The organism is Streptomyces sp. JHA26, assembly GCF_002005565.1.
Lineage (GTDB): Bacteria > Actinomycetota > Actinomycetes > Streptomycetales > Streptomycetaceae > Streptomyces.
Genome location: NZ_BDJC01000054.1, coordinates 1 through 48,344, shown reverse-complemented (window position 1 = coordinate 48,344; position 48,344 = coordinate 1). Strand labels below are relative to the sequence as shown.

Here is a 48,344-nt window from a genome sequence, read left to right as displayed (position 1 = left end):
GGTGAGGGACCGGTGCGCCTGGTGGGCGGTTGGGTGGTCAGCAGGCCCAGAAGGAGCCGAGGTGAAGTCGAGCCTGCCCAAATCCAAAAGTTGAGTGATTTAGTCAATCTTTTGCAGCGCTGAGGTGACAGGTTTCTACCGTGTATCGACTTTGTCAACGGCTCGGGACGGTCCGGTACATGGGCTCCGGAGCTCCCGCTCGCGTCCGCGCGGCGCTCGACGTCGACGGCGGCACGCACTGCGCGAGACGCCGGCCGGCGGTGGGAGTTCCGCGGAGGGCGGACCGGCTCCGCCCCGGACCACCGCGCCGGATCCGGCCGGCAACGACGCCTTGGCACAAGCGAATCCCAGGGTTCCGGTAACCGCCGGACCGGACCGGCACCCCGCCTCCCTGACGTGCGCGTCGACCAGTTGCCCGACGAGCCCGCGCGATACCGGCGCGCGCGTGACGTGCCCGTCGGCACGGTCTTCGGGCTGGTCCCCGCGCTGTCGAAGCAGCCCGGCCACAGCGCCCGGTCCACTCCTCGGGGAACGCGTGGCACGCCTTCGGCCCGGGGCGAAGCGCACCCTTCCCGGACTTCCTGTCCGCGAAGACCTTCCGGCACCCGGCACCCGACGGCGCTCACCGCCGTCACGGCCGCCGGAACGCTGCCGTGGCTGCTCTCCGTACTGCTCGTCCGTACGCTGCCGGCCATGCCCCGGCCCGTGCCGGAGGTCCGCGTGCCGCTGCTCCGGCCGCGGTCCGGATCACCCGGCGGCCGAGGACACCGCCCGGGAGAGTGCACCCGACGTGGTGTGACACATGGCCGGGCCGGTCGGGTGTGCCGGCCGTCGGGCCTTCGTCATCCTCGGAGGCGTCCGGACCTCAGCGCGCCGACAGACGTGGCCTCAGCGTCGTCCGCCATCCACATGGCAAGACGGCGTGGCATCCGGAGTGACATCTTCCGTATATTCGTATACATGCATGCATCGGCTCCGCTCCTGTGCCTCGCGCTCTTCGCGTGCTCGGCGTGGTGCGTCGACGACGGCCTCTGTCCCCGCTGAGTCTCCGGACCGGCCGCGTGATTCCCGCCGCCGATCCGCCAGCGTCCGCCGCCCCGTGCACACCACCCTCGGAGATCTTCCGTGACCACCGCTCCCCCGGCCGGGTCGCCCCCGGCCGCGCCGCCGCGCGCGACCACCCCTCTGTTCGCTCCCTCACCCACCTCCTCGGAACGTCCGAAGGCGCCGCCCCTGCCCCCGGTGCGGCGGACGCCGCTTGCCGTGTCCGGACTGCTCGCGGCCGCTCTCACCGTGTACGTGTGGTCCGCGCACGGCGCCGAGCCGGGCGTGCTGCTCCTGCTCGGCCTCGGCCTGGGCGTCGCCCTCTTCCACTCCCGGTTCGGCTTCACCTCCGCCTGGCGGCAGCTGGTCGCCGTGGGCAACGGGACCGGGCTGCGGGCACACGCCCTGCTCCTCGGTACCACGGCCACCCTGTTCGCGCTGCTCATCGGCACGGGGACCGGGCTGTTCGGCTCCCAGCCCGCGCCGTCCGCCGGACCGATCGGCGTCGGTCTGTTCGCCGGTTCGGCGCTGTTCGCGATCGGCATGCAGCTCGGCGGCGCCTGCGCCTCGGGCACCCTCTTCGCGGTCGGCTCGGGACAGACGTCCATCGTGCTGACCCTCGGCGGCTTCGTCGCCGGCGCCACGCTGGCCGCCTGGCAGTTCGACCTGTGGAAGGACCTCCCGGCCTGGGAGCCCGTCGTGCTGTCCGATCACATCGGCTGGTTCGGCTCCTGGGGCGTCACCATCGCCGCGCTGCTCCTCGTGGTGCTGGTCAGCCGGCGCATCCAGGCCCGCCGGAACCCGCCGCCGCTGGGCGCCGTCCCCTCGGCACGCCGGGCCGCCGTCCGGGCCGTCCGCGGCTCCTGGCCCCTGGCCGTCGGCGCCCTGGCGCTGGCCGTGCTCGGTGCGGGGGTCCTGCTGGTGTCCGGCGGCGCCTGGGGCGTCACCAGCGCCTTCAGCCTGTGGGGCTCGGAGCTGGTGGGCGCCCTCGGGGGTCACCCGGAGAACTGGACCTGGTGGCAGCGGCCCGGCAACGCCGAGATGCTGGCCGGTCCGGTGCTCGCCGACAAGACCAGTCTCACCGACATCGGCATCATGATCGGCGCGGCCGTCGCCGCCGCGCTGGGCGGCACCTGGGCGCTGCACCGGGGCATCCCCTGGCGTACCGCCGTCGCGGCGGTGCTCGGCGGTGTGCTGATGGGCGTCGGCGCCCGGCTGGCCGGCGGCTGCAACATCGGCGCCTACCTGGCGGGCATCGCCTCGGGCAGCCTCAGCGGCTGGCTGTGGGGTGCCTTCGCGCTGGCCGGCACCTGGGTGGGCCTCCGGCTGCGGCCGCTGTTCGGCCTCGGCAATCCCAAGCCGGGCGACGGCGTCTGCTGACGGGGGGCGCCCGTGCGGCGCAGGTGCCGGAGGGGAGCGTGGTGACGCGCCTGCCTTACGTCCGGGGTAATCGCCTCGGCCTGTCCGCGCGGGCAGGCTTGCTGATGCCTCCGCGTCGACGGGACGCGGAACGAGACGAAGGGGCAGTCATGTCGACAGCCGCCTCCCTGAGCACGCGCACCGTGGTCGAGGAACTGCTGCAGAGGATCGGCGGGGGCGATCCCGAGCACATCGCCGAGCTGTACGCCGAGGAGGGCGACTGGAAGCTGGACTGGCCGGAGGCCGAGCACGGGCGCCCCGCCACCCCGTGGATCCGTCACCGTTCCACCCGGGCCGACGCGGCTGCCCACTATCGCGAGCTTGCCGAGCACCACGTGCCGGAGCACGCGGCCACCGAGGTCGAGCGCATTCTGATCGACGGAAACGACGCGGTCGTGCTCGGAGAGATCCGCCAGACCGCCCGGTCCACCGGACGTGCGTACCGCGCCCGGTTCGCCCTGCACCTCACCGTCGAAGGCGGTCTCGTCACCCGGCATCACGTCTACGAGGACAGCCTCGCTGTCGCCCAGGCGTTCGAAGCGGAGGCTCGGTGAAGGGCGGTACGGCGCCCACCCCGCCCATGGGGCGGACGACCGGCAAGAGCATCGGCGCCGCAGGCTCCCGCCCCGCCGGCGTGCCCCCGCCGGCCTGGTCCACCTCCGCCGGCACGGCGCCCTGGCACGGACCGCCGCCGGGTTCGGCACATCCGTCGGCGCCGCCCCCGTCCACGTGACGGCCGTCGTCGGCCGTGCCGGTCCCGGCGCCGCCTCCCGGGTGACCACGTCGATCGGACGTCTTCCGAGCCAGGACCTCACCGCGACCCGGCCGGGGCCGGAGACCCTGGACCTGCCGTTGCCGTTGCCGTCGTCGTTCGTGACGAGCCTGGTGGTGGTGACACCAGGCTCGTCACGCTCTCCCCCGTGCCACCGGTCCCCGGCCAGGATGATCGACATGAGCCGACGCACCATTCTGATCACCGGCGCGAGCCAGGGCCTGGGCCGTGGCATCGCCCTCGAACTCGCCGAGCGGGGCCACACCGTTCTGCTGCACGGCCGCGACCGCGCACGCGTCGAGGCGGCGGCCGCCGAGGTGAGGGCCGCCGTCGTCGGCGCCTGCGTACGCACCTACCTCGCGGACCTGGCCGACCTCGACCAGGTGCACGACATGGCCGCCCGGATCCGCGCCGCCGAACCCCGCCTCGACGCACTGGTCAACAACGCCCTCGCCGGCGGCGGCGCGGAGCCCCTCCGCCGGGAACTGAGCCGGCAGGGACACGAGCTGCGGTTCGCCGTCAACCACCTCGCCCCCTACGCCCTCACCCGCGACCTGCTGCCCCTGCTCACCGCCTCCGCGCCCGCCCGCGTGGTCAACGTCGCCTCGATAGGGCAGGAAGCCGTCGACTTCGACGACGTGATGCTGGAGCGGGACTACGAGGGTCTGCGCGCCTACTGCCGCAGCAAGCTCGCGATGATCATGGCGACGTTCGAGCTGGCCGCCGCACTGGAAGGGACCGGAGTCACGGTCAACACCCTCCACCCCGCGCACCTGATGGACACCGCGGGAGTGCGCGCGTACGGCCTGACCCCGGTCACCGGCATCGAGGAGGGCGTACGGCCCACCGTGCGGCTGGTGCTCGATCCGGATCTGGAAGGCGCCACCGGGCGTTACTTCGACCAGTTCACCGACGCGCGCGCCCACGAGCAGGCGTACGACCCCGAGGCCCGCAAGCGCCTGATGGCACTGACGCACCATCTCCTGGACCTGCGCCCGCCCCTCGGGTGACGCCCCCGGCCCCCGGCACGGCACCCGCGGAAGGCGGCCGGGCAGCGGGCGCACCCACGGCGACCGGCGGGCCGTGCGGGCGGACGGTGGACCCCTCGCGAGGACGGGGAACGGCCTGGCGGGTCGGACGGGCCGGTGGTCTCACGGGATCTCCCCCGCCGCGAACGTCTCGATCAGCTCGGCCACGGCTTCCGGCGCGCTGTAGTGCGCCGCGTGCGCCGCGCCCGGTACCTCGGTCGCGTGACCGTCGGCGACCAGCCGTGCCACGCGCCGGGTCCAGGCCGCGGAGGCGAGGGGGTCACCGGCCCCGCGCACGACGAGCGTCGGCACGACGACGTGGGCCAGATGGCCCTCGAACGCCGTGGCGGCGTCCCGCAGCGCGTGGCGCAGGGACGCGACGACCCGCAGGGGGCCGGTGAGCAGGTAGTCCGCCGCGGCCACCCCGAGCAGGGAGAGCGGTTCCCGGAACGCGTCCGCGAGCAGCCGGCCGCCCTGGCGCCGGACGGGCACACCCGGTGTGAGCGCCGGGCCGAGCAGGACGAGCCGGTCGGCCAGAGCCGGGTGGCGGGCGGCGAGGGCCGCGACCACCTGGCAGCCGACCGAGTTGGCCACCAGCAGACCCGGTCCCGGCACGCACTGCCGGTGCCAGCGGGCGAGGACGTCGGCGGCCCGCACCACGTCGGGCATCCGGCGCACCACGGTCCGTGACCGCGCGTTGCCCGGCAGGTCCGGCACAAGCACGGTGAGCCCCCTCGCCGCCAGCCGCCGCGCCAGCGGTACGAAGTAGCGCCCCGACAGTCCCAGTCCGTGCACCAGCACCACCGTCGGCGCACCCGCGCACGGCGGAGGACCGAAGGCACGGGTGAAGAGACCGGCGTGGATGCGCTGTTCCATCCCTTCAGCATCACCCCTTCGGCGACTCCCACACCGTCGGCCTCGGCTCGGGGCGGCGGGACCCGACGAACCGGATCCGCCGGCGCACCCGCGCACGGCCGGTCCAGCGCGAACGGCGCGTTGCGCGGGGCGGGCACGTCCCATGGCAACGATCCGTTCGTCACTCCGCGCGCCCTGCCGAACCCCGACGACCGCGGAAATGATGTGCGGACCGCACGTGAGCCAGGCGAATCCGCGCATCCGCCCCCGGCGGGTGGGCCTGCCAGGGAAGGATCCCACCTTGTTGCTCCTCATCTCTCCCGACGGCGTCGACGAAGCCCTCGACTGCGCCAAGGCGGCCGAGCACCTCGACATCGTCGACGTCAAGAAGCCCGACGAGGGCTCGCTCGGCGCGAACTTCCCCTGGGTCATCAAGGAGATCCGCGACACGGTTCCGTCGGACAAGCCGGTCTCCGCCACGGTGGGGGACGTGCCGTACAAGCCCGGCACGGTGGCCCAGGCCGCGCTCGGTGCGGCCGTGTCCGGAGCCACCTACATCAAGGTCGGCCTCTACGGGTGCACCACCCCCGAACAGGCCGTCGAGGTCATGCGAGGGGTCGTCCGGGCCGTGAAGGACTACCGGGCGGACGCGTTCGTCGTCGCCTCGGGCTACGCCGACGCCCACCGCATCGGCTGCGTCAACCCGCTCGCGCTGCCCGACATCGCCGCCCGCTCCGGCGCCGACGCCGCCATGCTCGACACCGCGGTCAAGGACGGGACACGGCTGTTCGACCACGTCCCGCCCGACGTGTGCGCCGAGTTCGTGCGGCGTGCTCACGGCGCCGGGCTCCTCGCCGCACTGGCGGGCAGCGTCAGGGCCGACGACCTGGGTGAGCTGGCTCGTGTCGAAACGGACATCGTCGGGGTGCGCGGGGCGGTCTGCGAGGGGGGCGACCGCAACGCGGGCCGGATCCGGCCGCACCTGGTGGCCGCCTTCCGGGCGGAGATGGACCGGCACATCCGGGAGCACGCGGCCGCCGCCGCGGCGAGCTGACCGCCGCCGTGGCGACCGGACGTCCCCACCACGCGCCCGGTGACCGGGGCGGTCACTTCACCGTGCCCGGCCCTTCGCGGGTGCCGAGGACAGCGGTGCCGGCTGTCGCGGGCGGACCTCGGAGGCTCCACGGGAACCTCGGACCGTTCGTCGTGCACCGACCCGAGGAGGCATGAAGTGAGGTTCGGCGCGGCGGTACTGCGTTCGTACGGGGGCCCCTTCACCGTCGAGGAGGTGATGCTGGCGGAGGGGCCGGCCGAGGGCGAGGTCCTGGTCCGGATCGCGGGATGCGGGATGTGCCGCACCGACCTCGCGGTCCGGCGGTCGGCGGGCCGTTCGCCCCTGCCGGCCGTCCTCGGGCACGAGGGATCGGGAGTCGTGGTGGAGACGGGGAGCGCGGGTACCGGCCTGCACGTCGGCGACCACGTCGTGCTGAGCTTCGACTCCTGCGGACACTGCCGCAATTGCAGGGGGGCGGCCCCTGCCTACTGCGAATCCTTCGCCTCGCTGAACCTCTTCGGCGGGCGCGGGGAGAACGCCGCACGGTTCACCGACGCGGCCGGCGCCGCCCTGGCGCCTCGTTGGTTCGGCCAGTCCTCGTTCGCCGAGTACGCGGTGGTCCCGGCCCGCAACGCCGTCCGGGTCGACCCCTCCCTGCCCCTGGAACTGCTCGGACCGCTCGGCTGCGGCTTCCTCACCGGCGCCGGAGCGGTCCTCAACTCCTTCGGTGCCGGCCCCGGTGACACCCTCGCGGTCTTCGGCGCGGGGGCGGTGGGCCTGGCCGCGGTGATGGCGGCCCACGCCGCCGGGGCGGTGACGGTGGCCGTCGACCGGCATCCCGGTCGGCTGGCCCTCGCCGAGAGTCTCCACGCCCTCCCGCTGCCCGCCGCGTCGGACGACCTGCCCGACCGCATCCGGCGGCTGACCGGAGGCGGGGTGATGTACGCGCTGGACACCACGGGATCCGCCAGGCTGATCAACGACGCGCTCCGGTCGCTGCGTCCGACCGGCCGCCTCGGACTCGTGGCCCGGCTCCACGCCGCGCTGCCGCTCGAACCGGGAACGCTGGACCGCGGACGCGGCATTTCCCACATCTGCGAGGGCGACGCCGTTCCCGGACTGCTGATCCCGCGATTGACCGCGCTCTGGCAGGCCGGGCGGTTCCCCTTCGACCGGCTGATCCGCACCTACCCGCTCGCCGACGTCAACAAGGCCGAACACGACTGCGACACGGGCCTCGTCGTCAAGCCCGTACTGATTCCGGACGGACGGGAGCGACGAGCGGGGTGTTCCACGGCACCACCCGTCTGACCTGCCGTCCCCGAGCGACGTCAGCCCGCACTCGAACCAGGGAGAACGCATGGTCGACACGGCGCCGCGCAGCACCGGTGCGGACGGCGTGGAGGGAGGGGTCGGCCTGACCGCCCTTCTGGTCGCCGCGGCACGGGCGATCGAGACCCACCGCCCGGACAGCCTCGCCCAGGACGTCTACGCGGAGCACTTCGTGCTCGCCGCCCCGGCGTCCGCGCACTGGCCGGTCCGCCCGGAGCAGGCTCCGGACGGGGACGCGAACCCGCTGTGGGGGCGCTTCGCCCGCTACTTCGGTCTGCGGACCCGCGTCCTCGACGACTTCCTGCTCCGGTCGGTCCGGACCGGCGCCCGCCAGGTGGTACTGCTCGGGGCGGGGCTGGACGCGCGGGCGTTCCGGCTCGACTGGCCCACCGACTGCGTGATCTTCGAGATCGACAGGGGTGGCGTCCTCGGGTTCAAGCACCAGGTGCTCGACGCGCTGGCGGCCGTACCGAGGGCGACGCGCGTGCCGGTCGCGGTCGACCTGCGCGCCGACTGGGCCGGTGCGCTGACGGCGGCCGGCTTCGACCCGGCGGCCCCCACCGCGTGGCTGGCCGAGGGGCTGCTGTTCTACCTCCCCCGCGCGGCCGAGGCCGGCCTGATCGGCACGGTGGACCGGTTGAGCGCGGCGGGCAGCGCCCTGGCGTTCGAGGTCAAGCTCGAGAAGGACCTGCTGGCGTACCGGGACAGCCCGCTGTACACGTCGACGCGGGAACAGCTCGGCATCGACCTGCTCGACCTGTTCAGCAAGGAGCAGCGGCCCGACTCCGCGGCCTGTCTGGCGCGTAGTGGCTGGTCCACCTCGGTCCGTACTCCCTTCGACTTCACTCGCCGGCACGGACGCGGTCCGCTGCCCGAGGAGAACGACGCGCTGGCGGGCAACCGGTGGGTGTTCGCGGACAGGCCGGAGCGGTAGCGGTCCGGTGGTGATCCCGATCCGCGGTTCCGGGCGAGGCCGCCGGGGGTGCGCGGGGGTCCCGCGCCGCGGCGGGCTCCCGCGTCCGGGCACGATGATGTCCGGACACACCCCGTTTCATGCGCGGACGCGTGGACTCCCTCCCTTCGTGTACGAAGTGCCGCGCTTTCCCGCCGGAGCGGGCGGAACGCCCGGATAGTGGGTCAGCCGCCGGGGCGTCGCCCCCGGCGTGTCCGTTCCGCAGCAACGTCCACAGCAAAGGCAGGGATGCGTCATGACGCCCACCACCGAGGCGACCGACCGCGTCGAGCTGGTCTTCTCCCTCTTCGACGCCGACGGGAACGGCTACCTGGAGCCCTCCGACTTCGACCTGATGAGCGAGCGCGTCGTGGCCGCCGTACCGGCTGCCGACGAGGCCAGGAGGAACAGGCTCGCCGGTGCCTTCCGCCGCTACGGCGAAACGCTCCTGAACGAGCTGGACGCCAACGGCGACGGCCGTGTCAGCCCCGCGGAATTCACTTCCGTCGTCCTCGACCCGCAGCGGTTCGACGCCGCCGTGGACGAGTTCGCCGAAGCCCTCGCCGCGATGGGCGATCCGGACGGCGACGGCTTCGTCGGCCGCCCCGAGTTCGTCGCGCTGATGATCGCGATCGGCTTCGAGCGTCCCAACATCGAGGCGCTCTTCCAGGCCTTCGGTCCGGACGGGGAGGACCGCATCCGCGTGTCCACCTGGGCGGACGGGATCAGGGACTACTACCGGCCCGAGAAGTCCGGCATCCCCGGCGACCACCTGGTCACGACGGGAACCCGGTGACGGCGACAGCCTGACCGGGAAGCCCTCACCACCGGCCTCAGGATCCGCCCGGTCCTTCCCCGCGCCGTGGACGCACGCGGTGCCCGGACACGGCCCCGTCCGGGCATCGACGGGGGTGTTCCGGGCACCCGCCTGCCGTCCTGCCCACCTCGACGTACGGAAGAAGAGGTCATGACGAAGACATCGGAGGAGCAGAGCCACCACCGTTTCTGCAAGGCCTGCGGCACGCCCGCCGGGGACGGGGACCTGTGCGAGCACTGTGGCTCCGTCCTGGAACTCCCGGACGGTTCCGGGCTGGTGGAGGACCAGGGCGCCGCGGTCCGCCGGGACTTCGAGGGACGCGACGCATAGCGGTGCGTGGCGGCGGAGGAGGCTCCTGTCGGCCTCGCGCCGCCGTCCCGCGGTGACCGTCCGGGTGACGGTCGAGGACGGTGTACCGGCCCTGTGGCGACGGTCGGCACGCCCGTGGTGCCCGGTCCGGGGAGCTCCTTCCCCGGACCGGGCACCACGCCCGTGTGCCGCGGGAGTCCCGGCGGGCCGCCCCCCGCGACGAGCGCGGTGCCCCGAGTGCCGGCGCCGCGCCGGAGGCAGCTGGTTGAAAAAGACTTTGCCCGTGGCCGATTCCACGCGGTGGGCACCGGACCCCCGGCTGGCAGAAGGTATCGCAAGAGCAAAGCATGGCTGAAAACGGGAGGTGCCGTATGCCCTTCCCGTTGCGGCCGCATTGACTGCACTTGCTCCCGCGGCGCACGCTCGGAATGTAGATGGCAACTACAACTGGTTCGCCCGGAAGCCTGCTCGCAGTCGCAAAACACCTGGTCGAGCGGAGCGCCGGGCGGACCGACGCAGGAGGTAGCGTATGTGCGGCATCACCGGCTGGGTCTCCTTCGACCGCGATCTCGGCACCGAGACGGCGGCGCTGGACGCGATGACCGAGACGATGGCCTGCCGCGGACCGGACGACCGCGGCGTCTGGGCGCAGGGAGCCGCCGCGCTCGGCCACCGCAGGCTCGCCATCATCGACCTGCCCGGCGGGCGGCAGCCGATGAGCGCCGACACCCCGCAGGGCACGGTCGCGCTGGTCTACTCGGGAGAGACCTACAACTTCACCGAACTCCGCCGTGACCTCGCCGACCGCGGGCACCGCTTCACCACCGACTCCGACACCGAGGTCGTCCTGCGCGGCTACCTCGAGTGGGGTGACGCGCTCCCCGAGCGCCTCAACGGCATGTACGCCTTCGCCCTCTGGGACGGCCGCGCGGACAAGCTGGTCATGGTCCGCGACCGCATGGGCATCAAGCCGTTCTACTACCACCCGACCGCGGACGGCGTGCTGTTCGGCTCCGAACCCAAGGCGATCCTCGCCCATCCCCTGGTCCGCCGCCGGGTCCGGCTCGACGGGCTGCGCGAGCTGTTCACCATGATCAAGACGCCCGGTCACGCCGTCTGGGACGGCATGCACGAGGTCGAGCCCGGCACCGTCGTCACGGTCGACCGCTCGGGCGTGCACCGGCGCCGCTACTGGGACCTGGAGACCCGGCCGCACACCGACGACCAGGACGCCACGATCGCGCACGTCCGCTCGCTCCTGGACGACATCGTGCGCCGTCAGCTCGTCGCCGACGTACCCCGCTGCACCCTGCTGTCCGGCGGACTGGACTCCTCCGCGATGACCGCGCTCGCCGCCCGGCAGCTGGGTGAACACGGGGAGAAGGTGCGCAGCTTCGCCGTGGACTTCGTGGGCCAGGCGGAGAACTTCGTCGCCGACGAGCTCCGCGGCACCCCCGACACCCCGTTCGTGCACGACGTCGCCCGTGCCGCGGGCACCGACCACCAGGACATCGTGCTGGACGCCCAGGCCCTCGCCGACCCCGGGATCCGCGCCGCGGTCATCCGGGCCCGCGACCTGCCGGCCGGCCTCGGGGACATGGACGCCTCCCTGTACCTGCTCTTCCGGGCCATCCGCGAACACTCCACCGTGGCCCTGTCCGGCGAGTCCGCCGACGAGGTCTTCGGTGGCTACCTGCAGTTCTTCGACGAGGAGGCACGCCGCGCCGACACCTTCCCCTGGCTGGTGTCGCTGGGCCGCCACATGGGGGAGGACACGGACGTGCTGCGTCCGGACCTGACGCAGCGCCTGGACCTGGCCGCGTACGTGGCCGACGGCTACCGCGACGCCGCGGCCGGCGTCCAGCGCCTGGACGGCGAGAGCGACTTCGAGTACCGGATGCGGCGGATCTGCCACCTGCACCTGACCCGCTTCGTGCGCATCCTGCTCGACCGCAAGGACCGCGCCAGCATGGCCGTCGGCCTGGAGGTCCGCGTCCCCTTCTGCGACCACCGGCTCGTCGAGTACGTCTACAACACCCCCTGGGCACTGAAGTCCTTCGACGGCCGGGAGAAGAGCCTGTTGCGCGAGGCGACCGCGGACGTGCTGCCGAAGTCCGTGTACGACCGGGTCAAGAGCCCCTACCCGTCCACCCAGGACCCCAAGTACGCGGCGGCTCTCCAGGAGCAGGCCAAGGACCTGCTCACCCGCACCGGCCACCCGGTCTTCGACCTGGTCGACCCCGACCGCCTGCGGCGGGCCGCCGAACGGGAGGCCCCGATGAGCGGCCAGGCGGACCGGCGCGGGCTGGAACGAGCCCTCGACCTCGCCCTCTGGCTGGACCTCTACGAGCCCGAGATCGACCTGAGCTGAACGACGGCTCGGCCGTCACCCGCGACCACGCGCCCGTCGCCCATCCCCCGCGACCATGCGCCCGTCGCCCGTCGCCCGAGCGTCCCATGCCGCGCCCGCCCCGTCCGCGCCTTCGCGAGGACGGGGCTTCGTCTGCGCCCCTTCCGGCTTGCACGTGATTACATAATTACGTAATCTCATCATCATGGAACTCGAAGAGCGCGTCGCCGAGCTCGAACGGCGCGTGACGGAACTGGAGAGCACGGGTCCGGCCGCACCCCCTGTGGGAGAGGGCGACTTCTGGGCCCTCGACGCCCTGAAGGCGCGGCACCCGGTGACACAGGAGGCGGACGGCGCGGTCCTGTTCACCGGGACGGTGCGTGTGCCCACGGGGCACCGGTACGAGTGGCAGTACGGCCTCCTCACGGAGACGCTGTTCGACCACGACTGGCAGGACGCCGCCGAGTCGTTCGCCGCGCTCGGCAACCCCGTGCGGCTGCGGCTGCTGCGGGAGATCCTGGGCGGCCTGCGCACCGCCGCCGAGCTGGCCGCGCTCGAGGACGTCGGCACGACCGGCCAGATCTACCACCACCTGCGCCAGCTGACCGGCGCGGGCTGGCTGCACACGCCCGAGCGCGGCCGGTACGAGGTCCCCGCGGGGCGGGTGGTTCCGCTGCTCGTGGTGCTCACGGCCGCGCGCCCCGTCACCTGACCGTCACCCGCACGAGGAGGAAGACATGTCCGAGAGTCGACGCAAGATCGCCGCGAGGGTCCAGCACGGGCTGTGGCTGATCTTCTTCGTCCAGATCGCCGTCGGGCTGTTCGTGGACCTGCCGTACAGCTACTGGATGAGCTGGCTGCCCGCGCTCGGTGCGATGGCCGTCGGCCTGGTGGGATCACGCTCCGCCCGCCGGAGGATCGACAAGCAGCCCCCGGCGCCGGTGGAGGTCGCGCCCCCGGTCACCGGACGCTGGTCCGCCCTCAACAGCCCGGCCGACAAGGTGCCGAGCCACGGAACGCACCACCTCGCACAGACCTACGCCATCGACATCGCGGCCGAGCCGGCGGACGGGCCCTCCCGCCCCGCCCCCGTCTGGTTCTGGCCCGTCGCCCACCGCAACGAGGCCTACCCCGCCTTCGGGGCGTCCCTGCACGCGGTGGCCGACGCCACCGTCGTCCACGCCGAGGACGGCCAGCGCGACCACCTCAGCCGCAGCTCGCTCCTCGGTGTTCTGTACTTCTGGCTGATCGAGGGTGTCTGCAGGATGCTCGGCGGGTCCCGCCGCATCGTGGGCAACCACGTCGTCCTCGACCTCGGCGGGGGGACGTACGCCCTGTACGCGCACGTCCGGCGCGGCTCCCTCGAGGTCCGGGCGGGCGACAGGGTCGTCGCCGGCCAGGTGCTCGGCCGCTGCGGGAACTCCGGCAACTCGACCCAGCCGCACGTGCACTTCCAGCTGATGGACGGGCCGGACGTGGACACGGCGCGCGGTGTGCCGTTCAGCTGGCGCGGGGTCGGAGTGCCCCACGGGGGCGAGGTGTTCACGGTCGGCGCGGACGCCGCGGTGCCCACGTCGCCCGGCGGTGCGTGACGCCGGGCCGTATCCGTCACCGGCGCCGTCCCGTCGCCCTCGAGGGCCGCCCCTACGGTGGCGCCCGCGCCCTCACCGCAGCAGCCGGTGTCCGGCGGCGGCGCCGCCGGGAGCGTCCAGCAGGGGGATGCGGGCGGTGATGCGCTTGCCGGTGGACGCTCGCTGCGCTTCGAAGTCCTCGGAGACGGCCATGACGATCTCCAGGCCGTGCTGTCCCACCCGCCCCGCATCCGTGGCCCGGGCCACGGGCAGCACCGGGTCGGAGTCCCACACCGCGATCTCGATCGCCCCGCCGGAGATGCGCAGGTCCATCAGCACCGGGCCGGGCGCGTACTTGCGGGCGTTGGTGACCAGTTCGCTGACCACCAACTGCGTCAGGTCCATGGCGCGGGCCGAGACCGTCAGGCCGTGCTCGGTCCGTGCCCGGGCGAGGAAGTCGGCGGCCAGGTGGCGGGCCCGGGCGATGTCCGTGCCGTCGCCGCCCAGGGCCGCCGTGGTCCGCACGGCCGGCTCGTCCGGTGCCGCGCCGTCCTCGTCCGCCGGTGCTGGTCCCATGCGGCCCGCCTTCCCTGCCCCGTTCACACCCTCGCGCGTACCCACACGTCCGCGACACACGCTGCACGTCCCTGCTTCCGCCCCCTCCGGAGCGAGGGCGTCACCCGTACCGGCGCAGGGCGGCACCGCGGGGGAAGGTCCGGGTGTGCCAGTATCACCGGTATGGCAGAAGGAGAGATGACAGATAGCGAACGAACTGAGCAGACACAGCAGGTCGACGGACTGGCGGTCGTGTCCACCGTCGTCGACGGCATCCACGTGGTGACCCTGTCCGGAGAGATCGACCACCACACCGGCGAGGTCCTCCGCCGGGCCCTGGAGGCGGCCGGCACCGCCGGTCCCCGTGTCGTGGTCGACATGCGGCAGGTGACCTTCATGGACTCCAGCGGCATCAATCTCTTCATCGCCGCCCACCACACCCTCACCGAAGCCGGCGGCTGGCTGCGCCTGGCCGGGTCCGGCGAAACCGTGAGGCGCACGCTGCAGATCGTCGGCATCGACACCCTCATCGACTGCCGCGAAACCCTCCGACACGCCCTGACCGACTGACCGGCTCTCCACGCGTGTCCCGACCGTGCCGGGCGCGGGGTGCTCGTGAACCGCCTTCCGAGCACATTCGGCCAAGTGAGAGGATGGCCGACATGGATGTCCTCCGCAGGAACAACGTGACGGTCACCGGAGTCGAGGACGGGCCGGTGGTGGTACTCGCGCACGGGTTCGGCTGCGACCAGAACATGTGGCGCCTGATCGTGCCGGCCCTGACCACCCGGTACCGGGTGGTGCTGTTCGACTACGTCGGCTCCGGCGGTTCGGACCTCTCGGCCTGGAGCGAGGAGCGGTACTCCTCGCTGCACGGCTACGCCCAGGACGTGACGGACGTCTGCGAAGCGCTCGACCTGCGCCGGGCGGTGTTCGTGGGCCATTCGGTCAGTGCCATGGTCGGAGTGCTGGCGGCGCAGGCCGCACCGGAGCGGATCGGGGCGCTGGTCATGGTCGCGCCCTCGCCCTGCTACATCGACGGGGACGGCTACCGGGGTGGCTTCAGCGCGGAGGACATCGACGAGCTTCTGGCCTCCCTGGAGTCGAACTATCTGGGCTGGTCCTCCGCCATGGCCCCGGTGATCATGGGCAATCCGGATCGGCCCCAGCTGGGCCAGGAGCTGACCAACAGCTTCTGCGCCACCGACCCCGACATCGCCCGCGTCTTCGCCCGCACCACCTTCCTGTCCGACAGCCGCCAGGACCTGAGCTCCGTGGAGGTGCCGACGCTGGTGCTGGAGTGCGCCCAGGACGTCATCGCGCCCCGGGAGGTCGGTGCCTTCGTGCAGGCCTCGATCCCCGCCTCCCGGTTGGTCACTCTGGACGCCACCGGGCACTGCCCGCAGCTGAGCGCCCCGGAGGCGACCGCCACGGCGATCCTCGACTTCCTCGGCGACCTGCAGTGATGAGCCGTACGGGCGCGGCTCCGGAGCCTCCCGGGGACGGGACCGGAACGGACGCGGAGTTCATCGCGCTGCTGGAGGACAGTGCCGAAGAGCTGTACGAGTCAGCGCCCTGCGGGTACCTGTCGACGTTGCTGGACGGCACCATCGCCAAGATCAACAGCACTCTGCTGGACTGGCTGGGGCTGGAGCGCGAGGCCGTGGTCGGGCACAAGCGCTTCGCCGATCTGCTCACCGTCGGCGGCAAGCTCTACCACGAGACGCACTTCGCACCGCTGCTGCGCATGCAGGGCACGCTGAAGGGCATCGCCCTGGAGCTGAAGACCGCCGACGGCGGCCGGCTGCCGACACTGGTCTCCTCGGCGCTCAAGTACAGCAGCGAGGGTGAGCCGCTGCTGATCCGCACCACCGTCTTCGACGCCTCCGACCGCCGCGCCTACGAACAAGAGCTGCTGCACCGCCGGCAGGAGGCGGAACGGGCACGCAAGCAGGCGGAGGCCGACCGGGCCCGCCTCGCCGAAGCCCTCGCCGTCCTGCAGAGCTCCCTGGTGCCCGACTCCCTGCCCGCGGTGCCGGGAATGGAGAGCGCCTTCTACTACCACACCGCCTCCGTCGACCGGCTCGGCGGTGACTTCTACGACCTGTTCCCCGTGGACGGCAAGCGGTGGGCGTTCTTCCTCGGCGACGTGTGCGGCAAGGGCCCGCAGGCCGCCGCCGTCACCTCCCTGACCCGCTACACCCTGCGCGCCGCCGCCCTGCACGACGCCGAACCGGCCACCGCCCTGACCACCCTGAACCAGGTGCTGCACGAGCGGTACGCCGCCACCGGCGACCCCCGCTACTGCACCGCCATCTTCGGCACCGTCGAACCCGACCCCGTGACGGGCAGCACCAGCGTCCGTCTGGCCTCCGGCGGCCACCCCCCGGCTCTCGTCCTGCGCGCGGACGGCCACGCCGACTTCCTGCCCACCCCCGGCGGCATGCTCGTCGGTGCCCTGGCAGGCGCCCGGTTCTCCACCGCCACCACCACCCTCGCCCCCGGCGAAACCCTCCTCCTGTACACCGACGGCCTCACCGAGGCGCGCACGGGACCCCACCGTGACAGCCTGTACGGCGAAGACGCCCTGCTCGACTTCGCCGCCCGCCACGCCCCCACCGGCGCCCAGGAGGTGATCACCGCGCTGACCGGCTTGCTGGCCGGATTCGGTGACGGCCTCGACGACGACACCGCCCTCCTGGCCCTCGGCGTCCCCGCCCTCCGCCCGCACGCAGAATCCGCAACGAATCCACCACGATGAGCCCGCTGAACATCACCCGCGAAGACACTGCCACCGGCCCCGTCGTGCACGTCGCCGGCGACCTCGACTACGCCCACGCCACGGCCCTGCGCCAACAGATCGACGCCCTCGACCTGGCCCCGGGCCAGCGCCTGGTCGTCGACCTGGCGGACATGGACTTCTGCGACTCCAGCGGCATCACCGCCTTGCTCGCCGCCCGCCAGCGCGCCCTGTCCGCCGGCGCCGACATCGCCCTGGCCGCGGTCCCGGAGAACACCTTGCGCATCCTGGCCATCGTCGGCCTCGATCAGGTCTTCACCTTCCACCCCGGCGCCGACACCGCCGCCGGTTGACCGCCACACGCACCGCCGACCGGGGCAGAAACGGCCCCCACGCCTTCGGTGCGGGGCCGGCACGCACCGCGGGGAGCGGCCGCGGAAGGGACACCCACGCCGGGCACCCGTGCTCAGTTCTTGCTCAAGTTCCCTCCCGGACGGCGGGTCGCGCGACGATGATCGAACGTAAGCCGAACAGAACGACGGAGCGCCGACGGCCCGGCCACGGTGCCGGGCGCGGCAAGGGGGATGCCATGGCCAAAGCGGTGCGGGCCTCACTGGGAGAGATGTGGATCACGTGTCAGGTCTGCAAGGGCGATCTCTTCCGCGAGCGGGGGGTGAAACTCAACAGCACGGGCGGGGAGTTCTTCAATCTTGCCTGGGCGGACGAGACCGCCACGGGGCTGATCTGCCTGCGGTGCGGTTTCGTGCACCTCTTCGCCCAGGGGCAGATACAACTGCACCGCGCCAAGGACTGATGCCACGCGCCGGTGCTGGTGCGCCTGCACGGGGGTGGCGCGGAGGTGGCGGCCGGCCCCTGACGGAAGCCGGCCGACGACGGAGGCCACCGGGGCGTCGTCTGGCCACCGGGTCACCGTCTGGCTCAGCCGTGCTGGCGGGAAGGGCGTTCTCCGGTCAGGGTGAAGTAGTCGTTCCTGCCTCATCGGTCCATGCCGCCTACCCGCAAGGAGTGCTTTCGTGTCCGGACGCAACAACACCCTGATCCGCAGCCTGCACGACGTGGGCCTGGCAGCCTGGTTCGGTGGCTCCTTGATGGGGGCGATCGGGCTCAACGGGGCGGCCGAGCACGAGGGCTCCACGGTTGCCGCCAGGGCCCGGATCGCTTCGGTCGGCTGGGCGAAGTGGGTACCGGTCAACGCCGCCGCCATCGGTGCGCACCTGTTCGGCGGCGGTGGTCTGCTCGCCGTGAACGCCCACCGGGTCAGGACCCAGCAGGGTGTGGGTGCCTCCACCACGGCCAAGACGGCCGTCACGGCTGCCGCTCTGGCCGCCACCGCCTACGCCCGCGTTCTCGGCAAGAAGGTCGAACTGGCCTCCTCCTACAGCGTCGAGGACAACGAGAAGGCGGCCGAGCACCCCATCGACCTGGAAAAGGCCCAGCGTCAGCTCGCCTGGGCGCAGTGGGCGGTGCCCGCGTTCACCGGATGCCTCGTCGTCCTCAACGCCCTCCACGGCGAACAGCAACGCCCCATGGCCCAGTTCCGCGGCATGTGGGAGCACGCCCGTTCCTCCACTCCGCTCGTCCCCTGACGGCTCCGCTCCCTCCGTGGCCGTGCCCGGGCTGGAGGACAGGACCGCCGGAGGTGGGCGGTCCGCGGCACCACGGCCCGGTGACGGCGTACCTGCCGGCGGTGGAGCCGCGGCAGGCGCCTTGCAGGACGTCCGTCCTGTCCGGGCGTGTCCCGGACAGGACATGGACCAGGCGGGACATCCCCTCACCTGTCCGGGACACCCCCTCCCCCTGGATGTGCGAGGCCGGCCGGGCGAATCTGGGGCGGTGGATTTCCGGCCCGGAAACGGTCCGCCCGCCTCCGGTCGGCCAGGACGGGCTCGTCTCAGTCACTTCAGGGGAGAACACATGAATCGGTTGCGCGTCCTCCTACGCTCCGCAGGCACGCTCACCGCCGGGACCGCACTCGCCGTGGGGCTGTCCGCCGGAACGGCCAACGCCGTCTCGGTCAGCTGGAACGCCCAGTACACCCAGGCCGACATCAGCGGCGCCCACGCCTGGGGCTCGGTGTCGCAGTCGACCGCCACCAGTCGTATCTACGTCACGACCAACATCCGGGACTCGGCGAGCGACAGCAAGGGCGCGCGCGTCTTCGTCCGCGCCACCTATCAGGAGGGCTGGGGCGGAAGCCGTACCGAGAACCTGAGCGCCTCCGGCTACATGGCCGAGAACCAGCGGACCTGGAACTTCGACTACACCACCTCGTGGATCGAGGTGATGGAGTGCAAGACCGAGGGGGGTGTGACGGAGACGTGCGCCGGCTGGCACAAGATCTGGGGCGGTCCCTGATCCGGTGACCCACTCGTCCCGCGCGGGACGGCCACCGGCAAGGGCGGCTTCATGTCCCCGGTGGCCGCGGCGAAGCGGGGCGGGACGGCCGTCGACGCGGCCGTGGGCGACGGCGACGGCGGCCGCGGAATCGGCCTCGCGCGCCGTCGCCTCCTCGCGGTGGCGTGAGGGGTTCGGCCCGACGGACGCCGACCGGCTCCGCCGCGGGGCCCCGGTCCCGCGTGACCGGTGCCGAGGTCGGGCCCCTGGCGGTGGGCCATCACGGCAGGGACGGTCAGGACGCGGCGCGGACCGCCGTGTCGATGCCGCGGGACGCGACGACCTGTGCGCTCCCGTCGGCGAGGCGGTAGCACAGGCCCACCACCGCGGCTTGCCCGGCGGCGACCTTCTCGGCGAGCCCCCGGGAGCGGTCCAGCAGAAGGTCCACCGTGTGCCGGACGTGCTCGGCGAGGATCTCCTGCGCCTCGACCTTTCCGGCGGCCCGCGCCGCCAGCACACTGGGGGTCACCCGCTCGACGACGTCCCGCACGTATCCGGCCGGTGTCATGCCGTTCTCCAGGGCGGCGCACGCCGCGCCGACCGCGCCGCACGAGTCGTGCCCGAGGACCACGATCAACGGGCAGCCCAGGACGTCCACCCCGTACTCGATGCTGCCCAGCACCTCCGGGCCCATGACATGGCCCGCGGTGCGCACCACGAACAGGTCGCCCAGGCCGCGGTCGAAGATGATCTCGGCAGCCAGCCGGGAGTCGGAACACCCGAACAGCACGGCGAAGGGCTGCTGGGACGGTGCGATCTCGGTGCGGCGGGCGGCGTCCTGGTTGGGGTGCTCGGGGCTGCCGGCGATGAAGCGCTGGTTGCCGGCCAGCAGCAGTTCGAAGGCGTCGCGGGGCGTCGGGGTCTGGATCTCGGTCATGGCCGTAGCCTACGAGTCGGCGCCGGCTCTCGCACCGCCCGGCCCGCGTCGACGGACAGCCCGGCACGGAAGCCGTCCTCCTCCGGACCGCGGCGTGTCTCGGAGACCCCTCTGTGGTGTGACTCTGTTCTCCACCACGGGCAGCGATCGTCCAGCACGTCGGGTCACTCGGGTGCCTGCTGGATGCGAACAGCGAACCGGGACCGGCGGTGCGAGACGCGTGCCGCGGTGGCCGGAGACATCGGGATCAGACGATCTTGACGGTGATGTCACCGCCTTCGAGTGCAGTGGTCTCGTCGGCGGGTGCGGTGATGTCGGTGACGAGGATGTCCACGAGGGTGGGGGGGCCGACGTAGGCATGGGCGGTGCGGCCGAGTTTGCTGCCGTCGGCGGCGGCGATGACGCGCCGCGCCGAAGCGATGGCGGCTTTCTTCACCGCCGCCTCGTCGAGGTCGTAGGCGGTCACGCCGTCGGCGGAGGTCAGGCCGCAGCAGCCCAGTACTGCGGTGTCGAAGCGCAGCGCCGCGAGGGAGGCGAGGGTGAGGGGCCCGGTGAGGGCTCCTTCAGGTGCGCGGGGCCTGCCCCCGGGGACCAGAAGCCCGGTCGGCCGGGGTGCGTCGCTCAGGACGTTCAGGGCCTGCAACGACAGGGGCATGACGGTGACCTGCCGTCCACGCAGCAGACGTGCGACTTCGAGGCAGGTGGTACCGCTGTCCAGCAGGACGGTCTCGCCGTCGGCGATGAGCGAGACCACCTCGGCCGCGATCCGGCGCTTGGCGTCGACGGCCTCGTGAACGCGTAGCGCGAAGGGTGGCTCGTCCCCCCTCAACAGCAGGGCGCGGGCACCGCCACGCATCCGTTCGAGGACGCCCTGTGCGGCCAGGTGATCCAGATCGCGGCGGATGGTCATGTCCGAGGCGCCCGTCAGGTCGGCCAGTTCACCGACCGTGACGGTCCCCGCCTCCCGAACGGCCCGGGCGATCAGACGATGACGGTCCGCAGTGCTCATACCGTGATTCAACACCACTCCGACCGAACCCCAGTAGTGTTCGAAAGGCCCTGTTCCAAACAGTCAAGTTGTTCGTTATTGTCTCGGGCATGGAAAGAGCGCTGCGCGTTGCCCGCTTCACCACCTTCGTCTATTTCATCCTCAACGGCACATTGCTGGGCATGTGGGTGGTGCAGATCCCGGCCATCGAGAACCACGTGGGCATCAGCCACGCGGCCCTGGGCGGGTTCCTCGTGCTGCTGGGGGCCGGGGCGTTCATCGGCATGCAGTTCGGCGGCCGCCTGTCCGACCGGTTCGGCACACGCACCGTCGTCCCCCTGTCCGGCGCGCTGTGCAGCGCGACCCTGGTCCTGCCCGGCCTGGCCCAGGAACCCTGGGTCCTCGGAGCGGCCCTGCTGGCCTTCGGCTTCGGGAACGGCACCCTCGACGTCAGCATGAACGCGCACGCCGTACAGGTGGAGACGGCGTACCAGCGGCCCGTCATGTCGGCCTTTCACGCCACGTTCTCCGTCGGCGGTGTCCTGGCCGCCCTCGCCGGTGCCGCGGCCATCGACATCGGCTGGGGCACGGCCGCGACCCTGGCCGTCACCGCCGGCATCGGTACCGTCGTCGCCCTGGCCTCGGCCCGCGGCCTCCTGCCCGCCGCACCGGACACATCCGCGGCCGAAGCCGACGGCGCTGCCCCCGACGGGAAGCGCGCTGTTCCCGGCCGGATCTGGCTGCTCGCCGTCCTGGCGTTGCTGATCATGCTGTGCGAGGGCGCCGCCAACGACTGGAGCGTCCTGCACCTCAAGACCGTCCTGGGCGCTTCGGAGAGCACCGCCGCCTTCGCCTACGGGACGTTCGCGGCGACGATGACCATCGGCAGGCTCCTGGCGGACCGGGTGTCCGCACGATTCGGTCCGGTCGCCGTCCTGCGGTACGGCGCGGCTCTGGCCGCCACCGGCATCACGCTCGTGGCCCTCGCACCGTGGATCTGGACCGCGCTGACAGGCTGGGCACTGTTCGGCCTCGGCCTGTCCGGCTGTATCCCCCAGCTGTTCAGTGCCGCCGGACACATCGATCCCGCGGCCGCCGGCACCAACGTCTCACGAGTCGCCGGACTCGGCTACGTCGGCATGCTCGCGGGCCCCGCAGTCATCGGTTGGATGACCCATCTCATGGCCCTCAACCACACCTTCCTGCTCCCGGCCCTGCTCTGTGCGACAGCCGTTGCCGGCGCCGGGATCCTGCGCGCCCCCACCCCCTCCGACCGACCGCACGCAGTCGAGCTGACCTCCTGATCCGATGATCGGGACGACGACAGCGGGCCGCCCGGTCCGCTCGCGCAGGGCGGCGTTCCCGGTCATGAGCGTCGCGATCACGGCGGCGACCGAACAGCTCGCGTACGTCCTCATGCCCGAGCCCCACGACGTCCCCCGCCGGCAGCTCAGGTGCCCGCAGCCGTGGTGAGCACCGGCCCGGGTGGGCCGTACTGGCCGCACGAGCGGAACGCGCGCTGCGCGGCGGGCGCTTTCGCCTTTCCTGTCCCGGTGTCCTCGTGCCACCTCATGGCACCGGTTCCTCGCGGTCAGGCTCGGCGGGCGCAGGCCGTGAGGCGATCGGCGAGGGCGGTGACGAGGTCGCGGAGTTCATCGGGCCGTTCGATGACGAACGGCCGGTCGAGCGAGGCGAGTACCGGAGGCAGCCAGTCGAGTCGCTCCGCCCGCAGTTCGACGCGCAGCCAGCGCTCGGCCGTCCGGTCCTCGCCGGCCACGGGCTCGTGCTCCTCCAGGCTCGCGACGCCGGCCGGAAGGTGGGCGCGGATCTGCTCGACCGTTCCGTGGATCCGCAGGGTCACCTCGTGCCGGTACTCGGCCGTGGCGAACGCCGACAGCACGCGCTGTGCCGGATCGGGGCCCACGGGTGCCTCGAAGGAGCCGGGCAGGGTCCGCGCGTCCGCGATGCGGTCGAGCCGGAAGGTGCGGTCCTCGCCGATCCGGGCGTCCTCGCCCGTGACGTACCACCGGCCCGCGTGGGCGACGATCCCGTACGCGTGCAGCGTACGTTCGCTGCGTCGTCCGTTCCGGTCGGTGTAGCGGACCGAGACCGGTCGGTGGTGGCGCACCGCATCGGCGATCGTGAGCAGGACCTCGGCGTCCGGGGTGTCGAACCCGCCGGGCCGGTCCGTGAAGGCGAGGGTTTCCAGGAGTGTGTCGAGCCGGCGGGCGATGTGCCGGGGCAGTACCCGCCGGATCTTCGCCGATGCCGTCTCGCTCGCCGTGTGCTGCGTCGTCGTCAACCCCGCTCGGCGGCCGGCGATCAGGCCGAGCAGCACGGCCAGCGCCTCGTCGCCGTTGAGCATGAGCGGAGGCAGGCGGTGCCCGGGGGCGAGCCGGTAGCCGCCGTAGCGGCCGCGCACCGATTCCACGGGCACGTCCAGGTCGATCAGCTGGTCGACGTACCGGCGCACGGTGCGCCCTTCGACGCCGAGCCGGTCGGCGAGTTCGGCCACCGTCCGGGTGCCGCCCGACTGCAGCAGCTCCAGGAGTGTCAGCACGCGGCCGGTGGGTCGAGACATGTCCGCAGCCTAACGCGCATACAGGACCGATTCTGTCCCCTATTTCTCCTAGCCTGCGACGTGCACGTCCCCGGCACAGCCAAGGAGATTCCCATGGACTTCGTCTCGATCCGCATCATCACCGACGACGTGGCACGCCTCGTCGACTTCTACGAGCGGGCCACAGGAGCGCGGGCGACGTGGGCCACCGAGGACTTCGCCGAACTCGGGACCGCGGGAGCCACCCTCGCGATCGCCGGCACCCGCACGGTCCCGCTGTTCGCCCCGGGCTCCGCCCGTCCGGCGGACAACCACAGCGTGATCACCGAGTTCCTCGTCGACGACGTGGACCGCGTCCACCAGAACCTGACCGGCTTCGTCACCGACTTCGTCACCGAGCCCACCACGATGCCCTGGGGCAACCGGTCACTGCTGCTCCGTGACCCCGACGGCAACCTCGTCAACTTCTTCACCCCCGTCACCCCGGCGGCCGTCGAGAAGTTCGCCCACCGGCTCCACGCGCAGCCTCTCACGCACAGGCCCTGAGATCCCGGGCTCTCCGTGAACGCGGCCACCGCGCCCGGGGACACCGGCGCGCGGGCGGTCCCGCCGGACGGTCATCCGCCGGGTCCGGTCGTCGTGCGCAGTACGGCGCGGGCGGCCGCGCGCAGGGCCGCGACGCCGGTGCTGTCGCCGTGACCGGCGAGCCAGGCGAGCGCGGCGGTGCAGGGCGAGAGCCCCCTCACGTGCGTGTAGACGAGCCCGGGACGGGGGTAGAACTCGCGGGCCCCCGCCGGCAGGAAGGCGATGCCCTGTCCGTTCGCGACCGCGAGCAGCAGGGACTCGACGTCGGTGACGACCGGCCCGTAGCGCACCCGGGTGCCGTCGGGCCGCGGGTTGCCGGTCCAGTGGTTCCACCAGCCGCGCACCGTGTCACCCGGGAGGTCCACGAAGGGCCGGTCGGCGAGGTCCGCCATGGTGAGCGGCTCCCGGCGCCGGGCGAGTGGGTCTCCCGCGGGCAGGCACACCACCCGCGGTTCGCTGGCGAGTTGCAGGGTGCGGATGCCCGCGGGCAGCGGCTGCCGCAGGAAGGCGGCGTCCACCTCGCCGGTGACCAGCGCCCGGACCTGGTTCACCAGGTCCAGGGAACGCATCTCGATCTCGCTCTCGGGGTGCCGCCGGCGGAACTCGGCGAGGATCCGCCGGGCGTACGGCATCGCGGCCTCGGCGCCGATGAAGCCGATCCGCAGCCGCCCGCACACCCGGCGCGACTGACTCCGTATCACCTCTCCCAGCCGGTCCGCCGCCTCCACGACGGCGCGGGCCTCGGGCAGCAGTGCCTGCCCCGCCGTCGTGAGCTCCACCCGGCGGGTGGAGCGCCGGACCAGGTGGACGCGCATGCGGCGTTCCAGGGCGATGATCTGTCGGCTGAGCGCGGGCTGGCTGATGAACATCCGCTTCGCCGCCCGCCCGAAGTGGAGGTCCTGGGCCAGTGCCAGAAAGAGCCGCAGTTGGTGCACGCTCGGGTCGGCCGTCACGAGGGAACCGCCCCGGCGGACGGCCCGCCCGCCCTCGCCCCGCTCTCGCCAGGTCCCCCGTAACCGTCTGTCACCATTTCTCCCGCAGTCCCCCGGTCAGCGTGCCCTCCACAGTGCCTCGCCGCCGGCCTCCCCCGCAGTCCCCCACAAGCGTGTTCTCCCCTCCTGATAGCCATGTGGGTATGGATGTGCGGCGCGGCCGCATGAGTCATCCCTTCAACCGCGGTGCCCCTGCCGGGCACGATGTGTGACGTCTCCCGGACGGCCGCCATGGGATGCGGCCGCCGGATCGCTCAGGAAGGGGAAACGAGCATGTCAGCACGTAAGGTTCTGGCCATGGCGGCAGCCGCGGCGGCTCTCGTCGTGGGACCGGCGCTGTCCGGCTCCGCGTCGGCCGAGCCGGCGGCCGCGCAGTCGGCGTACGCCCGGCAGGCCCGGGCAGCCGGTCTCACCGGTGCCCAGGCCGCCGAGCTCCAGCAGCAGGTGGACCGTTACCTGACGACGCACCCGGACGCCCGCCAGGTGTCGGCGAACCGGCTCACGACCGAGGGCGGGGCCGTGACCATCCCCGCTCCCGGGGAGAGCCGGGTCCGTGACCTCGCCTCGCCGGAGGCCGCGGTGGCCTGTGGCGAGGGCCACCTGTGCATCGTGGACGGCCGCGGCCGTCACTACGACTACTACCGGTGCGGCCGGTACAGCTTCGACGGCATCGGCGACGGCACCTTCAACAACAACCAGACGACCGGCACCGTCGCCCGCTTCTACAACTCCGACGGCAGCCTGCGCTGGTCGAACCGCGCCAAGGACACCGGCACCGCGTCCTGGACCCCGGTCTTCTTCGTCCAGCCCTGCTGATCTCCCCCGCGGAGAGCCCGGCGCCGGGTGCCGCCCGGTTCGCGGTCCGCGAACCGGGACCGGGCGAAGGCGGTCGTCGGCGGCGCGGCACCGGGCCGTGACCCCGTGCCGCGAGCAGGGACACGCCGCCGCCCCCTCCCCGGCCTCGTCCGGAACGGGCAGCACCCGAGGGCGTCGCGGAGGGCCGGAGGGGGCGGCGGTCGGAGCAGCGGGGCCGGTCCTGATCACCACGACGGGCGTCTCAGCGGGCAGCGGCCTCCTCCACCGTCGCGCGCACCTCCAGGACGGTGTCCACTCCGGTGAGCTGCAGGAGCCGGCGCAGTTGCCGCGTCGGGGCGACCACCCGGAAGTCGACCGTTTGGTGGGTGAGGATCAGCAGGTTCAGCAGTGTCGAGTCCGCGAAGGTGATGCCGGAGGCGTCCAGGATCACCTTCGGATACACCTCGGCCGCGGAACTCAGCGCGTCCGCCAGCGGCGTGATCGACTGCATGTCGTACGCGCCTCGCGCGTCGACGACCCAGGCCCCACACCGCTCGTACTGCGCCACCGTGGTCCGGTCCAGGACCTGCGGCCGGCACCCGTCGGCGCCACTCGAGCACTCCGTGACCACGTCTTCCCTGGACACCTTCGGGACCCTCCTGTGTCTCCCCCACCAAATACTGCTATCTGTTGCGCGAAAAGTATGTCATGCATTAGGTGTCAGGCAAAGACGGTCCCTAAAATGCTGTGCATGGTTGAAGTGCCTGGATCCCACACCGGATGGACGTTCGTCACCAATCACGCGCGCGTGCTGGCGGCCATCGCCGACAACCCGAACATCCGGATCCGCGACATCGCCGCCCACTGCCGGCTCACCGAGCGCGCCGTCCAGCGGATCATCTCCGATCTCGAACAGGACGGTTACCTCTCCCACACCCGCGACGGGCGCACGAACACCTACCGCATCGAGCCGGAGAAGGTCCTGCGTCACCCGGCGGAAGCGGGCCTGACCGTGGCCGCCCTGCTCTCCCTGCTCGTCCAGGACGAGACCGACCGCGGACGGAAACCCGACGCCCAGTTCTCCCGCCTGGTCGATAGCGGCGGTACGCGGTAGGGGCGGAGCGAACACCGATCGCGCGCGTTCAACCAGCCCGGTGTCCGCTCCGGGCCTGCCGTGGGGACGGAAAAAAGGGGGAAGGGCCGCTTCGACCTCCCCAGGCACCACAGCCCTTCCCCGCCTGCGCGCGACTACCCGCCCGGACCGGCCCCACTCCCCCGTTCCTCCCCGAGACGGTGCGCTCGGCCCCGGGACGGAGGAGGACGCCGTGGATGAGGGTGCAGCGGCGAGGCCGTCGGTTCGCCTCAGCGCTGCGGGGCATCCCTTCCGGCAGACGCGGGTCCCGTCGCCGGTGGATCGGCGGAACGGGGCCCGTACCAGTCCAGGACCATGACCGTCGCGTCGTCCTCGAGGCCGTCGTGGCAGGCGTCCCGCACGGCGGCCGTCAGGGCGCGGACGGTTTCCCTGGGGTGCAGGTCGCGGGTGTCACGGACGAGCGCGGGCAGGCCGGCCGCGGCGGCACGGCGGTCCTGCATGCCGTCGGTGAGCAGGATCAGCCGGTCCCCGGGACGCAGGCGCAGCTCCTGCAGGCCGTAGGGAACCGGGGAGACCACTCCGAACGGGAGGTTCACGGCGAGTCCGACCTCCTCCACGGTCTCGCCACGCACCCGCAAGGGCCAGGGGTGACCGGCGTTGACCAGTTTCGCGACTCCTGTTCCCAGGTCGATGCAGAACAGTTGCCCGGTGGCCAGGCCGCGGCCGTAGGCCAGCAGGGCCTCGTGGGCGTGGTGGGCCTGTCTGAGGGCGTCGCAGCCGTCACGGCGGGCCCGGCGCAGCGCTCCGACCAACAAGGTGGCCAGCAGGGCCGAGTCGGTGTCGTGGCCCATGGCGTCCGTGATGGAGAGGTACAGGGTGTCGCGGTCGAGGCTGTAGTCGTACGTGTCGCCGCCGATGTCGTCGGCCGGGACGAGCCCCGCGGCCAGCGTGAACTCGTCGGCCTCGCAGCACGGGGCCGAGGGCAGCAACTGGTGCTGGATCTCGGCGGCCATGCTGGTCCTGGTGGTGCGCCGGCCCACGTGGTAGAGGTCGGTGAAACGGCGGTCGGTGACGATGATGTAGGCCAGCGCGTGCGCCGCCTCGCCGATCTGTCCGAGGACGGTGTCATCGGCGTGCTGCAGGGTCACCTCCAGCACGCCGATGCAGTCGCCGCGGTTGGTGACGGGCGTGATGACGCGCTGCCCGCCCTGGCCGTCCGGCACCACACGCCGGCGCTGACCGCGCAGGACGCTGTCGTAGACGCTGTCCTGCAGGTCGATCAGCTCGGACCGGGCCGACAGGCCGCCGTCCACGGCCGCGGGCAACCGCACCAGTCGTTGGCCGACGAGGTCGACGAACAGGAAGGACACGTGCTCCGCCCCGAATCGCTTCTGCAGATTCCGCGCGACCACGTCGACGGACCCTCCGGGGGGCGCCGCCTCCGCTGCGGCCAGAAGCTCTCCCAGTTCCAGATCTCCACCCTCCACGGCAACCTCCTGTCCGGTGCCGTGACGTCTTCCCCGCAATCTTTCGAAGTCACCCGGGCGGCCGGCCCGCCGACCGGCCCGCCATCGAGTCGGTCGCTCCGGGGGGCGGGGCGCCCGTTGCCGTGGCGGATGTCGAGCGTCCCGTCCTGCGGGCACGCGGTCGGGGGAGGGCTCCGCCCCGCGGTCCGCGGCCCGTGTGCCGTGGAGGTGCGGGACGCGGGCGGACGTGAGGCCGTCGGCCGGTGCCTTCCCCTGACGGACCCGCTCGCCCGCCGGCGCCGCCGCGCGGGGCCGTCCCCCGTACCGCCCGGCCGTGGCCGGGCGCGTCGCCCGGGCACCGGTCCCGCGGGCGAGGAGGCGCAGGGTTCCCACTGCTGCGCCCGCGGGACCGATGGGACAGTCCAGTACCCCTCGTTCCACCCGGTACGCCGGATACCGGCATCCATGTCCGGTTCGATCTTCCTGCGTCTTCTCCTCGACGGCCGAACAGCACGGAAGGGCGGGCCCGGTCCTGTCGGACCGAACCCGCCCTGCGCACACCGCCGTTCGCGGTGGCACGAACCGTGCCGCGCTCAGGACGCGGCAGACATCACCACCGGTACCAGCGGCCCCGGCGGCCGCCGGCCGCCGGGCGGACGATGAAGCCCAGCAGCCACACCACCAGCACGATCACCGCGACCCACCACAGGGCCTTGAGCGCGAAACCCGCACCGAAAAGGATCAGGGCCAGAAGAAGAACCAGAAGCAGGGGAACCATTGTCATCAACCTCCTGGCCGACGTGTGCTCCCAACTCGTCCCCGCAAACACGGAATCGACGCGTTCCTTTCACGGAACCGGGGGCATACGCACACGCCGTGCCGATCCTCCGGATGCCGGGCCCCGGGCACCGGTCGGGAGCGCCGCCGGCATGGTCGTGCCGTCGGCCGCGCGGCGGGCGCTGTTTGACCTTGACACGGTGACAGGGTCTTCACTGCCTGCCGAGGAGGTGGTCTCCATGACGGCCACGACACAGGACACGAGTACGGAGCGAGCGCTCCGGGCACTGCAGGACGGCCGTTCGTCCGTGCGGCTGCGAGCCGCTCTGGCGCTCGGTACGACGCCCGATCCGCAGTGCGTCGGCGCACTGGTCGAGCGATGCGCGATCGAGCCCGAGTTCCTGGTCCGCGACATGCTGACCTGGGCGCTCACCCGCCACCCCGTGTCCACGACGCTCCCCCGGCTGCTCCGCGAAGTCCGCGGGGAACGCGCGCAGGCACGGAGTCAGGCGCTGCACACGCTGTCCAAGATCGGGGACCGGCGGGCGTGGCCGGCGATCACACCCGCGCTGCTGTGCGACGCCGACGATGAGGTGGCGCGCAGCGCCTGGCGGGCCGCGGTCGTCCTCGTGCCGGAAGGCGAGGAGCCGGCGTTGGCCGCGGTGCTGGTGACGCAACTCGGGCGCGGCGGGCGGGAGACGCAGCTGAGTCTCAGTCGGGCGCTGGTCGCGCTGGGGGAGGTGGTGGTGCCGGTTCTGCTCGCCGCGGAGTCGGCCGCCGATCCGCCGGTGCGCGCGCACGCGCTCGCCACACAGCGGCTGCTGCGCGACCCGGACGCCGGATTCGAGTTCGCGATCGAGGAGGCGAAGCGCGTCGTGGCCCTCGGCGGGTCCGGCCATGGAGGAGGATAGGAGGTGTTGATCGGTGAGGTGGCGCGACGGTCCGGGGTCAGTGCCCGCATGCTCAGGCATTACGAGTCGCTGGGTCTGGTGCGTCCTTCGGGCCGGACCGGCTCCGGTTACCGGGAGTACTCCGGGGAGGACATCCGGCGGATCTTCCAGATCGAGAGCCTGCGGTCGCTGGGACTGTCGCTGCGCGACATCGGACGCGCACTCGACGATCCCGGCTTCACGCCCTCGGCGCTCGTCGGCGACCTCATCCGCCGGACGCGTGAACGCATCGCGGCGGAGACCGAGTTGCTCACGCGGCTGTGCCGGATCCACGCGGCGGACCCCGACGGCTGGGAGGACGTCCTCCAAGTTGTCGCGCTCCTCCAGGCACTGGGCTCGAAGAGCGCCGACGCGCGCCAGCGCGCGGCCCTCTCCTCGGCCGACGAGGTGCCCGTGGAGGCCCTGGTCGAGGCGGCCCTGCGCGAGAGGGAGCCCAATGTCGCCGGGGCCCTGCGCTGGGCCCTGGCGCGATCGGGCGACGGCGGGCCGGCACTGCTGGCCCGGGCCCTGGGCTCGCCGGTGGCCGCGGTGCGGGAGCGTGCCGTTCGGACCCTCGCCGAGATACCCGGTGACGAGGCCACGGAACAGCTGCGGAAGGCGCTCGCGCACCCCGACGTCGTGGTCCGCGGGCACGCGGCGCTGACGCTCGGGACACGCGGTGGGGCCGACGCGGTCCCGACACTCATCGACATGATCGTGGAGGGGAGGAACGACACCGATGCGGCCGATGCGCTGAGTGCGCTGGCGGGCGACACCGCGACGGCGGACGAGATCGCGACCGGGCTCGTCCACCGCCTCGCCCACGGCACCACGCGGGCGCCCGCGCGCGGACGGCTGACCCAGGCGCTGGCGGACATCCCGGGGACGAAGGCGTCCCGCGCCCTCGTGGAGTTGTCGCACGACGCGGACCGTGCCGTGGCGCTGACCGCGACCTACCTCCTCCAACTCCGCGACGCACGGTGACGTCTGCTCCCGAAGACTTCCCGCGCGATGCCGTGCAGGCATACGACCGCGCCCCAGGGGCACGTGGAGAACAGCCCGAACTTACGCAGCACTGCAAGGAGGAGAGTCGTGTCGTTTCTCTGGGCCATCATCGCGGGACTCATCATCGGCCTGCTGGCCAAGCTGGTCGTCCCCGGGCGCCAGCCCATCCCGCTGTGGCTGACGACCATCCTCGGCATCATCGGGGCCGTCGCCGGCAACGCACTCGCCACCGCCTTCGGCGTACGCGACACCGGCGGCATCGACTGGATCCGCCACGTCCTGCAGATCGGCGTCGCAGCCCTGCTCATCGCTCTCGTCACCCCCTTCTGGGCCCGACGGCACGCCTGAGTCGGTCGCGTGCGAAAAGGGGTGTGTCCGCCGGCAAGTGGCCGGCGGACACACCCCTTTTGGCAGTCGGCCCGGTCATGGGAGGAGCCCGTCCCCCGGGGCGTCCGCCATCGGGGCCCGGCGCACCCGGCCTCGGCCGTACGACCCGTCACGACGCCCGGGCTGTCCGGTCCCGTCGGCGTCGGAACGGGAGCGGGTCTTCGGCCGGATCGTGCGGGTGCTGCCGGACCGGGTCGAGACGACCGACCCCCCGGGTGTCAGCCGCGCGGGAGCAGGAATCGGGCGAGACCGGCGGTGACCAGGAGGAAGGCGGCCACGGCCAGGAGGCCAAGTCGCATGCCCGGCAGGGAGAAGCCTCCGTCGGGACCGGCGAGCACGCTGCCGAACAGGGCCACGGAGAGCGCGCCGCCGGTCTGGCGGGACGCGTTGAGCAGCCCCGACGCGATCCCCGCGCGCCGACCCGGCACGGCGTCCATCAGCAGCGCGGTCAGCGCCGGCACCGCGAGCGCGCCGCCCACGCTCAGCGGCACCAGCAGGACCACCACCAGCCACAGGGGGGTGTGCGCGGCCAGCGGCAGCATGGTGACCATCGCCGCGCCGAACAGCACCTGCCCGGTGACGATCACCGCCCGTCGGCCGATCCGCTCCGCCAGCCGCGGTGACACCAGGTTGGTCGCCGTCACCAGCGCCGACATCGGGACGAACATCAGTCCGGCCTCGATCCCCGACATGCCGCGCAACTGCTGGTAGTACAGCCCCAGGACGAAGATCCCACCGTAGAAGGCGGCGTTGAGGGCGAAGCCGACCGCCAGCGCGGGCGCCACCCGGCGGTCGCGCAGCATGCCGAGCGGGACCATGGGGTGGTCGTGCCGGGCCTCCACCCGGTGGAAGGCGTACCCGGAGACGACGGCGAGCGCGGCGGCGGCCAGTACCGGCCCACTGGTCCAGCCCAGGTGGCCGCCCTCGATCGCGGCGAAGACCAGGGCGGCCAGCGCCAGTACGGCGGTGAGCTGGCCGGCGCCGTCCAGCGCGGCGGGCCGCCGCGGGGAGCGCTCCACCCGCACCAGCAGGCCGAGGATCACCGCCCCCACCGGCAGGTTGAGCAGGAACACCGACCGCCAGCCGGCGCCGTCGGTGAGCAACCCGCCGAGCACCGGGCCCGCGGCCATCGCCACCGACCCGCCGACCGTCCACAGCGCGATGGCGCGGGCGCGTTCCCGGGCGTCCTCGTAGGCGTGGCGGATCAGCGCCAGCGAGGCCGGCATCACCACCGCGGCGGCGGCGCCCTGGACCACGCGCGCACCGATCAGCACGCCGATGCCGGGCGCGAGGGCGCAGCCGAGGGAGGCGAGGGTGAAGAGGGCGACGCCCCAGGCGTAGGCGCGGCGGGCACCGGCCCGGTCGGCGAAGGCGCCGGCGGAGAGCATCAGGGCCGCGAACATCAGGGTGTACGCGTCGACCACCCACTGCAGTCCGGCCATCCCCCCGCTGAGGGAGTGTCGGATCGCGGGCAGCGCGATGTTGACGGCCGAGACGTCGACGGTGATCACCGTGAAGCCGAGCAGCGCCGCGACCAGTGCCGTCGTGTTCCGCCTCGGCGCGCCGGAGTCGTCCGTGGGCGCCCCGGCCGGGCGGCTCCGGGCGGGCTGCCGCCGGAGCGCGCGCAACCGCGGTTCGCGTGCGTTCCTGGGCGCGGTGTCCCTGGACGGGGCGGCGGACGGTGACGAGGTCGTGGGCACGACGGACTCCTGATACTGGCGACGGACCCGCTCCCCCCTGGAGCGGGTGGGCGGGCGGCCCCGTGCGCCGGGCCGCGGTCCGGTGTCGTGCACCCCCTGGGCCCCGGCGGCCGGGCCGCCCGCTCCGGGACCGACTCTGCCCGGGTACGGCCCGGCCCGGCAGACCGCGCCGTACCCGGGGTGCCGCGTTCCAGGTCCTGACACGGCCCCTCACGCTCCCCGCCCGCCTGCCACAATGGCCGGATGGCAGCAACAGGGGACGCGCGCGGCACCGAACTCGGACGCTACCTGAAGGCCCGCAGGGCACAGGTGCGTCCGGAGGACGTCGGACTGCCGCCCGGCGCGGGACTCCGCCGTACCCCCGGGCTGCGGCGCGAGGAGCTGGCCGCGCTGGCGGGGGTGAGCGTCGACTACTACATCCGGCTGGAGCGCGGCCGGGAGACCAACCCCTCCCCCGCGGTCGTGGACGCCCTCGGCCGCGCGCTGAGGCTGCGCGGTGACGGCTACGAGCGTCTGCACGAACTGGCGGAGCTGGCCTCCGGCCGGCCCTCCGAGCTTCCCGCGTCCTCCGACCACGGTGTCCGTGACTCGGTCCTGCGCATGCTGGAGGCGGTCCGCCCGCTGCCCGCCTACGTGGTGAGCCGCTTCAACCGCGTGCTCGCGGCGAACCCGCCCGGACGGCGGCTGTTGCCGGGGCTCTGGGAGTGGCCGGAGGAGCAGCGCAATCTGACGCGCTATCTCTTCCTCCACCCGGTCGGCCGGGCCCTGTACGAGCCCTGGGAGGACACCGTCGCCCGCTCGGTCGCCCATCTGCGGGCGGTGGCCGGGGCCGCCCCGGACGACCCCGAACTGACCGCACTGGTCGGTGAACTGGTGCTGAAGTCACCCGAGTTCGCGCGGCTGTGGGAACGGTACGACGTCTGTGAACGGGGTGGCGGGCAGAAGTCGTTCCGGCATCCGAAGGCAGGGGAGATGACCCTGACCTACGAGGTCATGCGGCTGGCCCGGACGGGCGGCCAGCGGATGGTGGTCTACCAGGCGGTCCCCGGGACCCCGGACGAGGCGAACATGCTCCGCCTGGATCCGGCGCGGCACCGGAACGAGCCGGAGCCCGCGGAGCACTCCGGGGCGGCCGACGAGCCCGGCTCCCCCGCCGTTCCCGTCCTCACCGGCGCGGTCTCCGCCGCGCTCTCGGGGTCGGACGTCCCTCGGACCGGCGGTGGGCACGAGGCCCGTCGTTGACGGCGGGTGACGGCGGGGACTTCGGTGTGCCCGCCGCCGCGGCAGGGGTGGGTGGCCGGGCGTCCCGAGGCGCTGCGGAAGTCCACGGGCCACGAGGTCGGGGCCGTGGACCGCGCGTCCGGTCCCGGCGTCGCGGTCCACGGCACGGACGACGAGAACGCCGGCGGGGCGGTCACGACCGCCCGCATCCGCGGCCGACCGCCTCTTCTGCCTCTTCTGCGCGGGGACTTGCCTATCGTTACGGGCATGGCCTTCCACCCGACGACGGAACCCACCGTCTTCCACGCAGCGCTCCGGGACCAGTTCGAGGCGTTCCTCGACGAACATCGGAGCGCCCTGCACGACAGCCTGAACGGACTGACGGAGGAACAGGCGCGCCGGTCGCTGGTCACCTCCAAGACCACCCTGCTGGGCCTCGTCAAGCACGCCACGTTCGTCGAGAAGGTCTGGTTCGACGAGGCGGTCACCTGCCGGCCCCGCAGCGAGATCGGGATTCCGCACACGCCCGACGAATCGTTCGATCTCCACGACGACGACACGGTCGCCTCGGTCCAGCACGCCCACCGGCAGGCCTGTGCGGCATCGCGCCGTGCCACGGCTGGGCTGACGCTGGACGACGTCGTCCGGGGCAACCGCCGAGGGCCCCTGCCGCTGCGCTGGGTCTACCTGCACGCGCTGCGCGAAATGGCCCAGCACTGCGGCCACGCGGACATCCTGCGCGAGCAGATCCTCGGCGGCACGACACCCGCCGGCTGACGGCCGGCGCCGAGGGCTCCGTCGTGAGCGTCCGCCGCTCGGCTCCCGGCGCACCCGTGGCGCCGGGCCCCGGCTCACCTGTGGCGTGATCATGTTGATCTTGTGCACCTTTGCAGTCGACACCATGGAACCCGGACAAGGCCCCTCATCTCTCCACGTGATCCCCAGCGACTCCGTGATAACACGAAGTGATCACTTCCGAGAGGGGCCTACGTTCTCATGGGTATCTTCAGCCGCCGCCCGTCCACCGTGGTCGAGCCCACGCCGACTGTCCGCTCCCATGCGCACGTCGCGGAGGCCGGCGCCGACGGTGTCGCGCTCGACCCGGCGCTGCGGTCCCTGACCGGGCGGTGGACCATCGACCGCCCGCACAGCCGCATCGGGTTCTCCGTGCGGCACGCCATGGTCACGACGGTGCGCGGGGCTTTCACCGACTTCGACAGCGCCCTGTACTTCGACGGGGAGCGGCCCTCCGGGTCGCGGGCCGACCTCGTCATCCGGGTCGCCAGCGTGGACACGGGCGTGGAACAACGGGACGCGCACCTCGTGGGCGCCGACTTCTTCGACGTACGCCGTTTCCCGGAGATGGTGTTCCACAGCACCTCCACGACGCACGAGGGCGAAGGGAGCTTCCGCATGACGGGAGACCTGACCATCCGTGACGTCACCCGGTCCGTCGAACTCCAACTCGACTACCTGGGCTCCGTCACGGACCCGTTCGGCTTCGAACGGGCCGGCTTCGACGGCACCACCACCATCGACCGCACCGAGTGGGGCCTGGTCTACAACCAGCGCCTGAAGGCCGGCGGCGCGATGGTGAGCGAGAAGGTCCGGCTGCAGTTCGACATCTCCGCGATCCGGGCCGCGTCATAGCGTGCCGCGGAAGGAGGCGCGCAGGACGTCTCCTTCCGCGGACAGGGGATGACACCCGGCCGCCCCCGGCCCCTCCCGTGCGGGTCAGCCCGCGGCGGCGGGGCCGGGCGGCAGGTGGACGGTCATGATCAGGTGGCAGGGTTCGTCACCCGCGCCGCGGTAGGTGTGGGGGGCGTCACCGTCGAAGGCGGCGGTCTGTCCGGCGTGGACGGGGTGCTCGGCGCCGTCGACGACGAGGGTCATGCGACCCGAGGTCACGCTGACGGTTTCGACGACTCCGGCCTGGTGGGGGTGGCTGGGGTACTCCTCGCCCGGCTGGAGCCGCCAGCGCCAGACTTCGACCGGGGCGGGACCCGTCGTCGTCAGCATCAGCCGGGCCTCGCTCCCCCGTTCCCCGGCCCACAGCGGCATCACGGCATCGGCGGACACCACGCGGACGCGGTCTTCGGCCGGCCCCTCCATCAGGGCGGACACCGAGACGCCGAGGGTGTCGGCCAGCCGGACCAGGGTGGCGAAGTTCGGATTCCCCACAGCGACCAGGTCCGGGTGCTCCACCTCGCCTCGGACCGGCCCCGGGCCACCGTCTGAATCCCCGCCGGTGGGGCGGCGCCCCCTCCGGGACCGACGGTGTGACGCGCACCACTGTCCGAGCGCTTCCGGTCGGGCATGCGCGATCATGAGCGGATGGACGCTCGTTTCCTCGGCATCGGTGAACTGGCCGACACCCCGGCCGTGGCGGTCGTGGTCGACGTCATGCGTGCGTTCACGGTGGCCGCCTGGGCCTTCGCCCGGGGGGCGGAGAAGATCGTTCTCGCCGAGTCGCTGGACGAGGCCCTGTCGCTCAAGGCCCGCCACCCGGACTGGGTGGCGCTCAAGGACGGCCCGCCCGCACCCGGGTTCGACACCGTCAACTCGCCCGCGCTGCTGCGGTCCGTCGACCTCGGCGGGCGGACCGTCGTGCAGAAGACCACGGCGGGTACGGTCGGCGCCCTCGCGGTCAAGGAGGCGTCGCTGGTGCTGTGCGCCGGCTTCGTGGTGGCGGAGGCGACGGCCCGGCTCCTGCGGACACGCGGGAGTGAGAGCGTCACGTTCGTGGTCACGGGCGAGGACGGGCGGGCCGACGAGGATCTGGCGTGCGCCCAGTACATAGCGCGCAGGACCACGGAGGCCGGGACGGACGCGGCCGAGTTCCTGCGCCGCGCCGGCGCGTCGCGCGCCGCCGCCGAACTGGCGCGGGGCGTGCGTCGAGGATCCCACCCCGATGACGTCGCGCTCTGTCTCGAGCTCGACCGCTTCCCCTTCGCCATGGTGGCGACCCCGGAGGGCCCGCTCATGGTCCTGCGCCCGTCCGCCGTCCCCTCGCCGCTCTAGCGCAGGGCGGCGGCCACGAGGCCTTCGAGGGCCTCGCGCGGCACGCCGCCCCCGCACACGAGCCGGTCGAAGACCAGCCCGTCGACACAGGACAGCAGCGTGCGCGAACGGTTCTCGACGTCCGTCACGCCGTGCCCGGCGAGGAACGACCGGACGGCCTCGCGGCCGGCGTTCTCGCGGGGCACGAGGATCTCCCGCAGTTCCGGGTCGCGCACGCTCTCCACGGCGCAGGCGTAGCGGGCGAGTGAACGGCGGCGGCCCTCGCCGGTGAGTCGCTGCCGGACGAGCAGGGTCAGGCCGTTCACCAGGTCTTCGGCCGTGCGGAGGGGCGCGAGCTGCTCGGCCGTCGCGTGCAGCTCCGCCTGGTCGAGCTGGACCAGGCGGGTGACGAGTCCGGTGAGCAGGGCGGCCCGGGTGCGGAAGTACGCCGACGTGGTGCCGGGCGGCATGCCCGCCCGCCGGTCCACCGCACGGTGGGTCAGGCCTCGGACCCCTTCGTCGGCGAGTACGTCGAGAGCCGCGTCCGCGAGGAGGGTGCGCCGGTCCGTAGCCATGGTTCCTTTCTACACCTGTAGCTCCTCGGTTAAGATTCTCTTCTACAGGTGTAGAAGAAGTGGGGGCCCGCCATGGGGAACACCGCAGTGGTCGTCGGGGGAGGCATCGGCGGACTGGCCGCCGCCATCGGTCTGCGCCGCGTCGGCTGGGAGGTGACGGTCGTCGAGCGCGCGCCCGTGCTCGACGACGTGGGAGCGGGCATCTCGCTGGCCGCCAACGGCCTTCGGGCCCTGGACGAACTCGGCGTGGGCAAGGCGGTGCGGGAAGCGTCGCGGGGCCAGTACAGCGGCGGCACCCGCACGCCGCGGGGTGGCTGGCTGGCCCGGATGGACGGCGCGGCGCTGGCGAAGGCGGTCGGCACGCCCATCATGGGCATCCCCCGCGCCACCTTGCACCGGCTGCTGCGCGAGGCCCTGCCCTCCGGATCACTGCTGATCGGCTCCGAGGCCGGCCCGGTGCGGCAGACCGGCCCCGGGACGGTACGAGTCGGTTGCGACGACGCGGTCCTGGACGCCGACCTGGTGGTCGCGGCCGACGGCATCGGCAGCAAGGTCCACGCCCGGCTCTTTCCCGCCCACCCCGGCCCGGTGTACAGCGGCTCGACGGTGCTGCGCGCCATCACCGAGCACCCCGTGGAACTGCGCACCGACTTCGAGCTGACCTGGGGGCACGGCGCCGAGTTCGGGCACATCGCCTTTCCCGACGGGCGCGCCGAGTGGCACGCGGTCCTCAGCCTCCCCGCGAGGACGCGGTTCGCCGACCCCCTCGCCGAACTGCGCCGACGGTTCCACGCCTGGCACGACCCGATACCCGCCCTGCTCGACGCGACCCGGGCCGACGCCGTGCTGCACCACGACGTCGGCGAACTGCGCACACCGCTCCCCTCGTTCACGGTCGGCCGGATCGCGTTGCTCGGTGACGCGGCACACGCGATGACCCCGAACCTGGGGCAGGGCGCCTGCCAGGCGCTGGAGGACGCGGTCACACTGGCCGCCGCGCTGGCCGCCGGACCCACCGTGGAAGCCGCGCTCGCCCGGTACGACGCCGAGCGCCGGCCACGCAGCCAGGCCGTCGCACGCGCCGCCCGGCAGGCCGGACGGATGGGCCAGCAGCTCTCGCACCCCGTGCCCGTCGCCCTGCGCAACACGGCGATGCGGCTGACACCCTCCCGTGCGGCCGTGCGCACGATCCTCCGGCACCACGACTGGGTCCCACCGCGACCGGGCTGACGGTGCCGGGGCTTTCTTTCCCCGGAAACCGGGGCTGACCGGTGACGGCAAGGGTTACAGTCGGCGGGCGGTGACCGCCCGCCGACGGGACGGTGGCCCCTTTCCGGGAGCCGTGCAGCATGATCCGTCGGTCACCGCCGTGAACCGTGAGCCGTCGTAGAGGTGGTAGCCCATGAGCATCGTCGACCTGGCCGCACTCGGTGACTCCTTCACACGCGATCCGTACCCCGTGTACGCCCGCTTACGGGCCCAGGGTCCCGTGCACCGCATCCGCATGCCGGAGGGGAACGCGGAGGCCTGGCTCGTCGTCGGCTACGAGGCCGGGCGTGCCGCGCTCGCGGACCCGAGGCTCTCGAAGGACTGGAGCAGGGCGTCCCCCTCGCTTCCGCTCGGTGCCATCTCCTCCGGCCCCCACATGCTCCGGGCCGACCCGCCCGACCACACGCGGCTGCGCAAGCTGGTCGCCCGGGAGTTCACGGCCCGCCGGGTGGAGGAACTCGCGCCGCGCGTGCAGAAGACCACCGACGCCCTGCTGGACCGGATGCTCGCGGCGCCCGACGGACGCGCCGACCTCGTCGAGGCCCTGTCCTTCCCGTTGCCCATCTCCGTCATCTGCGAACTCCTCGGCGTACCGGATCTCGACCGCGCTTCCTTCCGCACGTGGTCGAACGACGCCCTCGGCGCCATCGACCCCGAAGTCCGCACGGCGGCCGCGGCGTCCATGGCGCGGTACCTGGAGGAACTCCTCGCGAGCAAGAGGCAGCAGCCGGGCGACGATCTCATGAGCGCACTGATCCACGGCCCGGACGGCGACGGGGACGGCGGTGGCGACCGGCTGTCCCACGACGAACTCCGAGGGATGGCCTGGCTGTTGCTGGTGGCGGGTCATGAGACCACCGTGAACCTCATCTCCAACGGCGTCCTCGCCCTGCTCACCCATCCCGAGCAACTGGCCGCGCTGCGCGCCGATCTCACGCTCATCGACTCCGCCGTCGAGGAGATGCTCCGCTACGACGGGCCCGTGGAGACCCCGACGTACCGGTTCACCACCGAGCCGCTGACCATCGGCGACACGGTCGTCCCCGGGGGCGGAGAGCTCGTCCTCGTGGCCCTGGCCGACGCCGACCGCGACCCGGCGCGTTTCCCCCGGCCCGACCGCTTCGACATCACGCGCGACGCCCGCGGCCACGTGGCCTTCGGACACGGCATCCACTACTGCCTCGGGGCACCTCTGGCCCGTCTGGAAGCGCGCATCGCGATACGGACGCTCCTGGAGCGCTGTACGACCCTGGACCTGGACGTGCACCCGGCGGCCCTCACCTGGCGTCCGGGGCTGATGATCCGCGGCCCGCAGAGTCTGCCGGTGCGCTTCGCCTCGTAGCCCCCTCCATCCGCGGCCCCGGTCCGGCGCGCGTGTATCGCGTGTCGGGCCGGGTAGGCGCCTCAACCGGATCATCAAATTCCGCTTAGAGTCTGCCGTCGCGTGAAGCAGGAGGAACCACATGAACAAGCCGATGCGACACGTCGTGGCCACGGGGATCGCAGCCGTAGGCGTCGGAGGTGCGCTGCTGGCGGGCGCCGCCCCGGCGACGGCGGCGCCCGCGCAGGACAGGGGGCACTCCGCCCGCCCTGCCGCGACGACGGCCGGACACCACCCTCACACCCGCGGGTCCGCCTCCCACCGGCACATCGACCCGTGGGTCATGGACCAGATCCGCCAGTTCGATCCCGCGGCCGCCCGGCGGATCGCGGTGTACGACCCCTGGGTGAAGGACCAGCTGGCGCAGTTCGCCGGGCGGACCGGCTGATCCTCCGTCCGGCGGGCCGACCGCCGCTCCGCCTTCCGACCGGTGCCCCGCGCCGTCGTCAGGCCCCGTCGAGGGCGGCGGCGACCCGGTCCATGACGCGCCCCCAGTGCGCCCGTCGCCGTTCGCGCTCCTCCGGGCCCGTCAGGTGCTCCTGGTGGAACCGGAGCATGGTGCGGGCCCCCTCGGCGGCGGGCGCCAGGGCGACCTGGACCGTGGTGGTGCCGTGGGTGACGCGGATCTTCCTCCCCGGGTGGTAGCCGCGCACCTCGCCCGTCACCCCCTCGCCCGTCCGGTAGGGGGCACCACGTTCGGAAGTGAGGACCACGCCCGGCCCGAGCCAGAGGGCGAGTCCCTCGGTGCCGCTGATGAAGTCCCATACGACGGACGGGGGGTGGGCCAGGGTGCGGGACACCCCGATCTGCCAGCCTGCGTCCTGGGTGAGTCCCGTGGGCATGGCGGTCATCCTTCCTCGGTGTGGCGGGCGCGCAGGGCCCTGACCTTGTGGCGGTTGCCGCAGTGCTCCATGGAGCACCAGCGGCGGCGCCCGGGCCGTGAGGTGTCGACGTAGACGAGGTGGCAGTCCTCGGCGGCACAGGTGCGGATGCGGTGCGCGAAGGGGCCGGTCAGAAGCTCGACGGCGTCCCGGGCGACGGTGGCCGCCAGGTGGGTGCCGGTGGGGGTTCCGGCCCACCGCCGCTCGCCGGTCGGGGCGATGGCGGGGGCCAGGGCCGGGCGGGCGGCGGCCTCGTTGACGATCTCCAGGTCGCCCGGTGGGCGAGGCTCGTCGCGTACCTGGGCGAGGACCACGCGGAACAGCGCGTCGCGCAGTCTGCGCATGCCGGCCACCTCGTCCGCCGAGATCTCCAGCACGGGCGTCGGGGTCAGCCGCGACCGGTCCGCCCAGCCGGCCAGGTCGGCGGGCTCGTGCAGCGCCTCGTACCGGCGGTAGGGGCCGGGACCTCCGGTGGTCAGCAGCTCCAGGCACAGCGCACCGGGATCGAATCGGTAGGCGACGCCGGCGTGCGAGTACAGCGTCAGCCCCTTGGTGGGGACCGCATCCATGTAACCACTATAAACGGTTACGCGGGAGGGCAGAAGAGCCGCGCAGCGGCCTCCCCCACGCGGTCAGCCGCCCTCGGGAACATCCACGCCGCCCTCGGGAACATCCACGACGACACCCTTCTCGTCGATCATGTGAGTGCGCCAGTACACGTCCCACTTGTCGTCGACCTGTTGCGGCACCTTGCCCTCGGGGTAGCGCGTGTAGCCCTGGGGAGGCCGCTCGCCGTCCGGGACGCACGCGGAGCCGGTGCCACCGATCGACGTGACCGGATACTCGCCCCCGCTGCAGATGTCCTCCCGGTACTCCAGCGAGCAACCGGTGAGCACCAGAGCCGCGGTGGCACACCCGAGAACGGTGGCGGCCGTGACGCGGACGACGCCGCGCCGCGCGCGGTCGGAAGGTCGGCGGAGCCTGCTGGTCGTGCGCATGGGGTCTCCCGGGGTCGGCGAGGACGGGCAGGTACCCCCACCTTCGCCGACGCCCGGCGGTGGGTCCTGAGTACGGGTACTCAGAGCACGCGCTCGCCGGTACTCACCGGTGCGGCGGAGCCGTTCGAAACGCCCGCCCCGCCGGACCCCCGCCCGCCGACCGTCGCCTGCTGCGTCTTCCGGCCGGCGGCGCGACGGACCAGGTCGTCGCGCGTGGACCGGGCACCAGCCGCCGTACGTCGTTCCGGCGCCTCCAGGTCCTCATGGCCCGGCTCGGCGCCGCTAACCGCTTCCAGACGGCCCTGCGGGCACAGCGCTCGGGCCGGCTGTGACCGGGGTCCGGGCACCACGTGTCCGGCCCGCGACGAGCCACCCGACCGCGGCGCCGACCGCGTACCAGAGCAGGTCCGGTGCGTTGAAGGTGGAACCGAGGACCAGGCGGGCCGCCGTGCTCCGCCGGGAGAGCCCCGCCGGCAGACCGGTGAGCTGGAGGAACTCGACGCCCCAACTCGCGGCCAGGGCCACCGCGGCGGCCTTCCACGGTGTCGTCCGCGGTGCCGCGAGGAGGACGAGGGCGAGGAGCAGAAGGGTGTAGAGGGCGTCGCCTCCGTACTTGGCCACCTCCCCCTCCGACACCGCCCTGAGGCCGGTTCCCGCGCCGACGGTCACCAGGGCGGCCGCCCCCGCCGCGAGGCGGACGCGTACCGGGCCGCCCTCGACGGGGGTGCGGGTGCGGGGAGTTCGGGTCATGCGGTCATTCTGCTGGACGTCCACCGCCCGCCCCGGCCGAGCGCCGCCCGACCCGGCCGGGCGCCGCCGCCGACGCCCTCTGGCGTACGCGCGTAGACCTCGGGCACCATCGTCGTGCACCGCGTGCTCAACCACCCCACGAGCAGCATGACGTACTGCATGGAGGTTTTCGATGAAGTCTCCGAAGGGCATCCGCATCCGGTCGGCCGTCACCGCCCTCGCCCTGGTGGCCGCCCCCGGCGCCGTCGTCGTCGGCAGCGCCGGCGACGCGTTCGCGGTGACCAAGATCAGCCACGCCACCGCGACGTCCATGTTCCGCGAGGTCGGGATCACCTGGTCGTCCTCCGGCAACTGCTCCAACCGCAACAACTCGACCTGCACGTCCTTCGACCAGCTCAACCTCGCCACCGCGCAGGGCGCCCAGACCCTCAAGCGGGCCAGCGGGTGCGCGCTGAACATCACCGGCGGCACCGAGACCGGTCACGCCTCCGGCACCTACTCGCACTGGAACGGCTACAAGCTGGACTTCAGCAAGTACACGTGCGTCGGCAACTACATCAAGAACAGCTTCACCTACATCGGCCTGCGCGGCGACGGCGCCGCGCAGTGGCGCTCGGGCTCCGGCAACGTCTACGCCGACGAGGGCAACCACTGGGACGTCACGTACTACAACTGCGGCGGCTGCTGAGCCCGGACGACGGCCGGCGGCGCGGAGCCGCCGGTCAACGGAGGGGGCGGGCCGGGTCGGTGATGCGCAGCAGGCGGGGTGCCCGTGCCGCGGGTTCGGGCAGGCGCAGCGGGGACCTCCCGGGGGTGATGCTGCCCAGGAGGGTGGCCCGGCGGGCGCCGGTGCCCGTGGGGAGGGTGCCGGGCAGGCCGTGGACGGTGAGGAAGCCGAGGATCGCGAAGGCCAGGGCCTCCTTGGCGTCGGAGGGCATCCCCAGGGCGTCGCTGGGGCGCAGTGGCACGCCGGGCAGTTCGTCGGCGAGCATGCGCATCAGCACGGGGTTGCGGACGCCCCCGCCGGAGACGACGAGGTCGGTGACCCCGTGGTCGCGGCAGGCGTCGGCGACGGTGACGGCGGTGAGTCGGGTGAGGGTGGCGAGGACGTCGTCGGCCTCGGGCGTGGGCGCCTTCTCCAACGCCCGCCGCAGGTAGGGCAGGTGGAAGTGTTCCTTGCCGGTGCTCTTCGGGGCGGGCCTGAGGTAGTACGGGTCGTCGAGCAGGGCGCGCAGCAGTGCCGGGCTGGTGCGGCCCGCGGCTGCCCGGCGGCCGTCCTCGTCGTAGGCGGCGGCACCGTCCGTGAAGTGCCGTACGGCCGCGTCCAGCAGGGCGTTCGCCGGTCCGGTGTCGAAGGCGAGCGGCTCGGCGCCGGGGGCGACGACGGTGATGTTGGCGATGCCGCCGAGGTTGAGGGCCGCGGGTGTGCCGGGCAGTGCGCGCAGCAGCATCGTGTCGGTCATGCCGACCAGCGGGGCTCCCTGGCCACCGGCTGCGACGTCCCGGCTGCGCAGGTCGGAGACGACCGGGAGTCCGGTGGCCTCGGCGATCCAGGCGGGCTGGCCGAGCTGGAGCGTGCCGCGGACGGTGCCGTCCTCGACCCAGTGGTGCACGGTCTGGCCGTGCGAGACGACCAGGTCGGCGGCGCCGTCGCACAGGTCGTCGAGGGCGCGCCCGGCGGCCGCGGCGAAGGCCTGTCCCACGCCGGTGTCCAGGGCGCACACGGCACGGGTGGTCGTGGTGGCCGGCGGCAGGGTGGCGGAGATCAGGTCCCGCAGCTCGGCCGGGTAGGGGACGGAGAGGTGTCCCAGCGGCCGCAGGCACAGGGTGTCGCCGTCCAGGGCGAGGTCCGCGGCGGCGGCTTCGATGGCGTCGTAGGAGGTGCCCGACATCAGGCCGATCACGCGCATGTCGTCTCCCGGCGCGCGGTGCGGCCCGGGTCCGGTGTCCACTGCGTCTGTGCCTGCGGCTGCGTCTGCGGCTGCGTCTGCGGCTGCGTCTGCGGCATGGCTGCTCCGGGGATGTTCGGCGGGGTACGGGGTCGGGGCCCTGCCGGAGGGCCCGGTGCGGCGGTGCGCGTGCTCCGTCATTCCCGGACCCCGGCCGTCTCGGCGCGGGCCGGGTCGGTGCCGTCGGTGCCTTCCGCGGCCTCGGGGGCGCGGTGGAACAGGCTCGTCAGCGCGCCGACGGCCAGGGTGACCGCGACGCCGATCGGCACCAGCCACTGCGCGGCGATGCCCGTCGGCACGGTGGCGCCCGCGACGTCGACGTCGATCTTCACGCCGCGCACGAGGTAGGTCATCACGGCGACCGTCACGAGGAACGCCACGACCGAGTCGGCCTCGTTGGCCCGGCGCACGAGGCGGCCGAGCAGGAAGGCACCGAGCAGGGCGCCGTACGTGTAGCCGGCGATGGTGAGGCCGGTGAGGTAGACGTTGCCGGTGCTGGTGCTGAAGGCACAGGCGAAGACGGCCATCAGCACCGCCCACACCAGGGTCATCACGCGGGCGAGCCTGAGCAGGAACTCCTCGGACGGTGTGCTGCGGAAGAAGCTGTGGATGATGTCGGCGACCGTCGAGTTGGACATGGAGTTGAGCGCCGAGGACAGGGAACCCATCGCGGCGCCGAGGATGCCGGCCACGAGCAGCCCGGAGACCACCACGGGCAGCCCGTGCAGGATGAACTCCGGGTAGAGGTTGTCGGTGCTGCTCAGGCCGAGTTCCTCGAAACTGCGGCCCTTGTTGTAGGACCACAGGAGCGCTCCGACGAGGGAGAAGGCGGCGAACTGGACGGTGACGAAGACGCCCGAGGCGATCATGGCCTTCTGGCCGTCGCGCAGGGTGCGCGTGGACAGGACGCGCTGGACCATCAGCTGGTCGGAGCCGTGGCTGGCCATGGCGAAGACGGCGCCGCCGATGATGGCGGTCGGCAGGGCGAAGGGGCTGGTGAGGATGTGCGCCGGGTCGAAGTCGGTGTCGAACAGCCGGAACTTGCCCGCGTCCAGGGCCTGTGCGTAGCCGTCGGCGCCGACGTGGGCGGACAGGACGCCGATGGCGAGGAGGGCGCCGCCCACGTACAGGACCATCTGGACGGTGTCGGTCCAGATGACCGCCTTGATGCCGCCGAGGTAGGTGTAGAGGACGGTGACCGCGGTGACGGCGATGATGATGACGCGGTAGCTCGTGTGCACGCCGAACTCGTCGAGCAGCAGCTTGATCGGGATGGCGGAGGCGAACAGCCGTACGCCCTCGGCGAGGAGCCGGGTGAAGACGAAGGTCACCGAGGCGAGTCCCTGCAGCTTCAGCCCGAACCGGCTGCCCAGGTACTGGTAGGCGCTGACGAATCCGCCGCGCTTGTACAGGGGGATCAGCACGGCGGCCACGACGACGCGGCCGATGACGTAACCGAGGGCGAGTTCGACGTTGCCGAAGGCCTGGCCGCTGTACGCACCGCCGGGCACGCTGATGACGGTGAGCACGCTGGTCTCGGTGGCCACCACCGAGAAGGCCACGGTCCACCACGGCATGTGGCCTTCACCGACGAAGTAGTCCTTGGAGGTCTTCTGCCGGCCGGCCAGCCGCAGGCCGATCCAGGCGATCGCCACGAGGTAGACGACGATCACCACGAGGTCGAGTTGACGCACGCTCACTCCTGGGCAACGGCCGGCGGCGTCGCCGGCCGGGTGGGGGCGGTGGGGACGGACGTCGGCCGTCCGGCACGGACGACGTGGGGTTCGTGAGGTTCGCGGGGTTCGTGGGGTTCGTGGGGGAAGGAAGTGCTCGGGGCCGGCGGGCGCGTGCCGTCCAGCGAGTATCGGAACACCGACCTCCGCATGTCAATAAGTAACCTAGCCTGATGTGCGACGTAACTTTTTGACGTCCCACATGGGCGTGGCTACTGTGTCGGCCACCGACCCAGGAGGGAACGGCCCATGCCCCACCAGGAACGACGCCGCGCCACGGACCGGCCCGCAGAGGACGCGCCCCCGGCCGGGACCCTGGCGGCCATCCGGGCGGCGCTGCCCTCCCTCGCGCCCTCGGAGCGGCGGGTGGCACAGGCCGTGCTGACCGATCCGGCGCAGGCCTCGGAGCTGTCCATCAGCGCGCTCGGCAAGCGGGCCGACACGTCGGTGGCGACGGTGATGCGCTTCTGCCGGGCCATAGGCATCGCCAACTATCCGCAGCTACGCCTCGCGCTGGCCGCGGCAGCGGCCCGCGAGGACGCGCGCGGGGGCGACCGCCCGGCCCCGGGCACCGACATCAGTGCCACCGACACACTGGACGAGATCGTCCGGAAGATCGTCTACAACGAGGTGCACGCCCTGGAGGACACCGCGGCCGGGCTGGACGTCGAGGTGCTGGGCCGCGCCGTGGACGCCGTGGCGGATGCCCGGCGGATCGACGTCTTCGGCGTCGGTGCCAGCGCCTTCGTCGGCCAGGACCTGCACCAGAAACTGCACCGCATCGGCCGTACGGCCTTCGTGTGGACCGACCGGCACGCCGCGCTCACCGCCACCGCCCTGCTCGGGCCGGGCGACGTCGCCCTGGCCGTCTCCCACTCCGGGGAGACCGAGGACACCGTCGAGCCCCTCCAGGTGGCCGCCGAGCGCGGCGCGACCACGATCGCGCTCACCAACGCGCCCCGCTCCACCCTCGCCGTGAGCGCGGACCTCGTCCTGGCCACCTGCGTCCGGGAAACTCCCTTCCGCTCCGGTGCGACCGCCAGCCGCATCGCCCAACTGGCGCTGATCGACTGCCTGTTCGTCGGAGTCGCGCAGCGGTCCTTCGACGCCACGACCGCGGCGCTCGAGAAGACCTACGGAGCCGTCCGGCGTGGCGGGCGACCCCAGCCGCGGCGCCCCACCCCCGCCGCCTGACCATCGCGCCCGGTCCCGGCGCCTCC

Annotated in this window: 52 protein-coding genes and 1 pseudogene; 35 read left to right on the top strand and 18 right to left on the bottom strand. The window is 72.8% G+C overall.

What is annotated here, in order from left to right:
• Positions 1-1,125: 1,125 nt before the first annotated feature.
• The 3 genes from JHAT_RS26885 to JHAT_RS26875 all read left to right on the top strand — a co-directional run bounded on the left by JHAT_RS26885 (position 1,126) and on the right by JHAT_RS26875 (position 4,245).
• On the top strand, positions 1,126-2,424 hold the full coding sequence (locus JHAT_RS26885) for a YeeE/YedE family protein (RefSeq protein ID WP_077800856.1): 1,299 nt from the start codon (positions 1,126-1,128) through the stop codon (positions 2,422-2,424).
• Positions 2,425-2,573: 149 nt separating this feature from the next.
• Positions 2,574-3,017: a nuclear transport factor 2 family protein gene (locus tag JHAT_RS26880; RefSeq protein WP_077800855.1), complete on the top strand. Its 444-nt coding sequence runs from the start codon at positions 2,574-2,576 to the stop codon at positions 3,015-3,017.
• 397 nt (positions 3,018-3,414) lie between these two features.
• The gene (locus JHAT_RS26875) at positions 3,415-4,245 is read left to right on the top strand and encodes an SDR family NAD(P)-dependent oxidoreductase (protein ID WP_077800854.1); all 831 of its coding nucleotides are present in this window, start codon (positions 3,415-3,417) and stop codon (positions 4,243-4,245) included.
• Between the two features lie 141 nt (positions 4,246-4,386).
• Here the strand turns inward: JHAT_RS26875 and JHAT_RS26870 are convergent, their stop codons facing one another.
• The gene (locus tag JHAT_RS26870; protein WP_077800853.1) at positions 4,387-5,139 is read right to left on the bottom strand and encodes an alpha/beta fold hydrolase; all 753 of its coding nucleotides are present in this window, start codon (positions 5,137-5,139) and stop codon (positions 4,387-4,389) included.
• Between the two features lie 280 nt (positions 5,140-5,419).
• Here JHAT_RS26870 and JHAT_RS26865 point away from each other — a divergent pair, with 280 nt between their 5' ends.
• The 8 genes from JHAT_RS26865 (at position 5,420) to JHAT_RS26830 (ending at position 13,524) form a co-directional block, all read left to right on the top strand.
• On the top strand, positions 5,420-6,172 hold the full coding sequence (locus JHAT_RS26865) for a (5-formylfuran-3-yl)methyl phosphate synthase (RefSeq protein WP_077800852.1): 753 nt from the start codon (positions 5,420-5,422) through the stop codon (positions 6,170-6,172).
• Positions 6,173-6,349: 177 nt separating this feature from the next.
• On the top strand, positions 6,350-7,483 hold the full coding sequence (locus tag JHAT_RS26860) for an NAD(P)-dependent alcohol dehydrogenase (protein ID WP_077800851.1): 1,134 nt from the start codon (positions 6,350-6,352) through the stop codon (positions 7,481-7,483).
• Positions 7,484-7,532: 49 nt separating this feature from the next.
• Positions 7,533-8,438, top strand: coding sequence for a class I SAM-dependent methyltransferase (locus JHAT_RS26855; RefSeq protein WP_077800850.1), 906 nt, complete (start codon positions 7,533-7,535; stop codon positions 8,436-8,438).
• 274 nt (positions 8,439-8,712) lie between these two features.
• The gene (locus tag JHAT_RS26850) at positions 8,713-9,252 is read left to right on the top strand and encodes an EF-hand domain-containing protein (RefSeq protein ID WP_077800849.1); all 540 of its coding nucleotides are present in this window, start codon (positions 8,713-8,715) and stop codon (positions 9,250-9,252) included.
• Between the two features lie 171 nt (positions 9,253-9,423).
• A complete protein-coding gene (locus JHAT_RS26845; RefSeq protein WP_077800848.1) occupies positions 9,424-9,603 on the top strand; it encodes a hypothetical protein in 180 nt (59 codons plus the stop codon).
• Between the two features lie 508 nt (positions 9,604-10,111).
• A complete protein-coding gene (gene asnB / locus JHAT_RS26840) occupies positions 10,112-11,953 on the top strand; it encodes an asparagine synthase (glutamine-hydrolyzing) (protein WP_077800847.1) in 1,842 nt (613 codons plus the stop codon).
• Between the two features lie 184 nt (positions 11,954-12,137).
• Positions 12,138-12,644, top strand: coding sequence for a helix-turn-helix transcriptional regulator (locus JHAT_RS26835; protein ID WP_077800846.1), 507 nt, complete (start codon positions 12,138-12,140; stop codon positions 12,642-12,644).
• A 25-nt stretch (positions 12,645-12,669) separates the two neighbouring features.
• Entirely contained in the window at positions 12,670-13,524 is an 855-nt protein-coding gene (locus tag JHAT_RS26830; RefSeq protein ID WP_077800845.1) for a M23 family metallopeptidase, read from the top strand.
• Between the two features lie 72 nt (positions 13,525-13,596).
• On the opposite strand, the gene JHAT_RS26825 is transcribed toward JHAT_RS26830, so the two are convergent.
• The gene (locus JHAT_RS26825) at positions 13,597-14,079 is read right to left on the bottom strand and encodes an ATP-binding protein (protein WP_077800844.1); all 483 of its coding nucleotides are present in this window, start codon (positions 14,077-14,079) and stop codon (positions 13,597-13,599) included.
• 177 nt (positions 14,080-14,256) lie between these two features.
• On the opposite strand from JHAT_RS26825, the gene JHAT_RS26820 reads away from it, so the two are divergent.
• From JHAT_RS26820 to JHAT_RS26790, 7 genes are all read left to right on the top strand, one after another.
• Positions 14,257-14,628 carry an STAS domain-containing protein gene (locus JHAT_RS26820; protein WP_253195617.1) on the top strand — a complete coding sequence of 124 codons (372 nt, stop codon included), beginning with the start codon at positions 14,257-14,259 and terminating at the stop codon, positions 14,626-14,628.
• Between the two features lie 92 nt (positions 14,629-14,720).
• Positions 14,721-15,524, top strand: coding sequence for an alpha/beta fold hydrolase (locus JHAT_RS26815; protein ID WP_077800863.1), 804 nt, complete (start codon positions 14,721-14,723; stop codon positions 15,522-15,524).
• Positions 15,524-16,819, top strand: a complete 1,296-nt coding sequence (locus JHAT_RS26810) for a PP2C family protein-serine/threonine phosphatase (protein ID WP_077800842.1) — start codon at positions 15,524-15,526, stop codon at positions 16,817-16,819. Before JHAT_RS26815 ends, JHAT_RS26810 begins: the two co-directional genes overlap by 1 nt.
• Positions 16,816-17,151, top strand: a complete 336-nt coding sequence (locus JHAT_RS26805) for an STAS domain-containing protein (RefSeq protein WP_077800841.1) — start codon at positions 16,816-16,818, stop codon at positions 17,149-17,151. The genes JHAT_RS26810 and JHAT_RS26805 overlap by 4 nt, the downstream gene beginning before the upstream one ends.
• A gap of 236 nt (positions 17,152-17,387) precedes the next feature.
• Entirely contained in the window at positions 17,388-17,612 is a 225-nt protein-coding gene (locus JHAT_RS26800) for a hypothetical protein (protein ID WP_077800840.1), read from the top strand.
• 220 nt (positions 17,613-17,832) lie between these two features.
• Positions 17,833-18,405, top strand: a complete 573-nt coding sequence (locus JHAT_RS26795) for a hypothetical protein (RefSeq protein ID WP_077800839.1) — start codon at positions 17,833-17,835, stop codon at positions 18,403-18,405.
• A 328-nt stretch (positions 18,406-18,733) separates the two neighbouring features.
• The gene (locus JHAT_RS26790; RefSeq protein WP_143660519.1) at positions 18,734-19,174 is read left to right on the top strand and encodes a hypothetical protein; all 441 of its coding nucleotides are present in this window, start codon (positions 18,734-18,736) and stop codon (positions 19,172-19,174) included.
• A gap of 274 nt (positions 19,175-19,448) precedes the next feature.
• On the opposite strand, the gene JHAT_RS26780 is transcribed toward JHAT_RS26790, so the two are convergent.
• On the bottom strand, positions 19,449-20,090 hold the full coding sequence (locus JHAT_RS26780) for a carbonic anhydrase (RefSeq protein WP_077800836.1): 642 nt from the start codon (positions 20,088-20,090) through the stop codon (positions 19,449-19,451).
• Positions 20,091-20,337: 247 nt separating this feature from the next.
• Positions 20,338-21,099: a DeoR/GlpR family DNA-binding transcription regulator gene (locus tag JHAT_RS26775; RefSeq protein ID WP_077800835.1), complete on the bottom strand. Its 762-nt coding sequence runs from the start codon at positions 21,097-21,099 to the stop codon at positions 20,338-20,340.
• 89 nt (positions 21,100-21,188) lie between these two features.
• On the opposite strand from JHAT_RS26775, the gene JHAT_RS26770 reads away from it, so the two are divergent.
• Positions 21,189-22,382, top strand: coding sequence for an MFS transporter (locus tag JHAT_RS26770; RefSeq protein WP_077800834.1), 1,194 nt, complete (start codon positions 21,189-21,191; stop codon positions 22,380-22,382).
• Between the two features lie 287 nt (positions 22,383-22,669).
• On the opposite strand, the gene JHAT_RS26765 is transcribed toward JHAT_RS26770, so the two are convergent.
• On the bottom strand, positions 22,670-23,659 hold the full coding sequence (locus JHAT_RS26765) for a YafY family protein (RefSeq protein ID WP_077800833.1): 990 nt from the start codon (positions 23,657-23,659) through the stop codon (positions 22,670-22,672).
• A gap of 93 nt (positions 23,660-23,752) precedes the next feature.
• Between JHAT_RS26765 and JHAT_RS26760 the strand changes: the two genes are divergently transcribed.
• Entirely contained in the window at positions 23,753-24,184 is a 432-nt protein-coding gene (locus JHAT_RS26760; protein ID WP_077800832.1) for a glyoxalase/bleomycin resistance/extradiol dioxygenase family protein, read from the top strand.
• 71 nt (positions 24,185-24,255) lie between these two features.
• Here JHAT_RS26760 and JHAT_RS26755 read toward each other — a convergent pair whose 3' ends face one another.
• Positions 24,256-25,176, bottom strand: coding sequence for a LysR family transcriptional regulator (locus tag JHAT_RS26755; RefSeq protein WP_077800831.1), 921 nt, complete (start codon positions 25,174-25,176; stop codon positions 24,256-24,258).
• A 312-nt stretch (positions 25,177-25,488) separates the two neighbouring features.
• Here JHAT_RS26755 and JHAT_RS26750 point away from each other — a divergent pair, with 312 nt between their 5' ends.
• On the top strand, positions 25,489-26,031 hold the full coding sequence (locus JHAT_RS26750; RefSeq protein WP_077800830.1) for a hypothetical protein: 543 nt from the start codon (positions 25,489-25,491) through the stop codon (positions 26,029-26,031).
• A 241-nt stretch (positions 26,032-26,272) separates the two neighbouring features.
• Here the strand turns inward: JHAT_RS26750 and JHAT_RS26745 are convergent, their stop codons facing one another.
• On the bottom strand, positions 26,273-26,656 hold the full coding sequence (locus tag JHAT_RS26745) for an STAS domain-containing protein (protein WP_375603593.1): 384 nt from the start codon (positions 26,654-26,656) through the stop codon (positions 26,273-26,275).
• 105 nt (positions 26,657-26,761) lie between these two features.
• On the opposite strand from JHAT_RS26745, the gene JHAT_RS26740 reads away from it, so the two are divergent.
• Positions 26,762-27,124, top strand: coding sequence for a helix-turn-helix domain-containing protein (locus JHAT_RS26740; protein ID WP_077800861.1), 363 nt, complete (start codon positions 26,762-26,764; stop codon positions 27,122-27,124).
• 248 nt (positions 27,125-27,372) lie between these two features.
• On the opposite strand, the gene JHAT_RS26735 is transcribed toward JHAT_RS26740, so the two are convergent.
• Together JHAT_RS26735 and JHAT_RS26730 are read right to left on the bottom strand one after the other, a co-directional pair.
• Entirely contained in the window at positions 27,373-28,590 is a 1,218-nt protein-coding gene (locus tag JHAT_RS26735) for a PP2C family protein-serine/threonine phosphatase (RefSeq protein ID WP_077800829.1), read from the bottom strand.
• Positions 28,591-29,179: 589 nt separating this feature from the next.
• On the bottom strand, positions 29,180-29,347 hold the full coding sequence (locus JHAT_RS26730; protein ID WP_077800860.1) for a hydrophobic protein: 168 nt from the start codon (positions 29,345-29,347) through the stop codon (positions 29,180-29,182).
• Between the two features lie 238 nt (positions 29,348-29,585).
• Here JHAT_RS26730 and JHAT_RS26725 point away from each other — a divergent pair, with 238 nt between their 5' ends.
• The 3 genes from JHAT_RS26725 to JHAT_RS26715 all read left to right on the top strand — a co-directional run bounded on the left by JHAT_RS26725 (position 29,586) and on the right by JHAT_RS26715 (position 31,628).
• Positions 29,586-30,257, top strand: coding sequence for a HEAT repeat domain-containing protein (locus JHAT_RS26725; protein WP_253195616.1), 672 nt, complete (start codon positions 29,586-29,588; stop codon positions 30,255-30,257).
• A 3-nt stretch (positions 30,258-30,260) separates the two neighbouring features.
• Positions 30,261-31,259 carry a MerR family transcriptional regulator gene (locus JHAT_RS26720; RefSeq protein WP_077800827.1) on the top strand — a complete coding sequence of 333 codons (999 nt, stop codon included), beginning with the start codon at positions 30,261-30,263 and terminating at the stop codon, positions 31,257-31,259.
• Between the two features lie 108 nt (positions 31,260-31,367).
• Positions 31,368-31,628, top strand: a complete 261-nt coding sequence (locus tag JHAT_RS26715) for a GlsB/YeaQ/YmgE family stress response membrane protein (RefSeq protein WP_077800826.1) — start codon at positions 31,368-31,370, stop codon at positions 31,626-31,628.
• 257 nt (positions 31,629-31,885) lie between these two features.
• Here JHAT_RS26715 and JHAT_RS26710 read toward each other — a convergent pair whose 3' ends face one another.
• Positions 31,886-33,367, bottom strand: coding sequence for an MFS transporter (locus JHAT_RS26710; RefSeq protein ID WP_077800825.1), 1,482 nt, complete (start codon positions 33,365-33,367; stop codon positions 31,886-31,888).
• A 243-nt stretch (positions 33,368-33,610) separates the two neighbouring features.
• Here JHAT_RS26710 and JHAT_RS26705 point away from each other — a divergent pair, with 243 nt between their 5' ends.
• From JHAT_RS26705 to JHAT_RS26695, 3 genes are all read left to right on the top strand, one after another.
• Positions 33,611-34,609: a helix-turn-helix domain-containing protein gene (locus JHAT_RS26705; protein WP_253195615.1), complete on the top strand. Its 999-nt coding sequence runs from the start codon at positions 33,611-33,613 to the stop codon at positions 34,607-34,609.
• 246 nt (positions 34,610-34,855) lie between these two features.
• Positions 34,856-35,365, top strand: a complete 510-nt coding sequence (locus JHAT_RS26700; RefSeq protein WP_077800859.1) for a DinB family protein — start codon at positions 34,856-34,858, stop codon at positions 35,363-35,365.
• Between the two features lie 219 nt (positions 35,366-35,584).
• Positions 35,585-36,238, top strand: coding sequence for a YceI family protein (locus tag JHAT_RS26695; protein WP_077800824.1), 654 nt, complete (start codon positions 35,585-35,587; stop codon positions 36,236-36,238).
• Between the two features lie 84 nt (positions 36,239-36,322).
• On the opposite strand, the gene JHAT_RS26690 is transcribed toward JHAT_RS26695, so the two are convergent.
• A complete protein-coding gene (locus JHAT_RS26690) occupies positions 36,323-36,916 on the bottom strand; it encodes a cupin domain-containing protein (RefSeq protein WP_077800823.1) in 594 nt (197 codons plus the stop codon).
• Between the two features lie 6 nt (positions 36,917-36,922).
• On the opposite strand from JHAT_RS26690, the gene JHAT_RS26685 reads away from it, so the two are divergent.
• Positions 36,923-37,609 (top strand): 2-phosphosulfolactate phosphatase, encoded by a 687-nt coding sequence (locus JHAT_RS26685; RefSeq protein ID WP_077800822.1) that lies wholly within the window; start codon positions 36,923-36,925, stop codon positions 37,607-37,609.
• Here the strand turns inward: JHAT_RS26685 and JHAT_RS26680 are convergent.
• Positions 37,606-38,163 (bottom strand): TetR/AcrR family transcriptional regulator, encoded by a 558-nt coding sequence (locus JHAT_RS26680; protein WP_077800821.1) that lies wholly within the window; start codon positions 38,161-38,163, stop codon positions 37,606-37,608. The genes JHAT_RS26685 and JHAT_RS26680 overlap by 4 nt on opposite strands.
• A gap of 72 nt (positions 38,164-38,235) precedes the next feature.
• Between JHAT_RS26680 and JHAT_RS26675 the strand changes: the two genes are divergently transcribed.
• From JHAT_RS26675 to JHAT_RS26665, 3 genes are all read left to right on the top strand, one after another.
• Positions 38,236-39,393, top strand: a complete 1,158-nt coding sequence (locus JHAT_RS26675; RefSeq protein WP_077800820.1) for an FAD-dependent monooxygenase — start codon at positions 38,236-38,238, stop codon at positions 39,391-39,393.
• Positions 39,394-39,565: 172 nt separating this feature from the next.
• On the top strand, positions 39,566-40,774 hold the full coding sequence (locus tag JHAT_RS26670; RefSeq protein ID WP_077800819.1) for a cytochrome P450: 1,209 nt from the start codon (positions 39,566-39,568) through the stop codon (positions 40,772-40,774).
• A 121-nt stretch (positions 40,775-40,895) separates the two neighbouring features.
• The gene (locus JHAT_RS26665; protein WP_077800818.1) at positions 40,896-41,201 is read left to right on the top strand and encodes a hypothetical protein; all 306 of its coding nucleotides are present in this window, start codon (positions 40,896-40,898) and stop codon (positions 41,199-41,201) included.
• A gap of 58 nt (positions 41,202-41,259) precedes the next feature.
• On the opposite strand, the gene JHAT_RS26660 is transcribed toward JHAT_RS26665, so the two are convergent.
• The 3 genes from JHAT_RS26660 to JHAT_RS26650 form a co-directional block, all read right to left on the bottom strand.
• Entirely contained in the window at positions 41,260-41,655 is a 396-nt protein-coding gene (locus JHAT_RS26660; RefSeq protein WP_077800858.1) for an SRPBCC domain-containing protein, read from the bottom strand.
• A gap of 5 nt (positions 41,656-41,660) precedes the next feature.
• On the bottom strand, positions 41,661-42,263 hold the full coding sequence (locus JHAT_RS26655) for an ABATE domain-containing protein (protein WP_077800817.1): 603 nt from the start codon (positions 42,261-42,263) through the stop codon (positions 41,661-41,663).
• 63 nt (positions 42,264-42,326) lie between these two features.
• Positions 42,327-42,692 carry an SCO0607 family lipoprotein gene (locus JHAT_RS26650; protein ID WP_253195614.1) on the bottom strand — a complete coding sequence of 122 codons (366 nt, stop codon included), beginning with the start codon at positions 42,690-42,692 and terminating at the stop codon, positions 42,327-42,329.
• Between the two features lie 125 nt (positions 42,693-42,817).
• On the opposite strand from JHAT_RS26650, the pseudogene JHAT_RS35530 reads away from it, so the two are divergent.
• Positions 42,818-43,024: pseudogene (locus tag JHAT_RS35530) on the top strand (LuxR family transcriptional regulator); the annotation flags it as partial.
• On the opposite strand, the gene JHAT_RS26640 reads toward JHAT_RS35530, so the two are convergent.
• Positions 42,975-43,442: a DUF2809 domain-containing protein gene (locus JHAT_RS26640; RefSeq protein WP_077800816.1), complete on the bottom strand. Its 468-nt coding sequence runs from the start codon at positions 43,440-43,442 to the stop codon at positions 42,975-42,977. The pseudogene JHAT_RS35530 and the gene JHAT_RS26640 overlap by 50 nt on opposite strands.
• A gap of 172 nt (positions 43,443-43,614) precedes the next feature.
• Here JHAT_RS26640 and JHAT_RS26635 point away from each other — a divergent pair, with 172 nt between their 5' ends.
• The gene (locus JHAT_RS26635) at positions 43,615-44,130 is read left to right on the top strand and encodes a hypothetical protein (protein WP_077800815.1); all 516 of its coding nucleotides are present in this window, start codon (positions 43,615-43,617) and stop codon (positions 44,128-44,130) included.
• 34 nt (positions 44,131-44,164) lie between these two features.
• On the opposite strand, the gene JHAT_RS26630 is transcribed toward JHAT_RS26635, so the two are convergent.
• A complete protein-coding gene (locus tag JHAT_RS26630; protein WP_077800814.1) occupies positions 44,165-45,352 on the bottom strand; it encodes an anhydro-N-acetylmuramic acid kinase in 1,188 nt (395 codons plus the stop codon).
• A 176-nt stretch (positions 45,353-45,528) separates the two neighbouring features.
• Positions 45,529-47,085, bottom strand: coding sequence for a sodium:solute symporter (locus JHAT_RS26625; RefSeq protein ID WP_077800813.1), 1,557 nt, complete (start codon positions 47,083-47,085; stop codon positions 45,529-45,531).
• A 288-nt stretch (positions 47,086-47,373) separates the two neighbouring features.
• On the opposite strand from JHAT_RS26625, the gene JHAT_RS26620 reads away from it, so the two are divergent.
• Positions 47,374-48,318: a MurR/RpiR family transcriptional regulator gene (locus tag JHAT_RS26620; protein ID WP_077800812.1), complete on the top strand. Its 945-nt coding sequence runs from the start codon at positions 47,374-47,376 to the stop codon at positions 48,316-48,318.
• The last annotated feature ends 26 nt before the right edge of the window (positions 48,319-48,344 follow it).

Excerpts from the sequence above, each read along its gene's own strand:
- JHAT_RS26820 (WP_253195617.1), top strand. The coding sequence starts at position 14,257 with ATGACAGATAGCGAACGAACTGAGCAGACACAGCAGGTCGACGGACTG.
- JHAT_RS26805 (WP_077800841.1), top strand. The coding sequence starts at position 16,816 with ATGAGCCCGCTGAACATCACCCGCGAAGACACTGCCACCGGCCCCGTC.
- JHAT_RS26670 (WP_077800819.1), top strand. The coding sequence starts at position 39,566 with ATGAGCATCGTCGACCTGGCCGCACTCGGTGACTCCTTCACACGCGAT.
- JHAT_RS26850 (WP_077800849.1), top strand. The coding sequence starts at position 8,713 with ATGACGCCCACCACCGAGGCGACCGACCGCGTCGAGCTGGTCTTCTCC.
- JHAT_RS26700 (WP_077800859.1), top strand. The coding sequence starts at position 34,856 with ATGGCCTTCCACCCGACGACGGAACCCACCGTCTTCCACGCAGCGCTC.
- JHAT_RS26810 (WP_077800842.1), top strand. The coding sequence starts at position 15,524 with ATGAGCCGTACGGGCGCGGCTCCGGAGCCTCCCGGGGACGGGACCGGA.
- JHAT_RS26825 (WP_077800844.1), bottom strand. The coding sequence starts at position 14,079 with ATGGGACCAGCACCGGCGGACGAGGACGGCGCGGCACCGGACGAGCCG.
- JHAT_RS26635 (WP_077800815.1), top strand. The coding sequence starts at position 43,615 with ATGAAGTCTCCGAAGGGCATCCGCATCCGGTCGGCCGTCACCGCCCTC.
- JHAT_RS26620 (WP_077800812.1), top strand. The coding sequence starts at position 47,374 with ATGCCCCACCAGGAACGACGCCGCGCCACGGACCGGCCCGCAGAGGAC.
- JHAT_RS26650 (WP_253195614.1), bottom strand. The coding sequence starts at position 42,692 with ATGCGCACGACCAGCAGGCTCCGCCGACCTTCCGACCGCGCGCGGCGC.
- JHAT_RS26685 (WP_077800822.1), top strand. The coding sequence starts at position 36,923 with ATGGACGCTCGTTTCCTCGGCATCGGTGAACTGGCCGACACCCCGGCC.
- asnB (WP_077800847.1), top strand. The coding sequence starts at position 10,112 with ATGTGCGGCATCACCGGCTGGGTCTCCTTCGACCGCGATCTCGGCACC.
- JHAT_RS26695 (WP_077800824.1), top strand. The coding sequence starts at position 35,585 with ATGGGTATCTTCAGCCGCCGCCCGTCCACCGTGGTCGAGCCCACGCCG.
- JHAT_RS26855 (WP_077800850.1), top strand. The coding sequence starts at position 7,533 with ATGGTCGACACGGCGCCGCGCAGCACCGGTGCGGACGGCGTGGAGGGA.
- JHAT_RS26870 (WP_077800853.1), bottom strand. The coding sequence starts at position 5,139 with ATGGAACAGCGCATCCACGCCGGTCTCTTCACCCGTGCCTTCGGTCCT.
- JHAT_RS26835 (WP_077800846.1), top strand. The coding sequence starts at position 12,138 with ATGGAACTCGAAGAGCGCGTCGCCGAGCTCGAACGGCGCGTGACGGAA.
- JHAT_RS26660 (WP_077800858.1), bottom strand. The coding sequence starts at position 41,655 with ATGCCCACGGGACTCACCCAGGACGCAGGCTGGCAGATCGGGGTGTCC.
- JHAT_RS26760 (WP_077800832.1), top strand. The coding sequence starts at position 23,753 with ATGGACTTCGTCTCGATCCGCATCATCACCGACGACGTGGCACGCCTC.
- JHAT_RS26880 (WP_077800855.1), top strand. The coding sequence starts at position 2,574 with ATGTCGACAGCCGCCTCCCTGAGCACGCGCACCGTGGTCGAGGAACTG.
- JHAT_RS26750 (WP_077800830.1), top strand. The coding sequence starts at position 25,489 with ATGTCAGCACGTAAGGTTCTGGCCATGGCGGCAGCCGCGGCGGCTCTC.
- JHAT_RS26680 (WP_077800821.1), bottom strand. The coding sequence starts at position 38,163 with ATGGCTACGGACCGGCGCACCCTCCTCGCGGACGCGGCTCTCGACGTA.
- JHAT_RS26690 (WP_077800823.1), bottom strand. The coding sequence starts at position 36,916 with ATGATCGCGCATGCCCGACCGGAAGCGCTCGGACAGTGGTGCGCGTCA.
- JHAT_RS26875 (WP_077800854.1), top strand. The coding sequence starts at position 3,415 with ATGAGCCGACGCACCATTCTGATCACCGGCGCGAGCCAGGGCCTGGGC.
- JHAT_RS26630 (WP_077800814.1), bottom strand. The coding sequence starts at position 45,352 with ATGCGCGTGATCGGCCTGATGTCGGGCACCTCCTACGACGCCATCGAA.
- JHAT_RS26775 (WP_077800835.1), bottom strand. The coding sequence starts at position 21,099 with ATGAGCACTGCGGACCGTCATCGTCTGATCGCCCGGGCCGTTCGGGAG.
- JHAT_RS26770 (WP_077800834.1), top strand. The coding sequence starts at position 21,189 with ATGGAAAGAGCGCTGCGCGTTGCCCGCTTCACCACCTTCGTCTATTTC.
- JHAT_RS26705 (WP_253195615.1), top strand. The coding sequence starts at position 33,611 with ATGGCAGCAACAGGGGACGCGCGCGGCACCGAACTCGGACGCTACCTG.
- JHAT_RS26765 (WP_077800833.1), bottom strand. The coding sequence starts at position 23,659 with ATGTCTCGACCCACCGGCCGCGTGCTGACACTCCTGGAGCTGCTGCAG.
- JHAT_RS26815 (WP_077800863.1), top strand. The coding sequence starts at position 14,721 with ATGGATGTCCTCCGCAGGAACAACGTGACGGTCACCGGAGTCGAGGAC.
- JHAT_RS26725 (WP_253195616.1), top strand. The coding sequence starts at position 29,586 with ATGACGGCCACGACACAGGACACGAGTACGGAGCGAGCGCTCCGGGCA.
- JHAT_RS26655 (WP_077800817.1), bottom strand. The coding sequence starts at position 42,263 with ATGGATGCGGTCCCCACCAAGGGGCTGACGCTGTACTCGCACGCCGGC.
- JHAT_RS26790 (WP_143660519.1), top strand. The coding sequence starts at position 18,734 with ATGAATCGGTTGCGCGTCCTCCTACGCTCCGCAGGCACGCTCACCGCC.
- JHAT_RS26665 (WP_077800818.1), top strand. The coding sequence starts at position 40,896 with ATGAACAAGCCGATGCGACACGTCGTGGCCACGGGGATCGCAGCCGTA.
- JHAT_RS26830 (WP_077800845.1), top strand. The coding sequence starts at position 12,670 with ATGTCCGAGAGTCGACGCAAGATCGCCGCGAGGGTCCAGCACGGGCTG.
- JHAT_RS26845 (WP_077800848.1), top strand. The coding sequence starts at position 9,424 with ATGACGAAGACATCGGAGGAGCAGAGCCACCACCGTTTCTGCAAGGCC.
- JHAT_RS26640 (WP_077800816.1), bottom strand. The coding sequence starts at position 43,442 with ATGACCCGAACTCCCCGCACCCGCACCCCCGTCGAGGGCGGCCCGGTA.
- JHAT_RS26675 (WP_077800820.1), top strand. The coding sequence starts at position 38,236 with ATGGGGAACACCGCAGTGGTCGTCGGGGGAGGCATCGGCGGACTGGCC.
- JHAT_RS26740 (WP_077800861.1), top strand. The coding sequence starts at position 26,762 with ATGGTTGAAGTGCCTGGATCCCACACCGGATGGACGTTCGTCACCAAT.
- JHAT_RS26780 (WP_077800836.1), bottom strand. The coding sequence starts at position 20,090 with ATGACCGAGATCCAGACCCCGACGCCCCGCGACGCCTTCGAACTGCTG.
- JHAT_RS26800 (WP_077800840.1), top strand. The coding sequence starts at position 17,388 with ATGGCCAAAGCGGTGCGGGCCTCACTGGGAGAGATGTGGATCACGTGT.
- JHAT_RS26730 (WP_077800860.1), bottom strand. The coding sequence starts at position 29,347 with ATGGTTCCCCTGCTTCTGGTTCTTCTTCTGGCCCTGATCCTTTTCGGT.